This is a genomic window from Kocuria sp. CCUG 69068 (genome assembly GCF_020833785.1).
GTDB classification, from domain to species: Bacteria; Actinomycetota; Actinomycetes; order Actinomycetales; family Micrococcaceae; genus Kocuria; species Kocuria rosea.
The window spans coordinates 1-51,421 of the sequence record NZ_PDDL01000017.1 but is presented as its reverse complement, the minus strand read 5'-3'; the positions used below and the strand labels follow the sequence as shown (position 1 = coordinate 51,421).

The 51,421-nt window shown below is 72.8% G+C and carries 47 protein-coding genes and 1 tRNA gene; 12 read left to right on the top strand and 36 right to left on the bottom strand.

All coding sequences use genetic code 11. From position 1 onward, the window contains the following. Positions 1-1,573 (top strand): bifunctional 3'-5' exonuclease/DNA polymerase (locus tag CRM73_RS05515; RefSeq protein ID WP_229587079.1); only part of this gene is annotated, 1,573 nt, incomplete at its 5' end. Between the two features lie 30 nt (positions 1,574-1,603). Here the strand turns inward: CRM73_RS05515 and CRM73_RS05510 are convergent. The 3 genes from CRM73_RS05510 to nth all read right to left on the bottom strand — a co-directional run bounded on the left by CRM73_RS05510 (position 1,604) and on the right by nth (position 7,087). Then, complete coding sequence (locus CRM73_RS05510) at positions 1,604-5,311, bottom strand: helix-turn-helix domain-containing protein (RefSeq protein ID WP_229587078.1); 3,708 nt, start codon at positions 5,309-5,311, stop codon at positions 1,604-1,606. 109 nt (positions 5,312-5,420) lie between these two features. After that, entirely contained in the window at positions 5,421-6,110 is a 690-nt protein-coding gene (locus CRM73_RS05505; RefSeq protein ID WP_081615713.1) for a CoA pyrophosphatase, read from the bottom strand. Positions 6,111-6,211: 101 nt separating this feature from the next. Beyond that, positions 6,212-7,087 carry an endonuclease III gene (nth, locus tag CRM73_RS05500; protein ID WP_229587077.1) on the bottom strand — a complete coding sequence of 292 codons (876 nt, stop codon included), beginning with the start codon at positions 7,085-7,087 and terminating at the stop codon, positions 6,212-6,214. A gap of 174 nt (positions 7,088-7,261) precedes the next feature. On the opposite strand from nth, the gene acs reads away from it, so the two are divergent. Further along, positions 7,262-9,211 (top strand): acetate--CoA ligase, encoded by a 1,950-nt coding sequence (acs, locus tag CRM73_RS05495; protein WP_035925083.1) that lies wholly within the window; start codon positions 7,262-7,264, stop codon positions 9,209-9,211. Between the two features lie 109 nt (positions 9,212-9,320). Next, the gene (gene aroQ / locus CRM73_RS05490) at positions 9,321-9,770 is read left to right on the top strand and encodes a type II 3-dehydroquinate dehydratase (RefSeq protein ID WP_229587076.1); all 450 of its coding nucleotides are present in this window, start codon (positions 9,321-9,323) and stop codon (positions 9,768-9,770) included. Positions 9,771-9,774: 4 nt separating this feature from the next. On the opposite strand, the gene CRM73_RS05485 is transcribed toward aroQ, so the two are convergent. Further along, the gene (locus CRM73_RS05485; RefSeq protein WP_229587075.1) at positions 9,775-10,938 is read right to left on the bottom strand and encodes a MarP family serine protease; all 1,164 of its coding nucleotides are present in this window, start codon (positions 10,936-10,938) and stop codon (positions 9,775-9,777) included. A gap of 252 nt (positions 10,939-11,190) precedes the next feature. Here CRM73_RS05485 and CRM73_RS05480 point away from each other — a divergent pair, with 252 nt between their 5' ends. Further along, positions 11,191-11,868, top strand: coding sequence for a Crp/Fnr family transcriptional regulator (locus tag CRM73_RS05480; RefSeq protein WP_017832519.1), 678 nt, complete (start codon positions 11,191-11,193; stop codon positions 11,866-11,868). Between the two features lie 78 nt (positions 11,869-11,946). Here the strand turns inward: CRM73_RS05480 and CRM73_RS05475 are convergent, their stop codons facing one another. The 3 genes from CRM73_RS05475 to CRM73_RS05465 are packed head-to-tail and all read right to left on the bottom strand — an operon-like array spanning position 11,947 to position 13,570. Beyond that, positions 11,947-12,867, bottom strand: coding sequence for an NUDIX hydrolase (locus CRM73_RS05475; protein ID WP_229587074.1), 921 nt, complete (start codon positions 12,865-12,867; stop codon positions 11,947-11,949). Continuing rightward, positions 12,851-13,336: a RidA family protein gene (locus CRM73_RS05470; RefSeq protein ID WP_109243634.1), complete on the bottom strand. Its 486-nt coding sequence runs from the start codon at positions 13,334-13,336 to the stop codon at positions 12,851-12,853. Before CRM73_RS05470 ends, CRM73_RS05475 begins: the two co-directional genes overlap by 17 nt. A gap of 39 nt (positions 13,337-13,375) precedes the next feature. Further along, entirely contained in the window at positions 13,376-13,570 is a 195-nt protein-coding gene (locus CRM73_RS05465) for a hypothetical protein (protein WP_031282517.1), read from the bottom strand. A 91-nt stretch (positions 13,571-13,661) separates the two neighbouring features. Between CRM73_RS05465 and CRM73_RS05460 the strand changes: the two genes are divergently transcribed. Both CRM73_RS05460 and CRM73_RS05455 read left to right on the top strand, forming a co-directional pair. Then, positions 13,662-15,818 (top strand): transglycosylase domain-containing protein, encoded by a 2,157-nt coding sequence (locus tag CRM73_RS05460; protein WP_229587073.1) that lies wholly within the window; start codon positions 13,662-13,664, stop codon positions 15,816-15,818. A 23-nt stretch (positions 15,819-15,841) separates the two neighbouring features. Then, positions 15,842-16,756 (top strand): metallophosphoesterase, encoded by a 915-nt coding sequence (locus tag CRM73_RS05455; RefSeq protein WP_017832524.1) that lies wholly within the window; start codon positions 15,842-15,844, stop codon positions 16,754-16,756. A 78-nt stretch (positions 16,757-16,834) separates the two neighbouring features. Here CRM73_RS05455 and CRM73_RS05450 read toward each other — a convergent pair whose 3' ends face one another. Together CRM73_RS05450 and CRM73_RS05445 are read right to left on the bottom strand one after the other, a co-directional pair. After that, positions 16,835-17,413, bottom strand: a complete 579-nt coding sequence (locus CRM73_RS05450; protein WP_017832525.1) for an alpha/beta hydrolase — start codon at positions 17,411-17,413, stop codon at positions 16,835-16,837. Further along, positions 17,410-17,568, bottom strand: a complete 159-nt coding sequence (locus tag CRM73_RS05445) for a hypothetical protein (protein WP_017832526.1) — start codon at positions 17,566-17,568, stop codon at positions 17,410-17,412. Before CRM73_RS05445 ends, CRM73_RS05450 begins: the two co-directional genes overlap by 4 nt. A gap of 258 nt (positions 17,569-17,826) precedes the next feature. On the opposite strand from CRM73_RS05445, the gene CRM73_RS05440 reads away from it, so the two are divergent. The 4 genes from CRM73_RS05440 to CRM73_RS05425 all read left to right on the top strand — a co-directional run bounded on the left by CRM73_RS05440 (position 17,827) and on the right by CRM73_RS05425 (position 22,718). Continuing rightward, the gene (locus CRM73_RS05440; RefSeq protein WP_229587072.1) at positions 17,827-20,676 is read left to right on the top strand and encodes an FAD-binding and (Fe-S)-binding domain-containing protein; all 2,850 of its coding nucleotides are present in this window, start codon (positions 17,827-17,829) and stop codon (positions 20,674-20,676) included. A gap of 68 nt (positions 20,677-20,744) precedes the next feature. Beyond that, entirely contained in the window at positions 20,745-21,239 is a 495-nt protein-coding gene (locus CRM73_RS05435) for a MarR family transcriptional regulator (protein ID WP_229587070.1), read from the top strand. Positions 21,240-21,244: 5 nt separating this feature from the next. Next, positions 21,245-21,667, top strand: a complete 423-nt coding sequence (locus CRM73_RS05430) for an organic hydroperoxide resistance protein (RefSeq protein WP_017832530.1) — start codon at positions 21,245-21,247, stop codon at positions 21,665-21,667. Positions 21,668-21,710: 43 nt separating this feature from the next. Beyond that, positions 21,711-22,718, top strand: a complete 1,008-nt coding sequence (locus CRM73_RS05425; RefSeq protein WP_017832531.1) for an NADP-dependent oxidoreductase — start codon at positions 21,711-21,713, stop codon at positions 22,716-22,718. A 9-nt stretch (positions 22,719-22,727) separates the two neighbouring features. On the opposite strand, the gene CRM73_RS05420 is transcribed toward CRM73_RS05425, so the two are convergent. The 6 genes from CRM73_RS05420 to CRM73_RS05395 all read right to left on the bottom strand — a co-directional run bounded on the left by CRM73_RS05420 (position 22,728) and on the right by CRM73_RS05395 (position 30,820). Beyond that, the gene (locus CRM73_RS05420; RefSeq protein WP_229587068.1) at positions 22,728-23,426 is read right to left on the bottom strand and encodes a haloacid dehalogenase type II; all 699 of its coding nucleotides are present in this window, start codon (positions 23,424-23,426) and stop codon (positions 22,728-22,730) included. A gap of 61 nt (positions 23,427-23,487) precedes the next feature. Continuing rightward, a complete protein-coding gene (locus tag CRM73_RS05415; protein ID WP_109268175.1) occupies positions 23,488-24,198 on the bottom strand; it encodes an HAD family hydrolase in 711 nt (236 codons plus the stop codon). Between the two features lie 168 nt (positions 24,199-24,366). Further along, complete coding sequence (locus CRM73_RS05410) at positions 24,367-25,971, bottom strand: M28 family peptidase (RefSeq protein WP_229587067.1); 1,605 nt, start codon at positions 25,969-25,971, stop codon at positions 24,367-24,369. A gap of 163 nt (positions 25,972-26,134) precedes the next feature. Beyond that, complete coding sequence (locus CRM73_RS05405; protein WP_229587066.1) at positions 26,135-27,589, bottom strand: M28 family peptidase; 1,455 nt, start codon at positions 27,587-27,589, stop codon at positions 26,135-26,137. Positions 27,590-27,840: 251 nt separating this feature from the next. Next, a complete protein-coding gene (locus CRM73_RS05400) occupies positions 27,841-29,430 on the bottom strand; it encodes a M20/M25/M40 family metallo-hydrolase (protein ID WP_229587065.1) in 1,590 nt (529 codons plus the stop codon). A 157-nt stretch (positions 29,431-29,587) separates the two neighbouring features. Continuing rightward, positions 29,588-30,820: a M28 family peptidase gene (locus CRM73_RS05395; protein ID WP_229587064.1), complete on the bottom strand. Its 1,233-nt coding sequence runs from the start codon at positions 30,818-30,820 to the stop codon at positions 29,588-29,590. A 232-nt stretch (positions 30,821-31,052) separates the two neighbouring features. Here CRM73_RS05395 and CRM73_RS05390 point away from each other — a divergent pair. Then, positions 31,053-31,129: transfer RNA gene (locus CRM73_RS05390), tRNA-Pro, on the top strand. 83 nt (positions 31,130-31,212) lie between these two features. Here CRM73_RS05390 and CRM73_RS05385 read toward each other — a convergent pair. The 13 genes from CRM73_RS05385 to CRM73_RS05325 form a co-directional block, all read right to left on the bottom strand. Then, complete coding sequence (locus CRM73_RS05385; protein ID WP_229587063.1) at positions 31,213-32,088, bottom strand: type II secretion system F family protein; 876 nt, start codon at positions 32,086-32,088, stop codon at positions 31,213-31,215. A gap of 36 nt (positions 32,089-32,124) precedes the next feature. Then, a complete protein-coding gene (locus tag CRM73_RS05380; RefSeq protein ID WP_229587062.1) occupies positions 32,125-33,030 on the bottom strand; it encodes a type II secretion system F family protein in 906 nt (301 codons plus the stop codon). A 32-nt stretch (positions 33,031-33,062) separates the two neighbouring features. Then, the gene (locus CRM73_RS05375) at positions 33,063-34,511 is read right to left on the bottom strand and encodes a CpaF family protein (protein ID WP_229587061.1); all 1,449 of its coding nucleotides are present in this window, start codon (positions 34,509-34,511) and stop codon (positions 33,063-33,065) included. Further along, positions 34,508-35,719, bottom strand: a complete 1,212-nt coding sequence (locus CRM73_RS05370; protein ID WP_229587060.1) for an AAA family ATPase — start codon at positions 35,717-35,719, stop codon at positions 34,508-34,510. Before CRM73_RS05370 ends, CRM73_RS05375 begins: the two co-directional genes overlap by 4 nt. Beyond that, entirely contained in the window at positions 35,716-36,426 is a 711-nt protein-coding gene (locus CRM73_RS05365; protein WP_229587059.1) for an RcpC/CpaB family pilus assembly protein, read from the bottom strand. Before CRM73_RS05365 ends, CRM73_RS05370 begins: the two co-directional genes overlap by 4 nt. Before the next feature lie 56 nt (positions 36,427-36,482). Continuing rightward, positions 36,483-37,454 (bottom strand): pilus assembly protein TadG-related protein, encoded by a 972-nt coding sequence (locus CRM73_RS05360; protein ID WP_229587058.1) that lies wholly within the window; start codon positions 37,452-37,454, stop codon positions 36,483-36,485. Further along, entirely contained in the window at positions 37,451-37,792 is a 342-nt protein-coding gene (locus CRM73_RS05355; RefSeq protein ID WP_229587057.1) for a TadE family protein, read from the bottom strand. The genes CRM73_RS05360 and CRM73_RS05355 overlap by 4 nt, the downstream gene beginning before the upstream one ends. Before the next feature lie 110 nt (positions 37,793-37,902). Beyond that, positions 37,903-38,103: a Flp family type IVb pilin gene (locus CRM73_RS05350; RefSeq protein WP_229587056.1), complete on the bottom strand. Its 201-nt coding sequence runs from the start codon at positions 38,101-38,103 to the stop codon at positions 37,903-37,905. Between the two features lie 245 nt (positions 38,104-38,348). Beyond that, positions 38,349-39,035 (bottom strand): A24 family peptidase, encoded by a 687-nt coding sequence (locus CRM73_RS05345; protein WP_229587055.1) that lies wholly within the window; start codon positions 39,033-39,035, stop codon positions 38,349-38,351. Between the two features lie 294 nt (positions 39,036-39,329). Then, positions 39,330-41,147: a hypothetical protein gene (locus CRM73_RS05340; RefSeq protein ID WP_229587054.1), complete on the bottom strand. Its 1,818-nt coding sequence runs from the start codon at positions 41,145-41,147 to the stop codon at positions 39,330-39,332. Positions 41,148-41,238: 91 nt separating this feature from the next. Further along, positions 41,239-42,438, bottom strand: coding sequence for a glycosyltransferase (locus CRM73_RS05335; protein WP_229587053.1), 1,200 nt, complete (start codon positions 42,436-42,438; stop codon positions 41,239-41,241). A gap of 40 nt (positions 42,439-42,478) precedes the next feature. Further along, complete coding sequence (locus tag CRM73_RS05330; RefSeq protein ID WP_229587052.1) at positions 42,479-43,678, bottom strand: glycosyl hydrolase; 1,200 nt, start codon at positions 43,676-43,678, stop codon at positions 42,479-42,481. A gap of 117 nt (positions 43,679-43,795) precedes the next feature. Then, positions 43,796-44,359, bottom strand: a complete 564-nt coding sequence (locus tag CRM73_RS05325; RefSeq protein WP_229587051.1) for a CGNR zinc finger domain-containing protein — start codon at positions 44,357-44,359, stop codon at positions 43,796-43,798. Between the two features lie 114 nt (positions 44,360-44,473). On the opposite strand from CRM73_RS05325, the gene CRM73_RS05320 reads away from it, so the two are divergent. Further along, entirely contained in the window at positions 44,474-44,689 is a 216-nt protein-coding gene (locus tag CRM73_RS05320; protein WP_095651175.1) for a hypothetical protein, read from the top strand. A gap of 108 nt (positions 44,690-44,797) precedes the next feature. On the opposite strand, the gene CRM73_RS05315 is transcribed toward CRM73_RS05320, so the two are convergent. The 8 genes from CRM73_RS05315 to CRM73_RS05280 all read right to left on the bottom strand — a co-directional run. Then, entirely contained in the window at positions 44,798-45,964 is a 1,167-nt protein-coding gene (locus tag CRM73_RS05315) for a thiolase family protein (protein ID WP_115162971.1), read from the bottom strand. Next, complete coding sequence (locus CRM73_RS05310) at positions 45,945-47,354, bottom strand: AMP-binding protein (protein ID WP_229587050.1); 1,410 nt, start codon at positions 47,352-47,354, stop codon at positions 45,945-45,947. The genes CRM73_RS05315 and CRM73_RS05310 overlap by 20 nt, the downstream gene beginning before the upstream one ends. An 86-nt stretch (positions 47,355-47,440) precedes the next feature. After that, positions 47,441-48,043 carry a biotin transporter BioY gene (locus CRM73_RS05305; RefSeq protein ID WP_181821166.1) on the bottom strand — a complete coding sequence of 201 codons (603 nt, stop codon included), beginning with the start codon at positions 48,041-48,043 and terminating at the stop codon, positions 47,441-47,443. 148 nt (positions 48,044-48,191) lie between these two features. Then, the gene (locus tag CRM73_RS05300) at positions 48,192-48,899 is read right to left on the bottom strand and encodes an energy-coupling factor transporter transmembrane component T (RefSeq protein ID WP_305067788.1); all 708 of its coding nucleotides are present in this window, start codon (positions 48,897-48,899) and stop codon (positions 48,192-48,194) included. After that, the gene (locus CRM73_RS05295) at positions 48,899-49,657 is read right to left on the bottom strand and encodes an ABC transporter ATP-binding protein (RefSeq protein ID WP_229587049.1); all 759 of its coding nucleotides are present in this window, start codon (positions 49,655-49,657) and stop codon (positions 48,899-48,901) included. Before CRM73_RS05295 ends, CRM73_RS05300 begins: the two co-directional genes overlap by 1 nt. 111 nt (positions 49,658-49,768) lie before the next feature. Further along, the gene (locus tag CRM73_RS05290; RefSeq protein ID WP_229587048.1) at positions 49,769-50,071 is read right to left on the bottom strand and encodes a CHY zinc finger protein; all 303 of its coding nucleotides are present in this window, start codon (positions 50,069-50,071) and stop codon (positions 49,769-49,771) included. Positions 50,072-50,234: 163 nt separating this feature from the next. Further along, entirely contained in the window at positions 50,235-50,876 is a 642-nt protein-coding gene (locus tag CRM73_RS05285) for an LUD domain-containing protein (protein ID WP_109243667.1), read from the bottom strand. Beyond that, a partial coding sequence (locus CRM73_RS05280; RefSeq protein WP_229587047.1) for a lactate utilisation protein LutB domain-containing protein occupies positions 50,873-51,421 on the bottom strand: 549 nt, incomplete at its 5' end. The genes CRM73_RS05285 and CRM73_RS05280, both read right to left, overlap by 4 nt.

Sequence of the window (51,421 nt, the reverse complement as noted above, 5' to 3'; positions counted from 1 at the left end):
GACCTGGGAGCGCACGGGCGCCGTCTACCCGCAGCTGCTGACCGCCGGCGTCCGGGTGGAGCGCTGCCACGACCTGCGGCTGTGCCAGGCGATCCTGGCCACGGCCGCCACCGCCCACGGGTCCGGCGCCGACGGCCCGCTGCCCTACGAACCGGTGCTGCCACCGCTGCCCGCCGACGAGGCGCCCGGGCTGCTCCCGCCGCCCTCCCCCGCCGAGGACCAGTCGAGCCTGTTCGACCTCCCCCGCGCCACGGGTCCCGACGCGGCCGTGCTGGTCGCCGAGCTGCGGGCACAGCTCGCCGCGGTGGCCGGCGCGGTGGACGCCCGCCGTCTGACCCTGCTGCTGGCCGCGGAGTCCCAGGGCGCGCTGATCGCCGCGGAGATGCAGCACGCCGGGGTGCCCTGGCGGGAGGACGTCCACCGGGCCCTGCTGGAGGACGCCCTGGGCCCCGAGCCGGCGCCCGGGGAGCGCCCCCCGCGGATGGAGGAGACCGTGGCCCGGCTGCGGGAGACGCTGCACGCGCCGGGGCTGAACCCGGACTCCCCGCAGGAGCTGCTCAAGGCGATGCGGGCGGCGGGGATCGACGTGACGAGCACCCGGCAGTGGGAGCTCGTCGAGTGGGCGCGGGCCGTGCCCGGCCTGGCGGCCCGGCGCCAGGCCCTGATCGAGCCCGTCCTGGAGCACAAGAAGCAGGCGCGGCTGCTCAGCGCCAACGGGTGGCACTGGCTGGCCACGTGGGTGCGGGACGGCCGCTTCCGCCCGGAGTACGTGGTGGGCGGGGTGGTCACCGGCCGCTGGTCGGCCCGCGGCGGGGGCGCCCTGCAGATCCCGCACGTGGTGCGGGACGCCGTGCGGGCGGATCCCGGGCGCGTGCTCGTGGTGGCGGACGCGGCCCAGCTCGAGCCGCGCGTGCTGGCGGCGCTGGCCCACGACGACGCCCTGGCCGCCGCGTCCCGCGGCAGGGACCTCTACCAGGCCATCGCCGACCTCGGCGAGGAGCGGGGCTCGGAGCTGACCGAGCGCCCCCAGGCGAAGGTGGCCATGCTGGGCGCGATGTACGGGGCCACCACGGGCCAGTCGGGCCGGCTCATGCCGCACCTGGCGCGGATGTTCCCCCGCGCCGTGGACTACGTGGAGCAGGCCGCCCGGGTGGGTGAGACGGGCGGACAGGTCCGCACGCACCTGGGCCGCTGGTCCCCGCTGCCGGGCCCGGCGTGGGACGCGGCGCAGCGGGACACCGCCACCGAGGAGGCCGAGCGGCGCGCCGGGGCGATGGCCCGAGGGCAGGGCCGGTTCACCCGCAACTTCGTGGTCCAGGGCACGGCCGCCGAGTGGGCCGTGTGCTGGATGGGCGCCATCCGCTCGGCGCTGGCGCGGGAGGCGGTCGACGCCGAGCTCGTGTTCTTCCTGCACGACGAGGTCGTGCTGCACTGCGCGCGGGAGGACGCCGAGCGGGCCGCCGGGCTGGTCCGCGAGTGCGCGGAGCGGGCGGCCCGGCTGGTGTTCGGGCGCATCCCGGTGGAGTTCCCCGTCAGCGTGGCCGTGGTGGAGTCCTACGCGGACGCCAAGTAGGCCGCCCCGGCCCGGGTCACAGCAGGGGCCTCAGCACAGGTCCCGGTAGGGGGCGCCGGTCACGTGCCGGCGCCACTCGTCCTCCGTGATCGGGTCGCCCCGGTTGGCGCAGACCGCCTCGACCGCGTCCTCGGCCCGGACCAGCCAGCTGCGCACCACGCCGTCGTCGCCGGTGGCGACCAGCCGGTCCCCCACGAACCGCACGTCGTTCATCCGGTCGCCGGAGGCGGACAGGGCCGCGTAGACGTCGAGGTCCGCGGCGCCCACGGTCCACATCCACACGAACTTGTCGCCGGAGGCCCCGGCCAGCAGGGTGCCGTCCGCGGAGAACTGCAGGCCCTTGACGGAGGACAGGGCGTCCGAGGTCTCGCCCACGGGGTGGGGGTCGGACGGGTCCGCGACGTCCCAGAGCCGCACCCGGCCCGCCTCCGTGCCCACGGCCAGGAGGTCGGCCACCGGGGAGAACGCGATCGAGGTGGCCACGGAGTCGAGGGCCAGCCCCGCGGCCCGCCGCGGGGCGGCGGGGTCGGACACGTCCCACAGCTCCACGCCGTTGGTGTCGTCCGCCGCGGCGAACAGGGTGCCGTCCGCGTCGAACCGGGCGGCCTCCGAGCCGGGGACGGGGATCGTGGCCACCCGCCGGAGCGGCGCCTCGGGGCCGCGGCGCAGGAGGGCGATCTCGGAGCCCACCTCGGACCACGCCGCGATCGTGCCGGCGTCCGTCGTGACGTCGGCGCCCGTGATGCCCGCCTCGATGGCCGCGGCGCGCTCCGGCTCCTCCGGGCGGCCCCCGTCCAGGGGCCACACGAGGACGTCCCCGTCCTCGGTGCCCCCCGCGATGAGCGACGCGTCGGGGGCCACGGCCCCCGCGTACCAGAGGGTCTCCCCGGGCGGGGCCTCCGGGGGCGGCAGCGGCCGGGGGTCCTCGCCCGAGAGGTCGAAGAGGGACACGACGTCGGGGCCGACGCCGACGGCGCTCAGCACGGTGTGCTGCCGGTCCACGGAGAGCTGGTACACGGGCTCGCCCTGCCGGTGGATGACGGGCCCGCGCCGGTCCCACGCGCGGGTGGTGCCGTCCTGGGAGGTGGTGAGCACCCGCTCGCCCACGCGCAGCGCGCTGGTGACCCGGGCGGCGGTGGGGAGGGAGTCGATGCGGGCGAGGTCGGAGAGCCGGTGCACGTAGGCGTTCTGGTCGAAGCTGGCGGCCACGACGGCCTCGCCGTCCGGGGTGAAGGAGACGTCGCTGATCCAGCTGCCGAAGTCCGTGAGCGTCCCGGAGCGGGAGACCCGCTCCCCCTCGACGTCGTAGAGGCGCAGCTCGCGGGCGCTCAGCCCGGCGGCGAGGCGCGCGCCGTCGTCGGCGAGGTCCAGGGCCCGGACGACCCGCCCGGTCGGGACCGGGTCGAGGCGCTGCGCGCGGGCGCCGTCGGTGGCGTACCGGGTGATCTCCCCGGACGTCCCGCCCGCGTAGACCGTTCCGTCGGGGGCGGCCGCCAGGGCCAGGACGTCTGCGTCCTCCCCCAGCGCCAGGGCCGGCAGCGGCGCGGGGGCCCCGGGGTCCTCGATCGACCAGCGCAGCACCTCGCCCCGCCCCCCGGCCAGCAGCTGCCGTCCGTCGGGCGAGAGGACGACCGCGTTGACCGGTGTCCCCGCCCCCACGTCGAGCCCGGCCAGCCGCCGGGCCGGCGCCCCGGTGACGTCCCACAGGCTCACGTGCCCGAGCCCGCCCACCGCCGCGAGCACCCGCCCGTCCACCGCCAGGAGGTCCACGTCGCTCAGTCCGGGGGCGCCGTCGACCACGGCGAGGTCCTCCCGGTTCTCGGCGAGCCGGTCGCTGTCCCGCCACACGGACAGCAGGCCGTCCCCGGCGGCGCGCGCGACGACGGAGCCGTCGTCCAGCGCCGCGAGCCGGGACGCGCCGTCCGGGCCGAGCCACCGCTCCGGGGCGTTCACCGCGGTGGCGTCGATCAGGGCCGAGGTGCCCTCCCGGGTGGGGGCCATCCGGTAGGCCGCGAGGCTCAGCTGCGAGGCGAGGTTGGGCGACTCGCCCCGGATCCGGGAGGCCTCCAGCGCGGTCTGGCGGGAGAGCGCCTCGTCGCGGGCGGTCTCCGCGACGGTCTGGAAGCGCTCCGCGCGGACGCCCAGCGCCCCGGCCACCACGGCCGCGCAGACGGCCAGGGCGAGCAGGACGAGGGCCACGTGGCCGCGCCGCTCGATCTCCCGGGCGCTGCGCTTCTGCCGCTCCAGGGCGTCCTCGTAGTGGCGCTCGCTCTCCGCCAGGTACTCGCGCTCGGCCGGGCTCAGGAGCGCCTGCTGGCGCGGGTCCCCGGTCCAGTCCCGGAAGGAGGCGAGCTGGCCCAGCGGGATCAGGGCGAGGGGGTCGCGGTCGTTGGCGAGCCACATCTGGGTGGCCCGCTGCAGCTGCTGGCGGACGTAGAGGTCGCGGCGGCTGTCCTCGATCCAGCGGCTGAGCCGGGACCAGTGGTCCAGCAGGGCCTCGTGGCTGAGCTGGATCTCGTCCCGGTCGATGGTCAGCAGCCGGGCGCGGGCGAACTCCTCGACCACGGCCGCCCCGCCCTCCGGCAGCTCCTCCCGGAGCACCGGGGTGCGCACGACCGTGGCGGAGGTCCCGGTGCCGACCACGCGCACGAGCCGCAGGAACACCGCGCGGGCCACCTCCCGCTCGCGCGGGCCCAGCCGGGCGTGCACCTCCTCGGCCCGCCGCTCCACGGCCTCCGTGATGCCGCCCGCCGCGTGGTAGTCGGCCACCGTCAGCTCGCGGGTGCGGGCGTGCTCCCAGGTGCCGAGCATCGCCTGGGAGAGCATCGGCAGCAGGCCCACGCCGGCCTCCGTGCCGCGGGGGGCGACGTCCCGCAGGATCACCCCGACCAGGTCCGGGGAGACGCGGGCGCCGACGGCCTCGGCGGGGCCCACCACGATCCGTTCCAGCTGCTCGCGGGTCAGCGCGCCCAGCAGCACCGGGCGCTCCAGGGCGGTGCGCAGCTCGGCGTGCCGACTCGCGGTGCCGAAGAAGTCCGCCCGCAGGCCGACCACGACCACCCGGTCCCGGCTCGCCGCGGCGAGCCGGTCCAGGAACCGCCCGGGCTCCTCGGCCTCCCGGGCGCCCGTCCAGAGCTCCTCCAGCTGGTCGACGACGAGCAGGTCCGGAGCCGCCGCGACGGCGTCCTCGAGCCGGCGCACCGGGTCGAGGCCCGGGGTCGTGGCCACGGCGCTCCACCCGTGCAGGGGCCCGCCCTCGGCCCGCAGCCGGCCGAGGAGCCCGGCGCCCAGCAGCGAGGACTTGCCCGCGCCGGAGGCTCCCACCACGGCCAGGATGCGGGGCCCGCCGGCGTCCGCCAGCCGCACCACCCGCTCGCCGAGCACGGCGACCTCGGCGGTCCGGCCGAAGAAGTGCGTCTCGTCCTCGGGGCGGTAGGAGCGCAGGCCCACGTACGGGGTGGAGTCCGGCCTGACCGGGGTGCGGGAACGGTTGACGTCCTCCCACCACAGCTCCGCGGGGCGCTCGTCCGTGAGCCCGAGGGCGTCCAGCAGGGCCGTGAACTCCTCGCGCAGGGCCGGGCCGGGCAGGTGCGCCCCGCTGAGCCAGCCCTGGATGGTGCTGGCCGGCAGCCGGCAGGAGGCCGCGAGCGCCCGGACCGACAGGCCGCGGCGGCGGCGCGCGGCGCTGAGCTGCTCGGCGAGCCGGGGCCGCTCGGGGCCGGGCGGGGGCGAGGCCACCGGGAGCCTCCTCGGGGGGTCGTGGGCACGGGGGACCCTGGAATGGTAAGTCCGCTTGCCGCGGCGCCGGCAATGTTGCGCCCGGGGCGGCGTCATGCCCCCGGGCGTGCTACAGCGGTGCGGGCAGGTCCCGGCCGGTGTCCCAGGGCACGGCCCAGCCCAGCGCCGTGAGCACCCGGTCCAGGAGCACTCCGGTGAACCCCCAGACGGTCACGGTGGACGCGGTGCCGGGCACGGGGACCGTGAAGGCGGGCGAGCGGTAGGTCTGCCGGCCGCGCGTGACGGTCGCGGAGTGCCGGTTGGCCGGGTCGATGAGATCCAGCACGGGGACGCGGAACACGAGGGAGGACTCGGCGTGGTCCACGACGTCCACCGGCGAGACGTCCCGCCACCAGCCCAGCACCGGGGTGACGAGGTGGTTGGAGACCGGCAGGGGCACCGGGGCCAGGGCGCCGAGCACCTCCACCCCGTGCGGGTCCAGCCCGGTCTCCTCCTCTGCCTCGCGGACGGCCGCGCGCACGTGGGCGGCGCTGACCTCGCCGCCGGGCACGGACAGCACCTCGTGCAGGTCCCCGTCCTCGGGGTCCAGGCGCCCGCCCGGGAAGGCGACCTGGCCGGGGTGGGAGCGCAGCGTCGCGGCCCGCTGGACCAGGAGGACGTCGAGGTCCCGGCCCACGCCCTCCGCGTGCTCGGCGGCGCGCGAGGGCAGGTCGTCGAGCGCGCCGAAGAGGATGAGCACGGCCGAGCGGCGGTAGTTCTCGTCGATCTGCCCGATCCGCCACGGCTCGCGGTCCTCCATCCGCAGCTGCCGGCCGCTGCGGGCCACGCGCAGCAGGTCCTGGTAGGCGTCGCCCACGGGCCGTCCTCCTCGGTGGTCGCGTCGTCGGTGGTCGGTGCCGCTCACGAGCTCAGGGACCAGCCGTCGGCCTGCAGCTGGGCCCGGCTGCGCCCGGCGAGGAACAGCTCCAGCAGCTCCTCCCGGCCCGGGGCGAACTCGTACTTGAGCAGGGCCGCCGCCTGGGCGGTGTCCGTGGGGCCCTCGCCGTAGGACGGGCACAGGTCCGCGACGGGGCACACCCCGCACGCGGGCCGCCGGGAGTGGCAGATGCGCCGCCCGTGGTAGACGAGCCGCTGGGACAGGTCGGTCCAGTCGCGGGGCGCGAACAGGGCGGCGACGTCCCGCTCGACCTTGACCGGGTCCTCCTCCGCGGTCCAGCCGAAGCGGCGGGCGAGCCGGCCGAAGTGGGTGTCCACGGTGATCCCGGGGATCCCGAAGGCGTTGCCGAGCACCACGTTGGCGGTCTTGCGGCCCACGCCGGGCAGGGTGACGAGGTCCTCCAGCCGCCCGGGCACCTCGCCGTCGTGGTCGTCCACGATCTTCTGGGCCAGGGTCCGGATGGCCCGGGTCTTGGCCCGGTAGAAGCCGAGCGGGCGGATGATCTCCTGGATCTCGGCCTCGTCCGCCTCGGCGAGCGCCCGCGGCGTGGGACAGGCGGCGAAGAGCCGCGGCGTGGTCGCGTTCACGCGCACGTCGGTGGTCTGGGCGGAGAGCACCGTGGCCACGAGCAGCTCGTACGGGGAGCGGAAGTCCAGCTCGGCGACCGCGTACGGGTAGGCCTCCGCGAGCACCGCGTTGATCCGGCGGGCCCGCCGCTTGAGCGCCAGCGGGGACTCGGGGGAGCCCGTCCGGCGGCGCCGTGCGGCGCCGGCGCGCGCCTTCGCGGGGTCCACGACGCGCAGGTGGGCGGGCGGGCGGGGCACGGCAGTCGGGACCATGCCCCGATTCTAGGCGGCGCGCCCGGAGGGGTTCCGTGACTCGGTGCGGCGTGGCCCCTGTGGAACCGGGTGCACCGATCGTCTAGGGTGAAAACGACACTATGTGAGCTGTGACACGGACGTCCGGTGCCGCCGGGGGTCCGTGCGCGGTGTGCGACGAGAAGGGAAGACCACATGGCTTCAGAGACCACGTCCGCCGAGGGCAGGACCTTCGCCCCGAGCCCGGAGTTCGCGGCCCAGGCCAATGCCACCGCCGAGCTCTACCGCCAGGCGGAGGAGGAGGGCGTCGACTTCTGGGGCCGCCAGGCACGGGAGCTGCTGACCTGGAACAAGGAGTTCACCGAGGTCCTCGACTGGTCGAACCCCCCGTTCGCCAAGTGGTTCCAGGACGGCACCCTCAACGCGTGCTACAACGCCGTGGACCGCCACGTGGAGGCCGGCAACGGGGACCGGGTCGCCATCCACTTCGAGGGTGAGCCCGGCGACAGCCGCAGCTACACCTACGCCCAGCTCAAGGACGAGGTGTCGAAGGCCGCCAACGCCATGGAGAGCCTCGGCGTGACCAAGGGCGACCGCGTGGCCCTCTACCTGCCGATGATCGCCGAGGCGGTCATCGCGATGCTGGCCTGCGCCCGCATCGGCGCGATCCACTCCGTGGTCTTCGGCGGGTTCTCCGCCGACGCGCTGCGCTCGCGCGTCGAGGACGGCGAGGCGAAGCTCGTGGTCACCGCGGACGGGACCTTCCGCCGCGGCAAGCCCTCCATGCTCAAGCCGGCCGTCGACGACGCCCTCTCCCGCGGCGGCGCCACCGTGGAGCACGTCCTCGTGGTCCGCCGCAACGAGGCCGACATCGAGATGACCGAGGGCCGGGACGTGTGGTGGCACGACGCCGTCGAGGCCGCCTCCCCGGAGCACACCCCGTCCGAGCAGGGCGCCGAGGACCCGCTGTTCATCCTCTACACCTCCGGGACCACCGGCAAGCCCAAGGGCATCATGCACACCACGGGCGGCTACCTCACCCAGGGTGCCTTCACCCACAAGAACGTCTTCGACCTCAAGCCGGAGACGGACGTCTACTGGTGCACCGCCGACGTCGGGTGGGTCACCGGCCACTCCTACGTCGCCTACGCCCCCCTCGTCAACGGCTCCACCCAGGTGATCTACGAGGGCACCCCGGACTCCCCGCACCGCGGCCGGTTCTGGGAGATCGTGCAGAAGTACGGTGTGACGATCATGTACACCTCCCCCACCGCGATCCGCACCATGATGAAGTGGGGCGAGGAGATCCCGGCGGAGTACGACCTCTCGTCCCTGCGGGTGCTCGGCACCGTGGGCGAGGCCATCAACCCCGAGGCGTGGACCTGGTTCCACCGGGTCATCGGCGGCGGCCGCTGCCCGATCGTCGACACCTGGTGGCAGACCGAGACCGGCGCCATCATGATCTCCCAGCTGCCGGGCGTGACGACCGCCAAGCCGGGCTCCGCGCAGGTGCCGATCCCCGGCATCAAGGTCGACGTCGTGGACGACACCGGGCAGTCCGTGCCCAACGAGACCTCGGGCTTCCTGGTGCTGCGCGAGCCGTGGCCCGCGATGCTGCGGACCATCTGGGGCGACGACGACCGCTACGTGGACACGTACTGGTCCCGGTTCGGCGAGATGTACTTCGCCGGCGACGGCGCCAAGCGCGACGCCGACGGGGACGTGTGGATCCTCGGGCGCGTCGACGACGTCATGAACGTCTCCGGCCACCGCCTGTCCACCCCGGAGATCGAGTCCGCGCTCGTGTCCCACCCGTCCGTGGCCGAGGCCGCGGTGGTGGGCGCCACGGACGAGACCACCGGCCAGGCCGTGATCGCATTCGTCATCCTCTCCGACCAGGCCGACGCCGAGGGCCGGGACAAGACCGAGCTGGCCGAGGAGATGCGGGCCCACGTGGGCAAGGAGATCTCCCCGATCGCCAAGCCCAAGAAGGTGCTCATCGTCCCCGAGCTGCCCAAGACCCGGTCCGGGAAGATCATGCGCCGGCTGCTCAAGGACGTGGCGGAGGACCGGGAGGTCGGCGACGTCTCGACCCTCGCGGACCAGACCGTGATGCAGCAGATCGTGGACTCGCTCGCCAAGTAGTCCGCGCCCCAGCTCCGCAGCGCCCCCTCGCCCCTGCCGTGCGAGGGGGCGCTGCGGCGTCCGGGGGCCGCGCCCGGACCGGCGGGCGCCGGAGTGAGAGGATGCGGGCATGACCAGCACGCGCAGACCGATCTACGTCCTCAACGGCCCCAACCTCAACCTGCTCGGCGTCCGGCGCCCGGAGGTGTACGGCACCACGACGCTCGCGGACATCGAGGAGGCCGTGCGCGCCCGGGCCGCCGCGGGCGGGTGGGACGTCGAGTTCCACCAGTCCAACCACGAGGGCGTCCTGGTGGACCGGATCCAGGAGGCCCGCACGGAGGGCGCGGCGATCGTGATCAACCCCGCGGCCTTCACGCACTACTCGATCGCGATCCACGACGCGCTCGAGGCGGCGGAGCTGCCCGTGGTGGAGGTGCACCTGTCCAACGTGCACCGGCGCGAGGCGTTCCGGCACACGTCCTACGTGTCCCTGCAGGCGGACGTGGTGATCGCCGGGGCGGGGGCCTTCGGCTACGAGATGGCGGTCGAGCACCTGCTGCGGACCCTGGAGCGGTAGCCGCTCAGGCGGCGCAGGAGCCGGAGTCCACGGCCTGGGTGGCGCCCGCGGCGGCGCCCAGCGCCCCGCGCAGCTCGTCCAGGGTGAGGGCGTAGCCGACCTGCCCCTCGAGGGCCTTGGCGAAGACGACGCCGACGACGGAGCCGTCCTGCGCCACGAGCGGGCCGCCGGAGTTGCCCTGCTGCACCTGACCGGCCAGCTGGATGATCTCCATCGTCCCACCGGTCCCCTCCACGGGCGCGAGCGCGGTGCCCTGCACGGTGGCGGGCCCGGCGGCGAACGGCCCGCCCAGGGGGTAGCCCATGAAGGCGACCGAGTCCCCGGCCGCGGGGTCCGCCCCGAGCGGCAGCGCGGCCAGCGGCAGGGACGGCGCGGAGAGGACGGCGAGGTCGGAGCCCGGGTCGTAGTGGACGACGGCGGCGGCGTGCACCTGCCCGTCCCGGGTCTGCACCACCGGCTCGTCCACCCCGGCCACCACGTGCGCGTTGGTCACCACCTGCCCGGCGTCGGTCACGAAGCCCGAGCCGGTCTGGTTCTGGCGGCACTCCACCGCCATGCCGTAGACCTGCACCACGGACTCCCCGGCCGCCTGCAGCGCGGGCGTGCTCGTGCTCTCGTCGGGGGCCTCCTCGGCGGGGAAGAGCAGCTCGTCGAGCTGACGGATGCCGGTGGCCCCGCCCACGGCGTCCCGGGCCTCGGTCACCGCGGCGCGCACCGGTCCCGGGGTGTGCTCGTCGATCGTGCGCAGCACGGTCGAGGACGCCACCTGCTGGGACACGGCCGGGATGCCCAGCTGGCCGACGAGCGAGGCGAGCAGCGAGAGCACGAGCGCGGCGACGGCCACGTCGAGGGCCGCCCCCGCGATCCGGTTGAGCGCGCCCAGGCGCATGCGCTCGGTCACGGCGGACAGGGCGCGGCCCACCAGCCCGCCCAGCATCTGCCCCGCCACCAGCAGGACCAGCACCGTGGCGAGCACGGCGCCCACGCGGTACTGCGGGTCCACCTGCGCGCTCACCCACGGGGCGGCCGAGAACGCCGCCACCCCGCCGAACACGAGCCCGGCCAGGGAGAACAGGGAGTTGAAGAAGCCGCGGCTGAACCCGTAGAAGAGGTAGCCCAGGAGCACGACGGCCAGGAGGACGTCGAGCAGGTTGAAGGACGGAGACATCGGGTTCCTCTGCGAGTTCTTCGGGGCCGGGAGCCGGGGAGCGAGCCACCAGCATAGGGAGCGCGGCTGGGAGATCCGTGGAGCGGGCCTGCCGCCCCGCCCTGGCCCGCCGCGCCCGTCCTTGGGATTCGCGGGCCGGAGACACTACAGTGAACGTCAGGTACGTTAGGTCGCTCACACACCGGTGCGGGCGACTCCCGCTGACATCGGCCGCCACGGGCAACGGCCCGGCGGCACATCTTGAGGAGAACCATGGATATCGACGTCCTCCGCCGCGCTCCCCTGTTCGCGTCCCTGGACGACCAGGCCTTCGCCGCCCTCACCGAGGAGCTCACCGAGGTCGACCTCTCGCGCGGCTCCACGCTGTTCCACGAGGGCGATCCGGGCGACCAGCTGTACTTCATCATCTCGGGCAAGATCAAGCTCGGCCGCACCGCCCCGGACGGCCGCGAGAGCCTCGTGGCGATCATGGGCCCGGGCGAGCTGTTCGGCGAGATGGCGCTGTTCGACCCGAGCCCGCGCTCCACGTCCGCGACCGCCGTGTCCGAGACGCGCCTGGCCGGGCTCAAGCACGAGAACCTCAAGAAGGTCATCGAGCGCTCCCCCGACGTCTCCGCGCAGCTGCTGCAGGCCCTGGCCCGCCGGCTGCGGCGCACCAACGAGAGCCTCGCCGACCTGGTCTTCTCCGACGTGCCCGGCCGGGTGGCGAAGGCGCTGCTGGACCTGGCCGACCGGTTCGGCCGGCCCGCCACCGACGGCATCCTCGTGGCGCACGAGCTCACCCAGGAGGAGCTGGCCCAGCTCGTCGGCGCGTCCCGCGAGACCGTGAACAAGGCGCTGGCCGAGTTCGTCCAGCGCGGCTGGATCCGGCTCGAGGCGCGCGCCGTGGTGATCCTCGACCTGCAGCGGCTCAAGCAGCGCAGCCGCTGAGTCCTGCCCCCGCATCGGGACGGCCCGGTCACCCTCGCGGGTGACCGGGCCGTCCGCGTGTGCGGGCACGGAGGCGGCTCAGGTCAGGTCGAGGCGCAGCACGGGCCGGCCGTCGTGCACCTCGAGCACCGGGTTGCGGGCCACCACGGCCCGCTTCCTGGCCAGGAAGGCGATCGCCGAGGTGCACTCGGCGACCGACTCGAGCACGCACTGCACGCCGGGCGAGGAGAGGTCGTCGATCGTGCGGCCCACGGTGTCCTCCTGCCCCACGAGGTCCCCGAGCCAGCTGCCCGCCGGATCGGCCACGGCCTGCGCGGCGTCCACCCAGCGGCCCCAGACGCCCTTCGACTCGAGCACGGACGGGGCCTGCCCATCGGGGACCACCGCGGTGAAGTAGTGGATGTCGTACCGGCGGTGGGCGAAGTCGGAGGTGATCCAGTGCGCGAGGGGCTTGAGCAGGTCGGAGCGCAGCACGAGCCGGCGCCGGCCGAGGACCTGGGCGAGGGACACGTCCCCCACGGCGAGCGCCTCCCGGGAGCGCATCCACTCGGCGCCCTCCACCGACTCGACGGTGCTCATCGTGTCCGACCCGGCCAGCAGGACGCCGGCCTCCTCGAACGCCTTGCGCACCGCGGCGACCACGGTGCGCCGCGCCCGGCCGAGGTCGTCCTCGACGCCGAGCCTGCGCGCCCAGTCCGCGGGGCTGGGCCCGGCCCAGTCGAGGGGCTCGTCGTCGTGGGGCTCGAGGGTCCCGCCGGGGAACCCGACGGTGCCGAGCGGTGAGTTGCCCGGGCGGTACTTGAGGTAGGTCTCCACGCCGTGCTCGCCGTCCCGCACGAAGACCACCGCGGCGGCCGGTGAGGGCGCGCTGCCGGGGATGCCGGCACCCCGCTCGAGCCAGGCCTGCGCGGCCCCGCGCTGGCCCTCCGGGATCTCGAACCAGCGCACGGCCGGCGGACGGCCCTGCCGCGGGGGCTGCGAATCAGCGGAACTCGGCAACGAGCTCCACCTCGACCGGCGCGTCGAGCGGCAGGACCGCGACGCCCACCGCGGAGCGGGCGTGCACCCCGGCGTCGCCGAAGATCCGGCCCAGCAGCTCGGAGGCGCCGTTGATCACGCCGGGCTGGCCGGTGAAGCCGGGATCGGAGGCCACGAAGCCGACGACCTTCACGATCCGGACCACCCGGTCCAGGTCCCCGACGGCCTCCTTGACCGCGGCCACGGCGTTGAGGGCGGCGCGGGCCGCGAGCTCGTGGGCGTCCTCGGGGGAGACGGTGCCCGCCGCCCCGGACGCGGACACCTTGCCGGTGGCGGGCAGCTGCCCGTCCACGAAGGGCAGCTGGCCCGAGGTGTGCACCCACGAGCCGGTGACCACGGCGGGCACGTAGGCGGCCACGGGGGCCGCGACGGCCGGGAGCTCGAGGCCGAGCTCGGCGATGCGGGATTCGACGGCGGAGCCGTTGCTCATGGAAGTCCTCCGGTGTGGTGGGGCTGCGGTGTCCGGGCGTCAGCCCTTGGGTCGCTTGAAGTAGGCGATGGGGTTGGTCTGGACGGGGGCGTTCACGTTGCCCGCCGGGACGTCGGCGGGGGTGCTGCCGGGGAGCACGGTGACGAGCTCCCACCCGTCGTCGCCCCAGTTGTCGAGGATCTGCTTGGTGGCGTGGATCATGAGCGGCACGGTGGCGTATTCCCAGGTAGTCATGGCCCCAGCGTAGCCACGAACGCGGGGACGCGCTCCGCCGTGACGGGCCGCACACCGGCTGCGGCCAGGTTCGCGCTTGTAGACTGTCCGAATGGCTTCCCGCAAGAACCCTGCCACGCAGGCACCGTCAGCCCTGGGCAACGTCGTGGCGTTCATCGCCACGAGCGTCGTTGCCGGCATCGTGGCCGCCGGTCTCCTGGTCCCCCCCGCAGCCGCCACCGGTCTCGCCGCCAACGCCTCCATCGGGTGGTTCAAGGACCTCCCGGCCCAGATGGAGGCGGGGCCGATGTCGCGCGCCTCCACCGTGGTGGCGCGGGACGGGACCGAGATCGCCACGTTCTACGCGCAGAACCGCACCCCTGTGTCCCTGGACGAGATGTCCCCGCACATGAGTGCCGCGATCCTCGCGATCGAGGACCGCGACTTCTACGAGCACGGCGGCGTGGACCTCGGCGGCATCCTGCGCGCCCTGGGCAACAACATCATCCGCCCGGACGCCCGCCAGGGCGCGTCGACCATCACGCAGCAGTACGTGAACAACCTGCTCATCGACTCCCAGGTCCGCGCCGGCGAGGAGGCCACCACCATCGGCGCCGACAAGGGCTACACGGACAAGATCAAGGAGATCAAGCTCGCCCTGTCCATGGAGCAGGAGCTGAGCAAGGACGAGATCCTCGAGGGCTACCTCAACATGGTGCTCTTCGGCGGGCAGAACTACGGCGTGGAGGCGGCCGCCCAGTACTACTGGGGCATCCCCGCGTCCGACCTGAGCATCTCCCAGTCCGCCGTCCTGGCCGGGATGGTGCAGTCCCCCAACTACTACGACCCCGCCGCGAACCCGGAGGCAGCCACCGAGCGGCGCAACATCGTGCTGGACACGATGCTCACCACCGGGGCCATCACCCAGGAGGAGCACGCGGCCGCGGCCGCCGAGCCCATCGAGGTGGACCCCAACCCCACCAACTCCGGGTGCACGGCCGCCGAGATCGCCCCCTACTTCTGCGACTACGTGGAGAACTCCATCCTCCAGGACTCGGCGTTCGGCGAGACCCCCGAGGAGCGGCTCAAGACCCTGCAGCTCGGCGGGCTCACCATCACCACCACGCTCGACGTCGAGGCCCAGCGCGCGGCCGAGGAGTCGGTCAACGAGACCCAGCCGCGGGACGACAACCCGGACAACGTCTCCACCGCGCTCGTCTCCCTCGAGCCGACCAACGGCGACATCGTGGCGATGGCGCAGAACACCTACTACTCCACCGGCGAGGGCGACTCCAACACCACGTACAACTTCAACGTGGACTCGTGGATGGGCGGGGCCGGCGGCTTCCAGGTCGGCTCGACCTACAAGCCGCTGACCTACGCCGCGTGGATCGACGCCGGCAACGGCGCGGAGGACGAGATCGACGCGACCCGGACCAAGTGGCCCGCAGACCACCGGTGGAAGGCCTCGTGCCTGGAGCGCGGGTACAAGATCGAGCCCGGCAACAACGGCGAGGGCTTCGAGATCCAGAACGCCGAGTCCGGCTACACCCGGGAGATGGAGGCCGACTTCGGCCTGTACAACTCGATCAACACCGCGATCTACGCGATGGCCGAGGACCTCGACCTGTGCGACATCGGGGAGATCTCCGAGTCCCTGGGCATCGTCAACGGCAAGGACGGCGAGCCCGTGGACACCACGGTCCTCGCGTCCCTGCTGGGCGGCTCCGTGGACATCTCCCCCATGACCATGGCCCGGGCGTACTCGGCGTTCGCCAACCGCGGCGAGATGTGCGAGCCCCGCGCCCTCGAGCGGGTCGTGGACTACACGGGCAAGGAGTACGAGATCCCCGAGACGTCCTGCGAGCGCGTGATCAGCGAGGACGTGGCCGACGGCGTGAACTTCGCGCTCAACCAGACCCTGGTCCGCGGCTCCGGCTGGCAGCGGGAGATCGGCCTGCCGGGCGCCTCCGCCGCCAAGACCGGCACCACCGACAACTCGACCCAGACGTGGATGATCGGCTACACCCGCGGCCTGGCCACCGCGTCCTGGGTCGGCAACTACGAGTTCGGCTCCCGGTCCCTGAACGGGCTGTCGATCGGCGGGGAGCGCACCGAGGGCGACGACTGGGTGGACGGCTCCACCTACGCCGGCGGCCAGTGGCAGCGGTTCATGGAGGAGGTGGCCCGGGACTACGACACGGACGAGTTCGAGGAGCCCTCCGACCGTGTGCTCGAGGGCCGCAACGGCACCTCGGAGCCCGGCTGAGGCCGGGAGCGGGAGTGGATCGCGTGCACACCCCCCGGGGCGCCGTCGCGCCCGCCCTGCGGACCGCCGCCGCCGTGACGGCGGCCGGTGCCGGGGCGGCGGCGGGCCTCGGCGCGTGGGGCGTCGTCGTCGAGCGCCGCCGGTTCCAGCTGCGCACGGAACGGCTCCGGCTGCTGCCCGAGGGCAGCGCGCCGCTGCGGATCCTGCACCTGTCGGACCTGCACGTCTGGCCCGGCCAGCGCGCTGTGCGGGAGTTCGTGCACTCGCTCGCGGCGCTGGAGCCGGACCTCGTGGTGGACACCGGGGACAACCTCTCCCACCCCGGGGCGCTGCCGTGGCTGCTGGAGATCCTGGAGCCGCTGTTCCGCTTCCCCGGGGCCTACGTCCCGGGGTCCAACTGCTACTTCGCGCCGCGGCCCAAGAACCCGTTCCGCTACCTGTGGCGGGACACCTCCGGGGAGGGCCGGGACGAGGCGCCCCGGCTGCCCACCCAGGACATGCACGACGCGTTCGACGCCGCGGGCTGGACGCCGCTGATCAACCGCTCCGCCCGGATGGAGGTCGCGGGCCTCACCCTGGACCTGTCCGGGGTGGACGACCCGCACCTGGGCTACGACCGGCACCCCGGCTTCGGTGACCCCGCGACGGCGGACCTGCGCCTCGGGGTGGCCCACGCCCCCTACCTGCGGACCCTGGACCGGTTCGCGGCGGACGGCGCGCAGCTGGTGCTGGCCGGGCACACGCACGGCGGGCAGGTCTGCCTGCCCGGTGGGCGGGCGCTGGTCAGCAACTGCGACCTCGAGCCGGAGCGCTGCAAGGGGCTCATCACCCAGGGCGGGGTGCCGGTCAACGTGTCGGCGGGCCTGGGGACGTCCCGCTTCGCCCCGATCCGGCTGTTCTGCCCGCCCGAGGCCGTGCTGCTGACGCTCACGGACTGAGCGGGCCTCCCCCGGCCGCCTGCACGCCGGCCGCCCGCACGCCGGCCGCCCGCACGCCGGCCGTCCGCGCGGGCGCTTTCAGCCGCCGCGCGGCACCAGGGCCTCGAGCACCGCGGGAAGGCGGGTGACGCCGTCGGAGCCGCAGAAGTGTCCCGCCCGCGGCACCACCCGCACGGGGGCGTCGAGCCGCGCGGCGAGCGCCTCGGTGGCGGCCGCCGGCACGGTCGGGTCGTTGTCCGAGCGCAGCACCAGACGACGCCGGGCGCCGGCGCGCACGGCGGAGACGTCCACGTCCTCGGCGAGGAACTCCTCGAGGAGCGGCACGGCCTCGAGCCGTCCCGTGAAGCCGGCCACGAGCACCAGCCCGCCGAGCGTCCACGGCTGGGGCAGACCGGCGAGGTGGCGCAGGATGGTGATGCAGCCCAGGCTGTGGCCCACCAGGTGGGTGTGCGGGTCCGGCTCGCCGACCGCCCGTGCCACGGCGGCCAGCCACGCCCCGGATTCCGGGAAGGACGGCTCCGGCAGCTCCACGACCTCGGTCCGCACGCCCTCGGCGGCGAGCCGGTCGCGCAGCCACGGGAACCAGTGCTGGTCGGGGGCGGCGTCGTAGCCGTGCACCACCACCACCCGGCGGACCTCCGGCTCCGGGCCGCTCACCCGGAGATCTCGGGGACCGCCACGATGATCCGGTGGTTGGTCCTGTCGCACAGGTACATCTCGACCGTGCCCTCCGGCACCGGGCCGCCCTCGGGCCACTGGTCCTCGGGGATCTGGCGCAGGGGCCCGCCGCAGGACGGGCAGATGGGGTCCATGGTGATCTCCTCCAGGGGTCGGCTCCCGGGCCGGCGGGCCCGTGGCCCGAGCTTCCCCCAAAACGACGCCGCCCACAATCCCCCCGCACCGCCCGGGGCCGGCGGACCGGACGGACGCGGGCGCATGGGCGCGCGCACGGGCCCGGTCTGCCGGGTCCCGGCGGCCCCCGCCGGACGGACCGCTGCGGCGCCTGTGGTCACACCATAGGATGTGGCGTGGACCACCCCGGTTGCCCCGCCTCCCCGTCAGGAGATCCCATGACCGCCCCCACCACGCATCCCGTCCCCGCCCCCGAGGCCCTGCTGGAGGAGCTGCGGGCCGGGTGCGGCCGCGACGCGGTGGTGACCTCGGAGCTCGAGCACCGCGCGCTGGCCCACGACGCCTCCCACTACCTGCTGCAGCCCGCGGCGGTGGTGCGCCCGCGCTCGGCCGCGGACATGGGCCACCTCTTCCGCGCGGTCGCCCGCCACGGCCTGGGCCTGACCTTCCGCTCCGGCGGGACGTCCCTGTCCGGGCAGTCCGTGACGGACCAGGTGCTGGTCGACGTCCGGCGGAACTTCCGGGGGGTCGAGGTGCTGGACGGCGGCCGGCGGGTCCGTGTGCAGCCCGGGGCCACGGTGCGGCAGGTCAATGCCCGGCTGGCCCCGTACGGCCGCAAGCTGGGGCCGGACCCGGCGAGCGAGGCCGCGTGCACGATCGGCGGTGTGGTGGCCAACAACTCCTCGGGCATGGCCTGCGGGACCGAGGCCAACACCTATCGGACGCTGGAGTCCCTGGTGTTCGTCCTGCCCTCCGGGACCCGGGTGGACACCGCGGACCCGGACGCCGACCGGCGGCTGCGGGAGCTCGAGCCGGCCCTGCACGAGGGTCTGCTGCGGCTGCGGGACCGGGTGCGCGGCGACCCGGCGTCGGTGCGCACGATCGAGCGGCAGTTCTCGATGAAGAACACCATGGGCTACGGCCTCAACTCCTTCCTGGACCACGACGAGCCGGTGCGGATCCTCGAGCACCTGATGGTCGGCAGCGAGGGCACCCTGGGCTTCGTGGCCCAGGCGGTCTTCCGGACGGTGGAGATCCTGCCGTTCGCCTCCACGGGACTGCTGGTGTTCCCGGACCTGGCCACGGCCACCCGCACGGTCCCCGCCCTGGTGGCGGCCCGCTCGGCCACGGTCGAGCTGCTGGACGCCACGTCCCTGAAGGTCTCCCAGCGCACGGGACTGGCCCCGGCGCAGATCCTGGACATCGACGTCCGCGACCACGCGGCGCTGCTCGTCGAGTACCAGGGCCGCACGCCCGAGGAGGAGCAGGAGCTCTCGGCGGGCGCCGCCGGGCTGTTCCGCACCCTGGACCTCGCAGTACCGCCCGCCCTGACGGACGACCCCGCGTCCCGGGCGGCGCTGTGGACCGTGCGCAAGGGCCTCTACACCACCGTGGCGGGTGCCCGGCCGAGCGGGTCCAACGCGCTGCTCGAGGACGTCGTCGTCCCTGTCGCGGAGCTCGGCGAGACCTGCGAGCAGCTCACGGGGCTCTTCGACGCCCACGGCTACCGGGACTCGGTGATCTTCGGGCACGCCAAGGACGGCAACGTGCACTTCATGCTCAACGAGCAGTTCGACCGCCCGGACCTGCTGGCCCGCTACGAGCGCTTCACCGAGGACATGGTCGCCCTGGTCCTCGACCACCACGGCTCGCTCAAGGCCGAGCACGGCACGGGCCGCAACATGGCGCCGTTCGTGCGCCGGCAGTACGGGGACGAGCTCTACGAGGTCATGGTGGCGCTCAAGCGGCTCGTCGACCCGGGCGCGCTGCTGAACCCGGGCGTGCTGCTCAACGAGGACCCCACGGTGTACGTGCGGGACCTCAAGACCGCGCCCACGGTGGAGCAGGAGGTGGACCGGTGCGTGGAGTGCGGCTACTGCGAGCCGGTCTGCCCGTCCAAGGACCTCACCCTCACGCCGCGGCAGCGCATCGTGGGCCGCCGGGAGATCGCGGCGGCCGAGGAGCGGGGGGACACGGAGCTCGCCGGCCGGCTGCGCGCCGAGTACGACTACGAGGGCCTGCAGACGTGCGCCGTGGACGGGATGTGCGTGACGGCCTGCCCCGTGCTCATCAATACGGGGGACCTCGTGCGCCGGCTGCGCGCCGAGGACCACAGCCGGGTCGCGGACGCCGGCTGGGGCGCCGCCGCGCGGGCGTGGGGGGCGACGACGACGGGCGCCGGGCTCGGCCTGACCGCCGCGAAGGCCCTGCCCGCCGCGCTGCCGGCCGCCGCGACCGCCGCGGCCCGGGCCGTCCTCGGCGCCGAGCACGTGCCGCAGTACAAGGCGGAGCTGCCCGCGGGCGGCCCGCCCCGGCCGCACCGGCGGGACCCGGCCGCGGAGGCCGTGTTCTTCCCGGCGTGCATCAACTCGATGTTCGGCACGGCCGCCCGCCCCGGGGGCGGCACGGGCCTGACCGCCTCGGAGGCGTTCCTGGCGCTGTGCGACCGCGCCGGGGTGCACGTCACCGTCCCCGAGGGCATCGGGAACCTGTGCTGCGGGACGCCGTGGAAGTCGAAGGGCCTGCCCACCGGGTACGCCACGATGTCGGAGCGGACGCTGGCCGGGCTGTGGGAGGCGACCCGCCAGGGCGAGCTGCCGGTCGTCTGCGACGCCGCGTCCTGCACCGAGGGCCTGGAGACCATGTCCGAGCTGGCGGCGGCGTCCAGCGAGTACCACGCGCTGCGGTTCGTGGACGCGGTGGAGTTCGTGGCGGACCGGGTGCTGGGGCGGCTGACCGTCAGCCGCCCGATCGGGTCCATGGCACTGCACCCCACGTGCTCGAGCGTGCACCTGGGCATCACCGGCGCCTTCGAGACCCTGGCCCGGGCGATCAGCGAGGACGTGGTCGTGCCGAAGGACTGGGGCTGCTGCGCCTACGCCGGGGACCGCGGGATGCTGCACCCCGAGTTCACGGCCTCGGCCACCGCGGCCGAGGCCCGCGAGGTCACCGGCCGCCGCTTCGACGCCTACGCGTCCCTGAACCGCACGTGCGAGCAGGGCATGACGGAGGCCACCGGCCACCCGTACCGGCACGTGCTCGAGCACCTGGAGGAGGCGACCCGCTGATCCGCGCCCCAGTTTCGGTTGTGCACAACTGAGTTGTGCTCAACCGACCCCTGTGCCACCATGGGGTCATGGACGCAGATCTCCGGCTCGACGCGCAGCTGTGCTTCGCGCTCTACGCCGCCTCACGTGCCACGACCGCGGCCTACCGCGAGCCGCTGGCGGAGCTCGGCCTGACCTACCCGCAGTACCTCGCGCTGCTCGCGCTGTGGGAGGCGGACGGCCAGACCGTCTCGGCGCTGGGCTCCCGCCTCCGCCTGGACAGCGGCACCCTCTCCCCGCTGCTCAAGCGGATGGAGACCGGCGGCCTCCTCGAGCGCCGCCGGGGGCACGACGACGAGCGGCGGGTCACCGTCCACCTCACGCCGTCCGGCCACCGGCTGCGCGAGCGCGCCCCGGCCGTGCAGCAGCGCGCCCTGGAGGCCTCGGGGCTGACCGCCGCCGAGATGGAGACGCTGCGGGCCCTGGCCCGGCGGATCGGCGCCCCCGCCGATCCGGGCGCCGCGGACCGCGCCGGCGCGGACGGCACCGGAACCCGAACCACCACCACCGACACCCAGGAGTGACCAGCATGGACACCGTCTACACCGCCGAGGCCCTCGCCACCGGTGCCGGCCGCGACGGCCGCACCCGCACCACCGACGGCCGGATCGACCTGGGCCTGGCCGTCCCGCAGGAGATGGGCGGCTCCGGCGACGGCGCCAACCCCGAGCAGCTCTTCGCCGCGGGCTACGCCGCCTGCTTCCACTCCGCGCTGCAGATGGTGGCCCGGCAGGAGAAGGTGAAGCTCGGCGACTCCAGCGTCGGGGCCCGCGTGGGCATCGGCGGCAACGGCCAGGGCGGCTTCGGCCTCGAGGTCGACCTCGAGGTCGTGCTCCCCGACCTCGACCCGGCCACCGCGCAGGCCCTGGCGGACAAGGCCCACCAGGTGTGCCCGTACTCGAACGCCACCCGCGGCAACGTCGACGTCCGCGTGACCGTCGCCGACGACTGATCCCCGCTCCCCCGCTCCCTTCCCTCGACCCCCAGGAGAACCGATGACCCCGCCCACCAGCACCCGCCAGGTCGTGCTCGCCTCCCGCCCCGACGGCACCCCCACCCCCGAGAACTTCCGGCTCGAGGAGGCCGCGCTGCCCGCGCCCGGTCCCGGCCAGGTCGTGGTCGCCAACCGCTGGATGTCCGTGGACCCGTACATGCGCGGCCGGATGAACGACGTGAAGTCCTACGTCCCGCCGTTCCAGGTGGACCGTCCGCTCGACGGCGGCGCCGTGGGCGAGGTCATCGCTTCCTCCGCGCCCGAGCTGCCCGTGGGCGCCACGGTGCTGCACGGGGCCGGGTGGCGGGAGCACGCGCTCGTCGAGGCCGCCTCGGCCACCGTGGTGGACCCCGCCCTCGCCCCGGAGTCGGCCTACCTGGGGGTGCTCGGCATGCCGGGGCTCACCGCGTACGCCGGCCTCATGGCGGCCGCACGGTTCCGGCCCGGGGACACGGTCTTCGTCTCCGGCGCCGCCGGGGCCGTGGGCTCGCTCGTCGGCCAGATCGCAAAGCTCAGCGGCGCCGCCCGCGTGATCGGCAGCGCCGGCTCGCCCGAGAAGGTCGCCCGCCTGCTGGAGCTCGGCTTCGACGCCGCCTTCGACTACCACGACGGCCCGGTGCTCCCCCAGCTGCGGCGCGCGGCGCCCGAGGGCATCGACGTCTACTTCGACAACGTGGGCGGCGAGCACCTGGAGGCCGCGATCTCCGCGCTGAACGTCCACGGCCGCGTGTGCCTGTGCGGGGCGATCTCGCAATACAACGCGACCGAGCCCCCGGCGGCGCCGCGGAACCTGGCGCTGGCGATCGGCAAGCAGCTGAGCCTGCAGGGCTTCCTGGTCAGCGGTCACCAGGACCTGGGCCCGGAGTTCCGCGAGAAGATGGCCGGCTGGCTCGCGGCCGGCGAAATCCGGTGGGACGAGACCGTGCGCGAGGGGCTGGACGACGCCCCGCAGGCGTTCATCGACCTGCTCGCCGGGGCCAACACCGGCAAGATGGTCGTCAAGCTGTGAGCTGAGCCGTCAGGCCGTCAGCTCGGCGCCGCCGGCGGCCAGCCGCGCGGCGAGCTCCCGCACCCCGGACACCCTGAGGTCCGGGGTGCGCGCGTACGTCGGCCAGGGCGAGCCGTGCCGGTCGATCCAGGCCGTGCGCAGCCCGGCGCGGGCGGCGCCGTGCAGGTCCCAGGGGTGCACCGCGACCATGAGCATCTGCTCCGGCGGCACGCCCCACGCCCCGCTCGCCCAGGTGTAGGCCTCGGACGCCGGCTTCCAGCAGGGGGCCTCCTCGACGGAGCAGACGCGCTCGAAGTGCTGCCGCACGCCCCCGCGCTCGAGCAGGCCCTCGGCCGTGGCCGCGGAGCCGTTGGTGAGGGCCGTGAGCCGGAACCCGGCGTCTGCCAGGGAGCGCACCCCGTCCGGGACGTCCGCGTGCAGGGGCAGCCGCTGCACGGCGTCCAGGACCCGGGCCACGGCGTCCTCCACGTCCCCGGCCGGCGGGTGCAGGGTGAAGAGCGTGCGCGCCGTCTCCTGCCCCAGCACGGAGAACGGCTGGGCCTCTCCGTGGACCGCCAGCGCGAAGCCCTCCCGCAGGACGGAGGCGAACCACGTGGCCGCCAGCTCCCCCGGCACCCCGACCTCCTCGAAGGCGTGGCGCAGGGGGCGCATGTCGGAGAGGGTCTCGTTCACGTCGAACACGAGGACGGGTCTGTCGTCGGTGGTCATTCCGGGGCCTTTCGTTCGCGGTGGTGCGCGGCACGGTCCGCGCGGGAGCCGGCGGGGGCGCTCAGCCTGCCGGGACGAGCCGGCCCAGGGGGCTGTTCTCGAAGTCGTCGAGGAGGGCCTGCGGGTCCGCGTAGACGGCCACGGCCCCGGCCTCGCGCAGCTCCGTCTCGCTGATCCCGCCGCTGGTCAGGCACACGGCGTCGAGGCCGAGCTTCCACGCGGACTCGACGTCCCAGCGGGCGTCCCCCACCACGATCGCGTCCTCGGGGCGTAGGTTCCCGGCCTCCAGGGCCGCGGCGAAGATGTCCGGGGCGGGCTTGCTGTGCTCGGCGTCCGTGGCGGTCGTGACCGCCGTGAGCAGGTCGTCCGAGCCGAGGGCCTCCCGCATGGCGGCCACCTCGGTGACGTTCGACGACGACGCCAGCACCACCACGAGCCCCGCGTCGGTGCAGCGGCGCAGCAGCTCGGCGGCGCCGCGGGTGGGCTTGAGCCCCGGCCAGTGCACGGAGAACAGGGCCCCGTGGGCCGCGCCGATGGCGTCGTCCCCGTCCCGGTCCCGGTCCGCGGGCAGCAGCTCGTCGATCAGCTGCTCCGAGCCCATGCCGATGAGCCGGTGGATGCGGTGCATGGGGACGTCGTGCCCGGCCTGGTTGAAGGCGTGCCACCAGGCGACGGTGTGCAGGTAGCTCGAGTCGATGAGGGTGCCGTCGACGTCGAACAGGACGCCGCGCCGGCTCGGCGCCGAGCGGTCGGGGGTCCGGGGAGGAGTCATGGCCTCACCCTCCCACCCGGTGGCCGGGTGAGCAATGGGGCGCGGAGTGGCGGTGGCGGCGCGGGTGCTCCGGGGGGACTCGTCCTGCTGTCGTGGAACGCCACCGCTCCCCCGACAACGACTGTGCGGAGGAAGGTCGGGGGCCGCCCGGTCCCGACCTCCCGCCGCTCACTGCACCGGCACGTCGTCGGCGGCGCTGTGCGGGCCGCTCCCCTGGTCCGCGGTGGCCGGACCGAGCGGGAGCCCGCGTCCGTCCTGCTGCGCGCTCTCGTCCGCCCCCGTGCCGTCGACGTCCCGGGTGGAGGCCGCGAAGCGCTGGATCACGGCTGCCGCCGCGTCGGTCATCTCGCCCAGTCCCCGGGCGTCGACGTTGGCGAGGTCGTCGCACGCGCCGTGGTAGCAGAAGTCGTAGGCGACTCCGGCCCGGCCGCCGAACAGCGCGGCCTGCTCCGCGGTCTTGATCCCCTCGGCGCCGGTGAACAGACCGCCGGAGGGGACGCCCTCGGCGATGAAGGGCCCGTAGTCGCTGCGGCCGCTGAACTCCGTCTCACCGGAGGCCAGGCCCACGGAGCCGAAGTGCTCGTGGAAGGCCGCCTCGATCGCGGCCGAGCCCGCCGGGGCGATCACGGGGCCGTCGGGGCCCTGCACGGGCGGGAACGCGGAGTGGTCGCCGTCGTAGACGAACCGCCCGTGGTTCGGGGAGCCGATCATGTCGAAGTTCAGGTACACCGCGATGTCCTCCAGCGCGGCGGGGTCGTTGGTCTTCAGGTCCGCGACGTAGTGCCGGGAGCCGCGCAGGCCGAACTCCTCCGCGCCCCACCAGGCGAAGCGCACCGTGTTCGCGGTCTCGGTGCCCGCGAGCGCCTCGGCGATGGCCAGGATCCCCGCGGAGCCCGAGCCGTTGTCGTTGATGCCCGCGCCCTCGGGGACGCTGTCCAGGTGGGCCCCGACCATCACCGTGCTCCCGGGATCGCCCGAGCCCGTCTCGGCGAGGACGTTGAACGTCTCACGGTTCTCGGAGACGGTCTGCGCCGTCACGGTCACCTCGCCCCCGCCCAGCAGGGCGGTCCCGGCCGCATGGCTGAGACCGACCACCGGGAGGGTCGTGGCACCGGGCTCCCCGAGCGTGCCGGCGACCACGCCTTCCTCTCCGGGGAGACCGGTGTTGAAGATCAGCACCGCGGAGGCCCCGGCGGCCTGGGCGTTGGCGGCCTTCACGCCGAAGGTGCACGTGCCCCGCTGGAGCAGGGCGACGCTGCCCGCCGTGAAGCCTGCGAAGTCCTCGGCCTCGCAGCCGCTGGTGCTCGCCGCCGGGGCGCCGGTGGTGTCCACGGCCTGCACCGGGGCGGTCACCGTGCCGGACCCGGAGTAGACCATGACGGCCGCCTCCGCCGCGGTCAGGGTCCGCGGGACACCGCCCGGGCCGGGCACGGCCACGGTGGTCGGGACGATCTCCTGGAAGAACGGGAAGGAGAAGCTCTGGACCCGCGGGGCGTAGCCGGCGGCGCGCAGCCGGCCGACCACGTAATCCGCGCTGCCCCGGTAGCCCGGGGTGCCCGAGGCCCGGTTGCCGCCGTTGGCGTGGGCGACGGCCTGGAACACCTCGAGGTGGTCCAGCACCTGCTGCACGGGCACGGCCGCGGCGGTCGGGGCGAGCGCTCCGGCGTCGCCGGCCTCCCCCGGAGCCGCCGTGACGGCGCTCGGCATGGTGAGCGCGAGGGTGCCGGCCAGGGCCGCGGCCACGGTCCATCGGCGGGGTGTGGGGTGCGGCATGGGTCCTCCCGGGGCCTGAGGCCGATCGGGGGCTCGACCGTGTCCGTCATGGGCCCCATCGGGCGGGTGGAGTCCTGCGCACAGGATCTCAGCTCCAGGTCAGGGGCACAATGACCGGACGGATTGTGGCGCCGGGAACCGCATCCGTCTCAGTGCGGCCGCCTCACTCGGTCTGCCTCTGCGCGGCGGCGTTGCTGGGGCCGCGGCCCTGGTCGACAGCGGCGGAGGGAACGGGCGCCACGATGCCGAGCAGCCGCCGGCCCTCCGTCTCGAGGTCCTCGGTGGAGTTCGCGAAGCGCAGGACGACGGCGGAGGCCGCGCCGGTCATCTCCTCCAGCGTCCGGAGGTCGACGTTGCTGAGGTCGTCGCAGGACGCGTGGTAGCAGAAGTCGTAGCCGATGCCCGCCCGGCCGCCGAACAGCGCCGCCTGCTCCACGGTCTTGATCCCCTCCGCCCCGGTGAACAGGCCGCCGGAGGCGATGCCCTCGGCGATGAACGGGCCGTAGTCGCTGCGGCCGCTGAACTCGGTCTCGCCGGAGGCCAGGCCCACGGAGCCGAAGTGCTCGTGGAAGGCCGCCTCGATCGCGGCCGAGCCCGCCGGGGCGGGCACCGAGCCGTCCTCCGGGCCGAAGGCCGAGGCGTCGCCGTCGTAGACGAAGCGCCCGTGGTTCGGGGAGCCGATCATGTCGAAGTTCAGGTACAGCGCGATGTTCCCGAGCGTCCCGGCGTCGCTGGTCTTGAGGTCCGTGACGTAGTGGCGGGACCCGAGCAGGCCGAACTCCTCCGCGCCCCACCAGGCGAAGCGCACCGCGTTGGCGGTCTCCGTGCCGGCGAGCGCCTCGGCGATCGCCAGGATGCCCGCGGATCCGGACGCGTTGTCGTTGATCCCGGGGCCCTCCGGGACGCTGTCCAGGTGGGCGCCGACCATGACCGTGCGCTGCCCGTCGCCGGAGCCCGTCTCGGCGAGGACGTTGAACGTCTCCCGGCTCTCGGAGACGGTCTGCGTGCTGACCGTCACCTCGCCCCCGCCCAGCAGGGCCACGCCGGCCGCGTAGCTCAGGCCGACCACGGGGACGGTCACCCCGCCGGGATCGCCCAGGGTGCCGGCGACCGCGCCCTCCGCGCCGTCCAGTCCCGTGTTGAAGATCAGCACCGCGGACGCTCCGGCGGCCACCGCATTGGCGGCCTTCACCCCGAAGGCGCACGTGCCCCGCTGGAGCAACGCGATGTTCCCCGGCACGAACTCGGCGAAGTCACCGGCCTCGCACCCGCTGGTGCTCGCGGCCTTCTCGCCGGTCGTCCCCACGGCCTGCACCGGCGCCGTCACGGTCCCGGAGCCGGAGTAGGTCATGACCGCCACGTCGGTCGCGGGAAGCTGTCGTCCCCCTGCGCTGACCGTGGCCGGGGCGGTCTCCTGGAAGAAGGGGAAGGTGAACTCTTGGACCCGCGGGGCGTAGCCGGCGGCCCGCAGCCGGCCGACCACGTAGTCCACGCTGCCCCGGTAGCCGGACGTGCCCGAGGCGCGGTTGGCGTTGTTCGCGTTGGCGATGGCCTGGAACACCTCGAGGTGCTCCAGCACCTTCCCGACGGGCACGCCCGCCGCGGTCACCGGGACCACCCCGTCGTGGTCGGGGTGGCGGCGGCCACGGTCCGGTGGTGGTGGGTGCGGTGACGCATGGGATCTCCCGGGGCAGGGGCCGATCGGGGGCTCGACCGTGGGGTCGGCTCCATCGTGCTGGTGGAGCCCTGTGCCCAGAATCTCAACTGCACGTCAGCGGCACAACGGTTGGGCGGATTGTGGCGCAGCGAACGGCCCCGCCCCCGGCAGTTCGCGCCGGGGACGGGGCCGTTCGCTGGGGCTCGGGACCGTCAGGCGGCCGCCTTGTCGTGGCCGTGCCCGTGGCCGCGACCGTGCTCGGAGTGCGGGCCGTGGCCGCGGTCGTCGCCCTTCGGGTGGCCGACGGCGCCCTTGCCCTTCTGCCGGTAGGGCTTGCCCTCGCCGTTGACGTCGTGGGTGGACGTCGCGTAGCGCAGGACGACCGCCGCGGCGGCGTCGGACATCTCCTCCATGCCCTGGAGGTTCACGTTCGAGATGTCGTCGCACGCGGAGTGGTAGCAGGAGTCGTATGCGACGCCGGCCTGGCCGCCGAACAGCTCGGCCTGCTCCTGGGTCTTCACGCCCTCGGCGCCCGTGAAGAGGCCGCCGGAGGGGATGTCGGCCTCGATGAACGGCCCGTAGTCGCTGCGGCCGCTGAACTCGGTGTCCCCGGAGGCCAGCCCCACCGAGGCGAAGTGCTCGTGGAACGCCGCCTCGATCGCCGCGGAGCCCTCGGGGACGTTCGTGTCGCCGGGGTCGAAGGTGGAGGCGTCGCCGTCGTAGACGAAGCGCCCGTAGTTCGGGGAGCCGATCATGTCGAAGTTCAGGTACATCGCGATGTCCTCGAACGCCTCGGGGTCGTTCTCCCGCAGATCGGTCACGTAGTGCTCGGCGCCCAGCAGGCCGAGCTCCTCCGCGCCCCACCAGGCGAAGCGCACGGTGTTCTCGGTCTTCGTCTTGGCCATCGCCTCCGCGATGGCGAGGATGCCGGCCGACCCGGTGCCGTTGTCGCTGATGCCGGCGCCCTCGAGCACGCCGTCCAGGTGCGCGCCGACCACCACCGTGTTCTCCGGGTCCCCCGAGCCGGTCTCGGCGAGGACGTTGTAGGTGGTGCGGGTCGCCGAGACGGTGTCCGTGGCGACCGTGACCTCGGCGGCGTCCAGCAGGTCCACGCCCGCCTGGTAACTGATGCCGACCGTCGGCAGGGACGTGGCCTCCGGGGAGCCAAGGGTGCCGGCGACGGCGTCCTCGGCGTTCGGCAGGCCCGTGTTGAAGATCAGCACGGCGCTCGCACCGGCCGCCTCCGCGTTCGCGGCCTTGACCGCGAAGGAGCAGGTGCCGCGCTGGAGCAGAGCAATGTTGCCCGCCTCGAAGCCGGCGAAGTCGCTCGCCTCGCAGCCGCTGGTGCTGCCCACCCGGGCTCCGGTGGTGTCGACCGCCTGCACCGTGCCGGTGACGGTGCCCGTGCCGGAGTAGGTCATCACCGCGACGTCCCCGGCGGCGAGCTGCGTGCCGTCCGCGGCGACCGTGGCGGGGGTGCGCTCCTGGAAGAACGGGAAGTCGAACGCCTGGACCTCCGGGGTGTAGCCGGCGGCGCGCAGCCTCTCGACCACGTAGTCGACGCTGGCCTGGTAGCCGGAGGTGCCGGAGGCGCGGTTGCCGTCGTTGGCCTCCGCGATCGACTGGAAGGCGTTCAGGTGCTCCGTGAGCTTCTGCTGGGAGACGGCCTGGGTGATCTTGTGGGTGGTGTTGTTGTTGCTGGTGTCGCGGGTGGGGGCCGCGACGGCACTGGTCGCCGTGAGGGTCAGGGCGCCGGCCAGGGCGGCCGCGGTGATCCAGTGGCTGGGTTTGCGGACGGGCATGGAACCTCCAGGTGAGCGGCGGCCGGGAGGTAGCCCGGCCGTGACGCGGTTCACAGTCATCGAGGAATGACTCGGATTTGCACATGCTCACAAATGGGTTACCGACCGGTCAATAACTTTTGTCCACTACTTGGCCCACAACAATGGCAGACCAGGTTCACCGGCGCCCGCGGGCGCGGTGCCGCACAGCGACGGCCGCCGCTACGGCCGCCGCGACGATCACGCTCACGGCGGCGAGGCCTATGAGAACCGGCCCGAGCTCCTCGAGCGCCCCGCGGCGTGGCCACCCGTCCGGAGGATCCAGGGGCGCCCCGTCGTCGATCGTGGATGACGCGAAGCCCAGGACGACCGCGGCCATGGCGTCGCTCATCTCCTCCAGGATCTGGAGATCGACGTTGTCCAGGTTTTCGCAGGCGGCGTGGTAGCAGGGATCGTAGACCTCGCCGGCCTCGCCGCCGTACCGGGCGGCCTCCTGTCGCGTCTTCTCACCCGTGTCGCCGGTGAAGAGCCCGCCCACGGGGATCCCGGCCTCGGCGAACACGAGGTGGTCGCTGCCGTCGTCGATCGGCACCTCGTCGAAAGCCACCGCCTCGGACTCGAAGTAGGCCTCGAACGCCACCTCGATGGCGTCCGATCCGTCCGGCGCCTCCACGGAGTCGTCGTGCCAGCCGCTGCCGGACGTGTCGCCGTCGTAGACGAAGCGCCCGTAGTTCGGGGAGCCGATCATGTCGAAGTTCAGGTACAGCGCGATGTCCTCGAACGCCCCGGGGTCGTTGGCCCGGAGATCGGAGACGTAGTGGTCGGCGCCGTTGAGGTTCAATTCCTCCGCGCCCCACCAGGCGAAGCGCACCCTGTTCCGCGTGTCGGTGCCGGCCAGGGCCTCGGCCACGGCGAGGACGCCTGCGGCACCGGAGCCGTTGTCGTTGAGACCGGGGCCCTCCGGCACGCTGTCCAGGTGCGCACCGACCAGCACGGTGCTGCCCGGGTCGCCCGTGGCCGTGTCCGCCAGGACGTTGTACGTCACGCGGCGCTCCGTGGACCTGTCCTCGCCATGGTCATCGTCGTCGTGGTCCTCGTCGTACGGGAATGTGAAGGCCTGCACCCGGGGGTGGTAGCCGGCGGCGCGCAGCCGCTCCACGACGTGGTCGACGCTCGCACGGTAACCGGCGGTTCCGGCGGCGCGGTTGCCGCTGTGGCCGTCCGCGGCGTTCTGGAACGCCTGCAAGTGCCCCTCCAGCTGCTCCGCGGTGACGGCCCGGGTGATCTCCTCCGTCGAGGCGGCGCCGTCGCGCCCTGCCGGAAGGGCCGCGGCCGGGACGTCGGCTGGAAGGAGGAGAGCCGCCGTCAGCACGGCCGGGGCGAGCCCCCTGCTGAGTGCTCGTCGACGCACGACCCCTCCCCCGGGACATGGCACCGTCCGCGCCCTCGGTGGACGTCTCTCGCGACGTGCGCCGCGGATAGACGGTGCTGTGCGATCCCACAAGCACGGGCCGGAGCTCCGGTCAACGATCCGCAGATCACCGTTGCCGCGCTACGACACGGCCACGCGCACCCGATTTCCCACCCGCGCAGCCAGATGGCTATGATGGAGCAGTTGTTTCCGGCTGAGACCGGATGCTTCACGGGATGTGGCGCAGCTTGGTAGCGCGCGTCGTTCGGGACGACGAGGTCGCAGGTTCAAATCCTGTCATCCCGACCACCAGCGAAAGGCCCCGGACCGGTCGGTCCGGGGCCTTTCGCATGCCGTGACGACGACGCACGGGTCGTGTCCATGTGCCGGTGCTAGAACTGCTCCATCGCGTTGAGCACCACCGGGCCCATGATCATGAGCAAAAGCACTGGCAGGATGAGCAGCATGAGGGGGACGGTGATCTTGACGGGAATTTTCATGGCCTGCTCCTCGGCCCGCTGCTTGCGCTTCATGCGCATTTCCGACGCCTGGGTCCGCAGCACCGAACTGATGGAGATGCCGTAGACGTCAGCCTGCACCACGGCACGGGTAAAGTTCCGCAGATCCGGCACGTTGGTCCGTTCCTCCAGCGCGAGGTAAGCGTCCTTGCGGGGCACGCCGACCCTCATGTCCCCCAGCGTGCGCTGGAGCTCCTCCGCCAGGGGACCCTTGCCGTTCTCCCCCGCCCGGGACATGGCGGACTCGAAGCCGAGCCCGGCCTCCACCGCGATCAGCATCTGATCCAGCGTGTCGGGCAACTCCAGCCCGATCGCCCGCTGACGTTCGATGCCGCGGCTGTAGACGAGGAGGTCCGGGACGAAGTAGGCCACGGCCGTGACCACGATGACAAGAGCGAGCATCCTGCCACTGGCGTTGCCGGTCAGGAGCAGCACCCCCAGGACCAGCCCGATGCCCGCCAGGAGCGGTTTGGCTGCGAGCAACCGCGAGAGCGGCCACGCCGCCGGGCGGCCGGCCAGCGCATGCAGGCGGTCGAGCCGCGCCACGCCCTTCGGCGTCGTGAACCGGTGCAGACTGCCCCAGGTGGGTCGGGCAGAGCTACCGACAGTGGCGATCTCGGCGCTGAAACCGCGGGACAGGTTGTCCCGCACCTGACGTGCGGACGCTCCGGCAGTGCTGAACACCGCCCACAGGGCCAGCGCGAGGGCTGCGCCGAGCGCCACAGCGGCGTAGGTAAGGGTCGGTGCCACGGGATCACTCCTGAATCTGTGCGGGGAAGGGACGAGCTAGAACTTGAAACTGACGATCTTGCGCATCCACAGCCCGCCGAGACCGAGCATGATGGTGGCGAGGGCCAGCAGCCCCCATCCGATGGGGTTCTGGAACATCGCGGTGAAGAAGGAGGGGTTCATAATGCCCATCGCTCCGGGGACCAAGATCGGCAACGCCATGAGGATGTAGGCGGACATCTTCCCCTCGGCGCTCAGTGCTTTGACCTGGCGGCGGATCTGATTGCGTTCTCTGATGGTGTGGCCGACCTGGTCGAGGACCTCGGCGAGGTCGCCGCCCACCTCTCGGTGAATGCCGATGGCCTGCGAGACCCAGCTGAAGTCCTCGTTGCCCATCCGCTCCGCCGTCTCGTCGAGGGCACTGTTGAGGTCGCGGCCGAGACGGGTCTGGTTGACCACCCGGGCCAGCTCTTCACTGGCGGGGGCCTGGGCCTCGCGTGAGACGGCGTCAACAGCACGCAGAAGGCTGTGGCCAGCCCGGAGGCTGCCAGCGAGTAGCTGCAGGGTGTCGTCGAGCTGATCGGCGAAAGCACGTCGCCGTTTGCCGACCGCCAGTCCCAGGAACACCTTCCCCCCGAGCGGCGCCAGGACCAGCAGCAGCAGGCCGAGCAGTGGCCCGCCCACGAGGAAGCCGAGAATGGCGGAGACCAGCCCCGCGGCACCCACCAGCACGAGGAAGTCTGCCGGAGAGAGACGCAGCCCGGCGCGGTCCAGGGCGTCGGTGATGGACCGGGTCCAGCCGTGGCGGTTCAGCGTGTCGGCGATCGCGCTGGTGGTGATCCCGGTGACGCGGCTGAGCATGGACGGCGGAGCCTCGTCGAGCCGCGGCGGCCGTCTCCGGTCCACCGGGAGGCGAGGCGTGGAGGACCTGAACGTGATGAACAGCAGCAGCAGGAAGGCCATCAGACACAGGAGGGCCCCGAGGACGACCACCATCAGCGCACCCGCCCTGGTGCCGTCGTCTCCGGCATCTCGAAGACTTTGGGCGAGACGTGGATGCCGAAGTCCTCGAACCGGTCCACGAACCGCGGACGCACCCCGGTGGGGATGGCCTTGCCAAGGAACCGCCCGTTGGCGTCCACCCCCGCGCTGTAGTCGAAGACGAAGGCGTCTTGGAGGGTCACGATCTCGCCCTCCATGCCCTGCACCTCAGTGATGTGGGTGACGCGCCGGGTGCCGTCGCGCAGGCGCGTCAGCTGAACGACCACGTCGATGGCCGAGGAAATCTGTTCCCGGACGGCCCGCAGGGGAAGATCCATCCCCGCCATGAGCACGAGGGTCTCCAGGCGGGCGATGACGTCTCGCGGCGAGTTCGCGTGGATGGTGGACAGCGATCCGTCATGACCGGTGTTCATGGCTTGGAGCATGTCGAGCGCCTCGCCACCGCGGCACTCGCCGACGACGATGCGGTCGGGACGCATGCGGAGCGAGTTCTTGACGAGGTCGCGGATGGTGATCTCGCCCTTGCCCTCGATGTTCGCCGGGCGGCTCTCCAGACGCACCACGTGCTCCTGCTGGAGCTGCAGCTCGACCGCGTCCTCAATGGTGATGATCCGCTCGTCGTGCGGAATGAACGAGGACATGACATTGAGCAGGGTCGTCTTGCCCGTGCCCGTGCCACCGGAGATGAGGATGTTGAGGTGCGCCTTGACGCAGGCGTTGAGCAGCTCCGCCATCTCCGGTGACATCGAGCCGAACCGGACGAGGTCGGCGACCTTGAGCGGGTCAGCGGCGAATTTGCGGATGGTGAGCGACGACCCGTTGACCGCCAGCGGCGGAATGACGGCGTTGACGCGCGAGCCGTCCTCGAGGCGGGCGTCCACGAGCGGTGAGGACTCGTCGATGCGACGCCCCACCTTCGAGACGATCTTCTCGATGACCTGGCGCAGATGCTCCTCGGACTTGAACTGCGCGTTGCTGAGGCCGACCCGGCCACCCTGCTCGACGAAGATGTGGTCCGGTCCGTTGACCATGATCTCCGTGACGGACTCGTCGTCCAGGAACCGCTGCAGCGGTCCGAACCCGAGAACGTCGTCGCTGATCTCGCGAACCAGACGCTGCCGCTCCTCGACGGTGAGCGGAACCTGCTCGGCGTCAACGATCTGGGTCAGTTCCTCACGGGCGTAGACCTGGAGGGAGGCCTCGGTCAGTCCTGAGTCGTTGAGCCGGCTGCCGATGCGCTCGAACAGCGCCTCGGCCACACGGTCCTTGAGCGAGCCCAGGGCGTCGGACGCCGGGGTGACCGAGACCGGGACAGAGTGGGTCTCCACGACGAACGTGGGCACGAACTCCTCACCACCGGCCTCATCGGTCGTGGGAGCGGGTTCGACGACCGGCGGGGCGGGCACTCCGCGGGCGGCGTCGAGTCGTTGGGAGAGCTTCATTGGAGCACCGCCCGTCGGTGCACGGCCTTGCGGGGTGCGGTGGAGTGCGCGGGATCGAAGCGGGCCACGAGCTGGTTGAGGGCCTTCGCGGCCTTGTCCCGCGAGGCCTCCTGGAGGATCGGCTCGCCCTTGTTGGTGGAGTAGGTCACCGCCTTGGACCGGGGCACCACCACGTCCACCGGCGTCCGGACCGTCGCCTCGATGTCCTGGACGCTCAGACCACTGGCACGGTCGGCCATGTTGACCACGATGTGCCGCGACCCGGGCAGCATCTGCAACTCGGCGAGGACGTCGATCTCCTTGCGCAGCCCGCGCACTCCGGGCACGTCCATGCCGGAGATGAACACCACGTCCGTCGCCGACTCCAGCGCGGCCAGGGTGTGCTCCCCCAGGCCCGGGGCGGTGTCGACGACGACGAATTGGAACTCGCTGGCCAGCTGATCCAGCATGTGCCCGATCTGATTCGCGTTGATGAGATCGGCTTCGGCCGGCGAGTCCGGCGTGCAGAGCGCGTAGATCGACGTGGGATGGACACTGAGAAACGCCTTGAGCACCATCGTGTCCTGCGCGGCCGCCCCCGTCACCGCGTCGGTGAGCGTGTGCTCGGGGGTGAGGTTGAGCACTGCGGCGACGTCGCCGAACTGCACGTCAAGATCCACGAGGACCGTGGACATGGGCGCGAGCTTACCGAGACCGACCGCCAGGTTGGTGGCGACCGTAGTCTTGCCGACGCCTCCCTTGGGAGAGGTCACCGCAATCACCCGGCCGCCGAGGCGGGTCGGGGCTGCGTCCAGGGACGGATCAGGGATCAGACCGCGCCGCCGGCTGTCGGCGGTGTGGCAGGCCCGCTCGAGCAGCACACGGATGACGTCAGCCTCCGCCTGCGGCTCGAGGATGTCCCGAACGCCGGATCGCATCGCCGCCAGTGCGAGCGCGGGATCCGCGTCTGCGACGAGGACCAGGCTGATCTCGGGGTGCTGGACGTCGAACACGGACGCCAGACGGAGCGCGGCACCCGGGTCCACTCCGGGCCCCAGCAGCAGGACCGACGGCAGCTCGCCGACCACCTTGCGCAGGAGCTCATCGGGGGTGTCCGGGACCTGCGCGTTGTAGACGGTCTGCACCGAACCCGGAATCCGGCCGGCGATGGCCGTCTGCACACGCTGCTCGAACGTCACGTCCGAGGTGACGAGTAGGAATCTGCTCATTTGAAGAAGTCCTCCATGCTGGCTCCGTCGTCGTTCCATTTGGCGTCCACGGGCTGGTTCGACAGCCAGATTCTGCCGAACTCCGCCGCGAAAACGGTCTTCTCGGCGTCAGCCGCGTCCTGGGCGAGCGTGACGAGCATGGCCCCCTCGGGGACCGGAGGCGCGCCCGGGGTGGCTTCCTCCTCACCGCTCGCCTCGGCGGCGACCGGCGCACCCTGAATGCTGGTGACGAGCACCCGGTGGAACACCAGCTCCGTGGCGGGTTTGTCTCCGGGGCCCTGGTCGAAGGAAGCGAACACCCCTACGAAGTCGCCGGCCTTGACCTGACCACCGACCACCCGATCGGCACTCACTTGGATGGTGACCTCCTGGAGCTCCTTGGGCACCGCCACGCGGCCTGGTTCCTGAAGGGAGTTGAGGGTGACGAGCCGGCTGCCCAGCAGCTGCTCGCCCGGTCGGAGCTCGACGGCAGTGACTCGGCCCTCGAACTCGGCGAGATCGTTGACGGCGTCCTCGGCGAGGGCGGAGACGGGCAGCGTCTGTTTGCGCAGGTGCTTGGCCAGTTCTTCGACGGGCATCTCGGCTCGTACCTCGCTCTCGACGACGAAGACCTCCTGGGTCTCCGTGCCCTCGAGGGCACGTGCGTCGGCGGTCCGGACGTATCCCGAGACGAGAACCGCACCGACCACGGCAAGGAATGCAGCCATGACGGCGGCGATGACACGAACTTTCACGGTTTTCCGATCTCGCGATGCTGGTGTTGTTAATTGGTAAGGGTGACGATGGAGGCACCGAGGTCGGCATTCGGATCAGTCGTTCCGGTGAACCCGTCGCCGAGGGAGCCGAACTCGACGAACTCGCCGATCAACCCTTTGCAGCTGCCCGGCCCGGGGCATTCAGTTCCAGGAATTGGCGTCGGAGGATACTGGGAGCCAGGGAACCGCCAACCCCGCAGGATAAATCCCGCCCAGCCTTTGATGTCGTAGGTGGCTTCTTGGCCCGAGCCGGCGGTGTCCTCGTACACAGGAAGCAGCACCTCCTTGCCGATCAACGTGGGCAAAAGGTCCTTGCAGGCCTGCGAGATGTCGTTGCCGGGATCGCTGCTAGCCTGCGCTGGTTCATCATCGGCGATAGTGACGAATGCGCTGCAATTGCCGAGGGGATCATCCAACCATTGGAAAGCTCCAGGAGGTGTGCCCTCCCCACACGGCGCAGGCATCCCGTTCCCGTGCGTTTGAAAAAGACGTATCTCCCCAACGGGGGCGTCACTGAACACGCACGTCGAGAATGCCAGCGGTAGAACTGCGGTGCCGCTTTCAGGGAACATGTTCCAACCAGCCGTGGCGGTCGCTCCTACCGTTGTCTCGTCCACACCCAGGACAGGGGCGAAAAAGAGGGCGAGGGAACCAGCCCCGGTAGCCCCGTCCTGGCTTGTGACGTCGACGGTGACGGAAGACGGAGTGAGCTGGACGTCGGCGATATTGGTCGCGTTGTCCTTGGCATTCGAATTGGCGTACAGCTGGGCTGTCGCGTCCGTGGTGAGACAAGATCCATCAGCACAATCTTGGGCAATCGCCAGAGCCGCGGCATCAGCACCATTCTGAAGCTCAGCACGCTCCGCATACATGGCGCCGACGTCGACAGCTATGGCTGCGGCACCAAGCAGAACCACTAGCAGCAGGGCCACCATCACGGAAATACCGCCATTGGCGTCGTGATACAGCCGTTCGATCATCCGCCGCATTGCATGGCCGCCGTTCCTACAACATCGATACCGCTCGGGAGCAGACCCGTTAAGCCGGGTAGCGGGTAGGTGAGTATGACTTCAACAGGCATACCGGCCGTGCAGGCCGGCTCCGCCGGGAACTGGAGGTCCGTCGGAGTCAGAGAGGGCGAAGAGGCCAGAGCTGCGTCTTGGGCTGCGGTCCAGTCCTGCGTGACAGCCATGGTTCGCGCTGCCTCACGGGCAGCGTGCGTGACGCTGATCTGCACGTTGTACGCGTGGCCGAACTCGATGATCGCAAAGAGAATGGTCAACAAGAGTGGGAGCACAAGCGCGAACTCAACGGCCACAGCTCCACGGGCGCATCTGAAACGGCTCATATTCCCCTACTTCGAACCGGAAAGTGCCGCGCCGCGACGACCCGGACGAGGGTCGCCGCGGCGCGAATGCACTGATGGGACTACGGGTTGATCTGGTCGCCGATACGGGTGACCAGAGCGATGAATTCGGGCCCGAGAGCCACGAGAGCCGCAACCAGGATGAGTGAGACGAGGCCGATAAGCAGGCCGTACTCGACCGCGGTCGCGCCCTTCTCCTCGCCGGAGAGGCGGGCCTTGGCGTCGCCGAAGATGGTCTGGAGGGTGATGAAAAGAGGCAGCATGAGAAAGCTCCTAAGCAAAGCAGAGAAATGGTGGAGTGGGTCTTCAGCTGATTCCGACACTGCCTGCGAGAGGCTCCCCGTACCGGGCTACTGACCTGTAAGAAGATTAGACTTTGCTCCAGCAAAGACACAAGCATTCAGATGCATGCACTTTGGGGGACGTCAAACAGCGACGCAATGCCTAGTGGGAGATGCATTCACCTGCATGAACAGGAGTGGCTGGCACACTTGTCCCCCGATTGGGGTCAGTACAGCCCAGGCAGCAGGTACTCCCGCGCCAGAAGCTCTCCCCACACCACGGCCACCAGGGCGCCGGCCAGCATCGACGGGCCGAACGGGACGTCACTGCGCAGACCACCGCGGCGGGACGCCAGGACTGCGAGCCCCACCACCATGCCGACCACGGACGCCAGCACCGCCCCCACGAACAGAGCACCCCACCCTTGGAACCCCAGGAACAGGCCCAGCACGGCGGCGAGCTTAACGTCACCCATGCCGAGTCCGGCCGGCGAGATGAGCGCAAGCACGAGATAGAGGACGAAGAGCGCGAGAGCACCCAGCACGGCGCGCAGCAGCGCGCCCCAAGTGTTCTCGCCCGTGGCGGCGAGCGCGAGCAGCACGGAACCGATGCCCAGCGCCGGCAGCACCACGGCGTTGGGCAGCAGGTGGTGGCGCAGGTCGATCACTGTGAGCACCACCGCGACGGCCGCGAAGAACAGATACGCCGGAAGCTGCCAGCTGAGCCCGAAGTATGCGGCCACGAGGACGAAGAGTGCCGCCGTGGCCAACGCCAGCAGTGGACGGGAGGGCGCAGAGGCAGGCTCGTCCGTGACGGGGCTGTAGCGGAGGACCACTCGCGGCAGGGACCAGCCCACCACAGCGCCGATGAGACCGGCGGTGAGCACCAACCAGAGGGGTGCTGTTCCGAGCATGGGCTCCACGAAGGCGCTCCTCCGGTCCGTGGGCGCTTCGGCTGACGCCCGGATGTGCAGTTGTCCCCCACTCAGGGGTCACGTACGGGACCGAGACTAACCGAGCAATCCATTCTCCCGGTGTTGTGGCACGTCAATCGGCCATTGCAGAATTCACGGCTCTCAGTTCGAAAAGCCCCGACCGGAATTCTCGAGAAATACAGCGCCCAGAAGCACCGGTTCGATCTCTCGTGCAGTGACAGGACAATCCTCGGTCGGAGGTGGCTGGGCCCTTCGGCCGCTGAGCTTCCGAGATCAGTTGACGAGCCAGGACAGCACCGGCGGGACGAGGACGCACCCGAGTGCCATGAGCACGACGACCATTGCCAGCACGGCCTGTTCCCGGCGTGCCGCGGCGGCACCCGCGAGTTCCAGTGGCGGACGGAACTCGAACTCCCAGTCGAGGGCTTCCTGCTCCCAGCGGGTGCCGGCCATCTCGTCAGCGCCGCTCAGCAGGCGCAGACGCTCGGAGGTGTCCGCGTTGTCACCATGATTGCGTTCGCCGAACGGGGGCAGCGCCCAGGTGTGCCGCAAGCCCTGCAGGAGTGAGAGCACCGCCTCCAGCGGTTTGTTCTCGAGGTAGCTGCTCTGCGTCCAGGCCACCTTCGCCCGCTCGAGCGGGAGGCCGAGCACCACGTCGGCCCCTTCTCTGCGGACCTCGAAGGCCACCCGGTGCACTCGTCGGCGGGGTCTCCCGGGTGGGTCCTCGGGGACAGTGATCCGCGGAACGTGCAACCAGTGGAACGCCGCGACGACACGGGGGCGTGCGCCGCGGCCCAGGAACAGCACGCCGTTGCGCTCGACCACCACGGTGACGAGCCGGGGAAGGCCGGCGTGGCGGGCACCGATGAAGAGGTCCGGGCGCAGCGTCCGCAAGGCGCGCAGGAACTGCGCGTCGCGCCGACCCTGCAGCACCGTGTACATATTGAGCCCCTCGGCCGCCCGGAAGAAGGCCTGCGCCCGGGAGCCGAGGAGAGCGGCCAGTGCGGCGCCGGCGATGGCCCCCATCAGGCCCGCGAGCACGATGAGCCTGCCCGAGACCTCCAGTGCGGACGCCCGCGCCGACCACCAGAAGATGCCGAGCGCGGCAATCGCCAGCACCGGCGCCAGCCGAGCCCGGTGTTCGCGAACCCACCAGGACCAGTCCTTGCGGGACAGGTGGTGCTGCTCGGCCTCGCCGGCAGTCCGGGGCCGGCCCGGGCGCCGGGAGACGCTGAAGGACTGTCGCGCGTCGTCCTCCCGCCCGGCGGTGTCCGGGGGCTGACGGCGGACGGCGTCCCCGGCGGGTCCCCAAGAGGAGTACGGACCGCTCAGCTCGGGCAGTCGGTCCCGGAGCTTCGAGAGTTCGGTGCGCAGCCGGTCGCCGTCGAGATCCGTGGGCGAGATGCCGTAGCCGTCCAGCCGCCCGCGCGCCGCCATGGTCACCAGCTTGTCGGGATCCGGTGGGGACCGCAGGAGGTGCTTGGCGAAGGCCGCGGTCATGAAGTGGCAGGCGTCGAGGGCGTCCGCGTAGGCGTCCATGCCGGAGTAGCCCATGGACGCGGTGATGTGGGCGGAGGTCTTGCTGAGCTGCACGGTCGCGAAGGACGCCGCGACGTCGAGCAGCAGGAACACGGCCGCCGCTCCGTACTCGGGGAAGCCCGTCTCCGCGAGACTGTCGCGCGGGGACAGCCCCAGAGCGCCCTGGACCCCGCGCACGGAACGGTCGAACATCGTGCTGCCGTGGGCTCTCCGGATCTCCCGGAACACCAGGGTGTCCAGCAGGCGGGCCCGGATCTGCGGGCCCGGTGTGCTCGGGTGGTATCGGGACGCGGGGAACGCCGCAGCGTACCGGGCGCCCAGGAAAGTCGCGAGACCCCCGTGGGCTCCCGTGTCCGGCCTGGTGATGATGCTGTCGGGGCGGGCGAGCTCCCGTTCGATCTCCCGCAGCGTCCGGAGGTCGAGCTCCCCGAGGAAGGCCAGGGCATGCTCCAGCTCCTGAGCCCCCTCCGCTCCGTCCCGCGTCTGGGTGCGGGACATGGCGCGCAACCGCTCTACTACTGCGGTGCGTTCCGCCCGATGGTCGCCGCCCATGCGTGTCCTTGCCCCTCGGTGCACCGGGCTCGGTGCCGGGCAGCTGTGCATTCTCAAAAGCAAACTACACCGGCCGGGCGGCTTTCGAAGCTCAGCAGGAGGTGAGCACGGACAGTGCAGCCTCCAGGCCGTGCTCCTTCCGCACCTCGCGGCCCACCCGCTCGGCGGCGGCACGGCACCCCAAGGCGTCGCCGATCGCCGCGGTGAGCCGCTCGGCCGTCAGCTTCTTCTGCGGGATGGGCACGGCGGCCAGGCCGATGCGGTGGAGCTGCCGCCCCCAGAACGGCTGGTCGGCCAGGAACGGGACCACCACGTGCGGAACGCCGGCGCGGGCCACGGTGTGGACGGTCCCGGCCCCGCCGTGGTGGATGGCCAGTTCCGCACCGGGCAGCACCGCGTCGAGAGGCAGGGACGGCACGGCGAACACGTCGTCCCGGAGGGCGCCCTGGAGGTCGTCCGGCAGCGCGAGGCCACCCCACCCGATGAGCAGCAGCGTCCGCAGACCGTGGGCACGGGCGCTCTCCACCACCGCCCTCCCCCGGGCCACCGGATCCCCGGAGGCCATGGAACCGAAGGTCGCCACGAGGTAGGGCCCGCCCCGCAGGAACTCGCGCACGGCGGGATCGGACTCCGGCACCGGGGCGTCGGCGTGCCAGGACCCGGTGAGGTGCACGGAGGCCGGCCAGTCGTCCGGGCGCGGCAGCAGCTGCGGGCTGATGGGCAACAGGGTGGCCGCCGGAGCGGGAACGGCGGCCGGCCGGCCGCCGGGCAGCTGGGCGCAGGCGCGGTCGATGTCCCGGCGGAACATCCGCTCGGCACCGCGGGCCACCGCGTAGGTGGCGCAGTTGAACCGGCCGAGGTCCCGGTTCACCACGCCGGGCGCCGGGAACTGCCGAGTGGGAGTGAGCACGGGAACGGCCTCGACCACCACGTGCGGGACGCCGGGGGCCTGCGCCACCGCCGGCGCCGTGAGCACCTTGGGGTGGTGGACCACCACGTCCGGCGCGAACGCGAGCGTCTCCCGCACGGCGGCGGCCAGCATCCGGCGCATGCCGGGGCCCACCTCGGTGCGGAAGTGCCGCACGGCCGTCCACGGCGAGATCCCGTGCTCCTGGACCAGCCGGTGGAAGTCCACCTCCAGGCTCACGGTGTCCAGGCCGGACAGGTCCACGCCGGAGGAATCGGGGATGCCCAGGCGGACGTCGTGGCCGTGGCCGGCGGCGAAGCGGGCGAGGGCGGCGAACGGCTCCACGTCGCCGCGGGTGCCCGCGGTCAGCAGCATCATCCTCATGGACCCAGTGTGCTCCTGCCGCGCCCCGACCGCAGGCGGATCAGGAACCGGGCGGGGTGCAGCTCTCCTCCGGGCCCCAGCGCAGCCACTCGGGCAGATCCGCGGTGAACGCGTCCCGGACGGCGGCGGTGTTGGTGGTCGTCCAGTCCACCGGCCCGTCGATCTCGACCTCGTGCTTGTCCCACTCGAACCAGCTGATCATCTTCAGCTGCGGGAAGTCCTGGGGAATCGACTCGTCGAAGACCTGGCCCCACCACGCCTGCTTGATCGCCAGCTCGTCCGCACCGCCCTGCGCCGGGTTGTACAGGGCGGCGGTCTCCGGGATGGCCACGGGCTTGCCGCGCCGCTGCCCGTACTCGGCGTAGAAGTCGGGGACGGCGCGGTCGTCGCCGCCGGCGCCGGAGTAGGCGCCCGTGAGCTGGGCGGCGAACTTGCCGGGTTCGGGCAGCTCGTTCTCGCCCCAGGGGTGCTGGTCACCCCAGTGGTACAGGGACATGCCCACCCAGTCCACGGCGTCGTCCCCCGGGTAGTAGGGGGCGTACGGGTCGTCGGCCATGGTCAGCGCGCCGTCCCCGTCGGTGTCGAGGGCCGCGAAGTCGGCGCTGCCGGGCTCGGCCTCGTGCTGCCCGCCGGCGAACGGGTAGCCGCCCCCGTAGTTCGGGGCCCACATCATCGCCGAGCCGGGGGCGTGCTCGTGCACCGCGTCCGCCACCCGCCGATAGGCCTCCACGTAGGCGGTCGGCTGGTGGCCCCAGGCGTACCAGGAGCCGTTCATCTCGTGGGCGAAGCGCACGACCACCGGCACCCCGGAGTCGTTGATCGCCGCGAGGTCGGCGGTCAGCTGCCGCACGGCGTCGTCGGTGACCTCGGCGAGCCCGCCCTCGGGCTCGAGGGTCAGCAGCAGCATCCGGCCGTCGGCCCGGACCTGGTCGGCCGCCATCCGCAGGTGGTCGTGCCCGCGATCGTCGTAGGGGAATCCCGTGAAGGACACGGACACGGCGGGCCGGTGGCCGAGCCGGTCGGCGTAGTCGGCCAGCGGCTTGTCCTCCCAGTCGAGGTTCACGCCGTAGAGGGCGCCGGTCCCGGGAACCAGCTCGGACCGGTCGAGGACGGTGCACGAGGGCAGCGGCGCCGCCTGGACCTCCTCGTCGGACTGGGAGGTGATCTGGGCCGCGAGGGTGCCGCCGCCCAGGGCGAGGGCGGCGACGAACACGACGGCGACGAGCGAGGATTCCTTCACTCGCTCAGCTTAGGAAGCGTTCGATAGAAAATCATGGAGATGAGCGTCCGGCGGCGCGGTCCGTGACGAACGACGACGACGCTCCGCCCGCCGCGCCGGCCGGTCAGCCGGGCCGGTTCACGCCCCGGCGCCGGAGTCCGGGCGGTCGTCCGTGTCCGTGTCGGAGGCCTGCCGCCGACGGTAGGCGGTCATGTTGGTGCGGTTCGCGCAGCGCTGGCTGCAGAAGCGCTTGGAGCGGTTGCGGGAGAGGTCCAGGAGCACCCCGCCGCAGTCCTCGGCCCCGCACTCGCGCAGCCGGTCCGTCTCGTCGGCGCGGATCACGTCCACGAGGGCGAACGCCGTCTCCAGGCGCAGGCGGGCGGCCAGGGGAGCGTCCGAGGGTGAGGCGTGCAGGTGCCAGTCCTTCCCGTCGTGCCGGGCCAGGTGCGGGGCGAGCTCGGTGGTGTCGAGCACGGCGTTGACCGCGTCCACCATGGCGTCCCGGTCCAGGGCCCAGACCCGCCGCAGCTCGCCCCGGACCTCGCGCACCTCGGCCAGCTCGTGCTCGTCACGGTCGAAGCGCCCCGACCAGCCGTGCTGCTCGAGGAGGGCCCGCAGCTGCGCGGTGGTCACCAGCTCGTCCTCCCCGGAGCGGGAGGCCCCCGGCGCGGTGTTCATCAGCGCCACGTCGGACTCGAGCACGTCTTCAGTGTCATAGGCAAAATGCACTTGACTACTTATCCCTTCCACGGCTAGCGTGAGTGTCATCAACAGTTTAGACCCTTACGCGACGATGGTCGCGAGAAGGAGCTCCTCATGGTCGGCGGACTCTACCTCCTGGCGCTGCTCTTCGTGTTCGCCACCGTGGGCCGGCAGTCCGTCCCGCGGCGCGAGCGCACGGCCCTGCGCAGCTGGACGCTGCGGGACGTGTACTACAACGTGCGGCGCGGCGTGACCGTGCTCGGCGAGCACGGCCCGTCCTACCCCGCCCTGGACGACGCGGAGCTCGCGGCGGCGCAGCGCTCGCGCTGAGCGGCACACGGTCAGCAGGGCCTCTCGCCCGGGGCCGGCCACCGTCCCCGCCGGAGGGACAGTCCTCGGCCGGGGCACGGCCTGTCGTCCGCGGCGCACCCGCTCCGGTCAGAGCGCGACCTTCTCGAACAGGGCCGCCGTGCCGATCCCGCCGGCGGAGCTGATCATCGCCAGCAGCAGGCTCCCGGTGGGCAGGGCCCGTGACCGGGACAGCAGGCGCACCACGGACACCGCCCCGGAGGCGCCGTAGGCGTGGCCCAGGGCCAGGGCGCCGCCCTCGGCGTTGAGCACCTCCTCGTCGAGGCCGAGCAGGTCCGTGCAGGCCAGCACCTGTCCGGCGAAGGCCTCGTTGAACTCGGCCGCCGCCAGCTCCTCCACCGCCACGCCCTGCTCCGCCAGCAGCTGCCGGGCGGCCACGGCGGCGCCGATGCCCAGCCGCGCCGGGTCCACCCCCACCGTCACCGCACCGCGGAAGGCGAGCCCGTCCCGCCGGTTCAGAGCTCGGGCCGTGGCCGGGTCGGTGACGAGCACGGCGGCCGCGCCGTCGGCGTCCCCACAGGAGTTCCCGGCCGTGACCGTCCCGCCGGCCGCGAACACGGCCGGGAAGCGTGCCAGCAGCTTGGCGTTCAGCGCCCGGCGCGGGCCGTTGTCGGACCGCACCTCACCACGGGGTCCGGTGACCGGCACCAGCTCGTCCTCGAAGGCCCCCACCTCCGCGGCGGCCAGCGCCCGCCGGTGGCTGCGCAGCGCGAAGGCGTCCTGGCGTTCCCGGCCGATCCCGTGCTCGCGGGCGACCGTCTCGGCGGCCGCACCCATGTCGGGATCGCCCAGGTGCTCCGGGGCGAACTGGGCGCGGCGGTAGAACTCGACTCCCCCGTCCTCGCGTCGTCGTCCGCGCAGCGGTGCGGTGCTGATGCTCTCGGCCCCGCCGGCGAGGAAGGCCGGGCCCGCCCCGGCCTGGGCGAGCCGGCAGGCCAGCACCACGGCGTCCAGACCCGAGCCGCACTGCCGGTCCACGGTCAGTCCCGGCACGGACAGCGGCAGACCGGCCTCGAGGGCGGCGAGCCGGGCCAGGTTGCCGCCGGCGCCCACCGCGTTGCCCACGACCACGTCGGCGAGCCGGGCGGGATCCAGGCCCGAGTCCGCCAGCAGGGAGCGGAGCACCGGGGCCAGCAGCCGGTGGACGGGCAGGCCCTCGAGCAGGGTCCCGGCGCGCGCCAGGGGCGTGCGCCGGCCCAGCACCAGCACGGGGGCATCAGCCGAGCGGTCGGACACGGGCGTCTCCTTCGAGGATCCAGTCGCGGAACACCGCGCGGCTGAGCTTGCCGTTCGCGGTCACCGGCAGCTCCCGGAGCTCCCAGTACTGCTGCGGGCGCTTGGCCGGGGCCAGCCTCCCCGCCAGGCCGGCCCGGATCCGCCGCCGGTCCGGCCCCGTGGGGGCCGGGAGGATCCCGGCCACGATCCGCTGGCCGCGGGCGTCGTCGGGAAGGCCGGCGACGACGACGTCGGCCACTCCGGGCACCAGGGCCAGGGCCGCCTCGACCTCGTGCGGATAGACGTTGAGCCCACCGGTGTTGATCAACTCCGCCGCCCGCCCCAGCACGTGCAGCTGCCCGTTGCGGAGGAAGCCCTGGTCCCGCACCGTGTGCAGGCTGCCGAGCCGGCCGAAGCCCTGGCCGTCCTCGCCCCAGAGGCAGCCGTCGCAGACCAGGTCCGAGCGCACGCAGATCGTGCCCGTCACGCCCTCCGGCGCGGGGGTCCCGGCGTCGTCCAGGACAGCCACGTCCACGCCGGGGAACGGGACGCCCACCGCGGTGCCGGGGTCCTCGGCCGGCATCTCGGCGGGCTCGCCCGGGCGGTGGCAGCGCGCGGTGACGAAGCCGAGCTCGGCGGCACCGTAGTACTCCCAGATCGTGGCGTGCGGGGCCCAGCGCCGGGCCGCCGCGAACGTGGTGGGGTCCAACTTCTGTCCGGCGCACACGATCGCCGTGACGCCGCTCGCGTCGGCACCGGCGGCCAGGCCTCGCTCGGCGAGGACGCGCAGCACGGTGGGCACGAGCACCAGGCGGGTGACCCCGTGTCCGGTGATCGCGGCGTGGGCGGCGGCGACGTCGAAGCCCGGCAGGGTCACGAAGCCGGCCCCGGCGTGGAGGCACTCGGAGAGGGCGTAGAGGTTCAGGCTCGCCGCCAGGGGGCCGGGAGCCAGCACGCGGTCCTCGGGGCCCAGACCGAAGTGCTCCGCGGAGACCTCGAACGAGCGCCGCCAGGAGGCGCGGCTGCGCTGGAAGCCCTTGGGCAGGGCCGTGGTGCCCGAGGTCAGGCCGATCAGGAAGGCCGAGGCGAGGTCGCCGTCGCGCAGTTCCGCCGGGGCTGGATCGGCGGGGAGGCGCGCCGCGCAGCGCTCCCGCACCTGCGCGGTCAGGTCCTCCGGCCAGGACGGGTCCAGGACGGCGCACACGCGTTCCTCGGCCACCCCGGCGGCCCAGCGGACGGCGAAGTCCGTGCCGTTGGCCTGTCGCAGGATCCCCGTGGGCTCGCCCGAGGCGGCCAGGGCCGCGGCCGCAGCGCGCAGATCGCCCCAGCTCAGCCGCTCGTCCCCGCAGGCGACGGCGAGTTCCCGCGGGCGTTCGGCGGCCCAGCGGGTCAGGCGGTCCAGAAAGGGCATGTCCTCGTCCTCGGTGCTGGTCTCACGCTGCGGGTGCGGCAGTGGGTCATGGATGACGGTTGCCGGCGAGTGGCGCTCCCCGGTCGTCAGCGGGCGGTGGGCGTCCCGCCCAGGAGCCGGCGGTAGCTGCGGTGGACGTTGATCGCGGCCAGGGTCGCCACGACCGCCTTGAGCAGGTCCCCGGGGACGAACACGAGCGCGCCCAGGGCGGAGGTGGACAGCGGCAGCCCGGTGACCACGGCCGTCCACGGGATCCCGAAGGCATAGATCACCGCGATGCCGCCTGCGACCACGCTCAGCAGCACCGCGGCGAAGCGGGCAGCACGGCCGGTGCGCCGGATCGCCCAGTACTGCACCAGCGCCCCGATGACCAGGGCCGCGGGGATCCATCCCACCAGGTAGCCGCCGGTCGGGCCCAGGAACACCCCGAGGCCGCCCCGGCCCCCGGCCAGCAGCGGCAGCCCGGCCAGCACCAGGGCGTGCAGGACGACCACGGAGAGCATCCCGCGCACCGGCCCGAGCAGCGCACCGGCGAGCATCACCCCGAGGGTCTGCAGCGTGATGGGCACCGGGATGATCCCCACCGTGATCGGGGGCACCAGGCCCAGGGCGGCGATGAGGGCGGCGAACACGGCCACCAGGACGGTGTTCTGGGTGGTCTGGGAGCTGTCGGCGGTCCGGGAGGTCATGGTGGTCACGGGGGTCCTTCGATCGGGGACGAGCGGCGGGGCTCGAGCAGGCGGGGCGGAGACGTCTGGAACGGTCGGGGCGGTGACGGTCGAGCTGGAACGAACGGGCTGGATCCGTCCGGGTGGGAGGGTCGGGGTGGGCCAGGGGTCAGTCGGTGGCGGTCCGGGACGTGGCCCGTGGTGGGGGCGCGGAGTCGTAGCAGCGGGCGTCGAGGGCGGAGGCGATCTCCTGGGCCGACTCCAGGGTCCGCACCAGCAGGGGCACCAGCACGGCCACCGGACTGTTGTGCAGCCCGCGGGCGAACTGGGCCTCGCGGACCTCGAGGTACTGGGTGCGGATCTGCGGGATGAACCGGATCGTCATCGACAGGGCCAGGCTCATCTGGGCCGGGTTCAGCCCCAGGTGCCGGGTCGGGGCCAGCAGCCGCTCGAACAGGGCCAGCATCTGGGCGAACGTGGTGGACAGGCTCACCGCCCAGGCGAACAGGCACAGGCTCAGCAGCCGCAGGGATGCCACCGCCGCCGCCTCCCAGGTCGTGGTGAACCCCAGGGTGAGGAAGACGATCCCCACGATGAGCAGCAGCCCGGCCAGCAGCCGTGCCAGGCGGGCGACCGGGGTGCGGGTCGCCCAGGCGGCGGCCACGGCCAGGCCGAGGACGGCGAGCTGGACGCCCAGGTGCGTCACGGCGTAGATGCCGAGGCTGGCGGCGAACAGGAACGCGAACTTGGGTCCGGCCGGGATCCGGGCCAGCACACCGGTGGGCCCGGCACGGTGGAGCCCACCGTCACCGTGGGGTCGGGCGCCGTGGGGGCGGGCGGCGCCGGTCCGGGCGTCCTGCTGCCGGGCCGCGCCCATCAGTCGCTGATCCCGCAGTAGAACGCGACGGCCGGTCCGGGGGCGCCGTCGAAGGCGATCCGGCCCTCGTGCACCACCAGCACCCGGTCGTAGCCGCCGATCAGCTCCAGGTCGTGGGTCACCACGACGGCCCGCTGGTCGAGCTCGTCGATGGTGGCCTGCAGCCGGCGCCGGTTGCGCCGGTCGAGCATGGTGGTCGGCTCGTCGAAGACGATCGTGGACGGCTCCATCACCAGCACCGAGGCCAGGGCCACCAGCTGCTTCTCGCCCCCGGACAGGGCGTAGGACTCCCGCTCGGCCAGGTGGGGAATGCCCAGCCGTTCCAGCACCCCGTCCACCCGGGCGGAGAGCTCGTCCCCGCGCAGGCCCAGGTTCTTCGCCCCGAAGGCGAGGTCCTCGGCCACCAGCGGCATCACGATCTGGTTCTCCGGGTTCTGGAACACGAAGCCCACCTGCCGCCGGATGCGCTTGGCGTCGGTCGCGGTGGACAGCCCACCGACCTGCACGGTGCCCCGGGTGGGCAGCAGCAGTCCGTTGAGCAGGCGCACCAAAGTGGACTTGCCCGACCCGTTGAGCCCGATCACCGCGATGCGCTGTTCGTCCAGGCACAGGTCGACGTCGCGCAGGACGTCCTGGCCCTCCCGGGTGACCGTGACCCCGGTCAGCCGGATCGCCGAGGACCGGGTCCCCGGCGGCCCCGGCGGGACGGAGGACTCCGCCCGGCGGGACCGGTCCCGCAGCGGATGCTTGATCGACACCGTGGAAGCCGTCCTCTCCTCGTCCTGCTCAGCGGCGGGCGGCCGCTGCCGCGCCCCGGTGCGTCCGGGAGGGGCTGCAGCCGCCCCGGGACGCCTGGGTCCCGGGGCGTCTCAGTCCCGGGGTGCCGGCTCGAAGTACAGATCGGCGTGCAGGGCGCAGCCCGGGTTGAACCGTGCCGCGCACCGCGGACAGCCGTCCACCGCCAGGTACTCCCGCACGGAGAGCTCGTGGCCGCAGACCCCGCAGAGCACGGCCTCGGCGTCCTGCTCCTCGACCGGCCACTGCGCCGCCGGATGGCCGGCGGTCTCCTCGTGGCACAGATGACAAGGGTAGTACTCCTGGCAGCACCAGAACTTGATCGCGACCACGTCCAGCGGCGTGCGGTAGTGCACGCACCGCGTCTGCTCGTCCACAGGACGTCCCAGAACCCGTCTCACCGCTGCCCCTCCCGTGCCGCGGCCGGTCCGGCCCCTCCCGCGGGAGGACCCGGACCGGCCGCTCGTGACGTCCGACGACGTCCACTGTACGGAGCCGCAGCCGCGCGGCGGAGGACCACCGTGCGGTGGGTGCGGGAGCTCAGCCGAGCAGGATCACGTCCAGCGTCCGGGGCCCGTGCACGCCCTCCACGCGCTCGAGCTCGATGTCCGAGGTCGCGGACGGCCCGGAGATCATGGTGACCGGGGCCGTGGGCTCCACCAGGGCGAGGGCCTCGGGGATCAGCTCGACCACCGAGTCCAGCGGCACCACGCAGATGTGGTGGTCGGGGACCAGGCTGATCGCCCGGCGGCCCTCGTCGGGGCGGCCGGTGAGGAAGATGGTGCCGGTCTCGGCGCAGGAGACGGTCGAGGACGTCACCACGGCATCCACGGCGTTGAGCTCCCGCACCCCGAGCGCGGAGGCCGCCCGGGCGTCGTTGGGGTCCACGATGACCCGCCGCATGCCCGATTCTTCGGGCAGCCAGGCGCGGTCCAGGCCCTCGGGCACCACGTAGCGGGCGGACGCGCCCAGCAACTCGGCGATCCGTCCCGGCAGGGTGGCGGGGGTCTCGTGGTGCACCGAGGCCTTGTAGTCGACCAGCCGGTCCTCGAGCATCTCGACGACCTCCTCGTGCGGCCGGTCCGAGGCGCGGCGGTAGGTGCGCTCCGCCGGTGCGGGCGCGGGCGTGTCGTGCAGCGCCCCGCGGATCCGGTTGAGGATCTCGGTCCTGGCGTCGGTCATCGCTCTCCCCCGTCGTGCTGGGTGTCGTCCGCGGTCCCGTCCTGCGGGACGCCGTCGGCGCCGGTTGTCGCGGCAGCGCCGTCGGTGACGGGTCCGCCGTCGGCGGTCACCCGCTGCTGCGTCTCGTCGGCGTGCTTGGCCCACCAGTTGCGGAAGGACTCCTTCGGCGGGGCAGGGATGTCCCGCTCGTCGGTCCAGCCGCCGGCCGTGCCGGGCAGCCAGCTGATCGCGCGGTCCCTGCCCGCCACGGCCCGGCCCAGCGGGAGGGCCTTCTCGGCGAGCGCCATGCGTTTTCCGGAGGACATCACGAAGGACGCTCCCTTCATCATGAGGTCCATCTCGGACGGGGCCTGCAGCAGGCGCCGAGTCCGGGCCGGTGCCGCGGCGGCGCCGTCGTCGGAGCGTTCGCCGTGCTGGGTGCGCACGTCCTCGTCGCGCAGGTGCACGAGGATCTCGGGGATGTTGATCTTCACCGGGCACACGTCGTAGCAGGCCCCGCACAGCGAGGAGGCGTAGGGCAGGGAGGCGTTCTGCTCGGAGGTGAT

Coding starts and splice junctions, on each gene's coding strand:
- CRM73_RS05505 (WP_081615713.1), bottom strand. CDS start 6,110: ATGGAGGACCGCGAGCCGTGGCGGATCGGGCAGATCGACGAGAACTAC.
- nth (WP_229587077.1), bottom strand. CDS start 7,087: ATGGTCCCGACTGCCGTGCCCCGCCCGCCCGCCCACCTGCGCGTCGTG.
- acs (WP_035925083.1), top strand. CDS start 7,262: ATGGCTTCAGAGACCACGTCCGCCGAGGGCAGGACCTTCGCCCCGAGC.
- aroQ (WP_229587076.1), top strand. CDS start 9,321: ATGACCAGCACGCGCAGACCGATCTACGTCCTCAACGGCCCCAACCTC.
- CRM73_RS05485 (WP_229587075.1), bottom strand. CDS start 10,938: ATGTCTCCGTCCTTCAACCTGCTCGACGTCCTCCTGGCCGTCGTGCTC.
- CRM73_RS05480 (WP_017832519.1), top strand. CDS start 11,191: ATGGATATCGACGTCCTCCGCCGCGCTCCCCTGTTCGCGTCCCTGGAC.
- CRM73_RS05470 (WP_109243634.1), bottom strand. CDS start 13,336: ATGAGCAACGGCTCCGCCGTCGAATCCCGCATCGCCGAGCTCGGCCTC.
- CRM73_RS05465 (WP_031282517.1), bottom strand. CDS start 13,570: ATGACTACCTGGGAATACGCCACCGTGCCGCTCATGATCCACGCCACC.
- CRM73_RS05460 (WP_229587073.1), top strand. CDS start 13,662: ATGGCTTCCCGCAAGAACCCTGCCACGCAGGCACCGTCAGCCCTGGGC.
- CRM73_RS05445 (WP_017832526.1), bottom strand. CDS start 17,568: ATGGACCCCATCTGCCCGTCCTGCGGCGGGCCCCTGCGCCAGATCCCC.
- CRM73_RS05440 (WP_229587072.1), top strand. CDS start 17,827: ATGACCGCCCCCACCACGCATCCCGTCCCCGCCCCCGAGGCCCTGCTG.
- CRM73_RS05435 (WP_229587070.1), top strand. CDS start 20,745: ATGGACGCAGATCTCCGGCTCGACGCGCAGCTGTGCTTCGCGCTCTAC.
- CRM73_RS05430 (WP_017832530.1), top strand. CDS start 21,245: ATGGACACCGTCTACACCGCCGAGGCCCTCGCCACCGGTGCCGGCCGC.
- CRM73_RS05425 (WP_017832531.1), top strand. CDS start 21,711: ATGACCCCGCCCACCAGCACCCGCCAGGTCGTGCTCGCCTCCCGCCCC.
- CRM73_RS05420 (WP_229587068.1), bottom strand. CDS start 23,426: ATGACCACCGACGACAGACCCGTCCTCGTGTTCGACGTGAACGAGACC.
- CRM73_RS05415 (WP_109268175.1), bottom strand. CDS start 24,198: ATGACTCCTCCCCGGACCCCCGACCGCTCGGCGCCGAGCCGGCGCGGC.
- CRM73_RS05410 (WP_229587067.1), bottom strand. CDS start 25,971: ATGCCGCACCCCACACCCCGCCGATGGACCGTGGCCGCGGCCCTGGCC.
- CRM73_RS05400 (WP_229587065.1), bottom strand. CDS start 29,430: ATGCCCGTCCGCAAACCCAGCCACTGGATCACCGCGGCCGCCCTGGCC.
- CRM73_RS05380 (WP_229587062.1), bottom strand. CDS start 33,030: ATGGCCTTCCTGCTGCTGCTGTTCATCACGTTCAGGTCCTCCACGCCT.
- CRM73_RS05375 (WP_229587061.1), bottom strand. CDS start 34,511: ATGAAGCTCTCCCAACGACTCGACGCCGCCCGCGGAGTGCCCGCCCCG.
- CRM73_RS05370 (WP_229587060.1), bottom strand. CDS start 35,719: ATGAGCAGATTCCTACTCGTCACCTCGGACGTGACGTTCGAGCAGCGT.
- CRM73_RS05365 (WP_229587059.1), bottom strand. CDS start 36,426: ATGGCTGCATTCCTTGCCGTGGTCGGTGCGGTTCTCGTCTCGGGATAC.
- CRM73_RS05360 (WP_229587058.1), bottom strand. CDS start 37,454: ATGATCGAACGGCTGTATCACGACGCCAATGGCGGTATTTCCGTGATG.
- CRM73_RS05350 (WP_229587056.1), bottom strand. CDS start 38,103: ATGCTGCCTCTTTTCATCACCCTCCAGACCATCTTCGGCGACGCCAAG.
- CRM73_RS05345 (WP_229587055.1), bottom strand. CDS start 39,035: ATGCTCGGAACAGCACCCCTCTGGTTGGTGCTCACCGCCGGTCTCATC.
- CRM73_RS05340 (WP_229587054.1), bottom strand. CDS start 41,147: ATGGGCGGCGACCATCGGGCGGAACGCACCGCAGTAGTAGAGCGGTTG.
- CRM73_RS05335 (WP_229587053.1), bottom strand. CDS start 42,438: ATGAGGATGATGCTGCTGACCGCGGGCACCCGCGGCGACGTGGAGCCG.
- CRM73_RS05320 (WP_095651175.1), top strand. CDS start 44,474: ATGGTCGGCGGACTCTACCTCCTGGCGCTGCTCTTCGTGTTCGCCACC.
- CRM73_RS05310 (WP_229587050.1), bottom strand. CDS start 47,354: ATGCCCTTTCTGGACCGCCTGACCCGCTGGGCCGCCGAACGCCCGCGG.
- CRM73_RS05305 (WP_181821166.1), bottom strand. CDS start 48,043: ATGACCTCCCGGACCGCCGACAGCTCCCAGACCACCCAGAACACCGTC.
- CRM73_RS05300 (WP_305067788.1), bottom strand. CDS start 48,899: ATGGGCGCGGCCCGGCAGCAGGACGCCCGGACCGGCGCCGCCCGCCCC.
- CRM73_RS05285 (WP_109243667.1), bottom strand. CDS start 50,876: ATGACCGACGCCAGGACCGAGATCCTCAACCGGATCCGCGGGGCGCTG.